We start from the raw sequence: 46,083 nt of genomic DNA on the forward strand, positions 1-46,083 counted from the left end.
CGCACCCATGCCGGCGAGACCTGGCGCAAGGTCGCCGAGCAACTGCGCCCCCGTTGGCCCAAGCTGGCTGATCTGATGGACGCCAGCGAGCACGACGTCTTGGCCTACATGTCCTTGGCGCGGCGCATCGCCGTGATACTGCACCGGATGTGGAAAGATGACACCGACTTCCGCGTCGATGTTCCGGCGCTTCATGCCAGCTGAAGACAAAGAATCCAGACTGCTGCCCGCCTGATCGCGGGCCTTCGAGGTCCCCACGGGACGCGGTTCCGGTGATGCCGTGCTCAGGACTGATGCCGATCACATCGAGCACGCCAATGAGATGGGCACACCGGAATTGCATTGAACCAGCATCATGTTGGCGGCCATCGCGCCGACCACGGACCGAAGCATGCACCCGGGTCGATCTCAGGCGAAGGTTGCCAAACAGGGAAGCAGATCACTTGTTCAAAGAAGAAAGCCGCGGTCCAGCGGCGCATCCCGCATGCGCAAAACCGCTTGACTGGATCGGCCCCGTTACCGAGTTCGCACTGAACAACTCCCATCGCATTGATTTTGCGTTGAAATCTTTCGGTTTCTCTCGCGATCATCTGCAGGATTTCGTATGTTTGCGGCGGAAACCCTGCAATTTCGGTCCCGTCCATGAAGCACCGCTCTCGCCCGCCGGAACAGGATGATCTGCCGCGCCCACGGCTGGTCGACATGATCGATCTGCGGCACGAGCTGGTGAAGCTCGCGGCGCTGATCGACTGGGAAGTGTTCGAGCGGGAATGGGCTGGTTTCTTTCCGTCGGCCACCGGACGGCCGGCGACGTCGCCGCGGTTGGTGGCGGGATTGCTCTACCTTCAGCACGCCTATCGGCTGTCGGATGAGGCGGTCGTCGCCCGGTGGGTCGAGAACCCCTATTACCAGCACTTCACCGGCGAGGTGTTCTTTCAGCATCGCCCACCGATCGATGCGTCCTCGCTGACCCGCTGGCGCGGGCGCATCGGCGAGGAAGGGGTGGAATGGCTGCTGACCCAGACGATCCGGGCCGGGCAGAAATCCGGCGCCATCGACGAGGACAGCGTGAAGCGTGTGGCAGTCGATACGACCGTGATGGAAAAGGCCATCGCCCACCCCACCGACGCCCGGCTCTATGAGCGTGCGCGGGATCAGTTGGTGGCTCTGGCGCGAGGCGCCGGGGTGGAGCTGCGGCAATCCTATGCCCGCCTTGCCCCGCGGCTGGCGCTGCAGGTCGGTCGCTACGCCCATGCGAAGCAGTTCAAGCGCATGCGCAAGGCATTGAAAAAGCTGAAAGGTTATACCGGTCGGGTCATGCGCGACCTGCGCCGCCACCTCGACGACATCCCAGAGGGCACGCTGCGGGACCGGATCGTTGCCAAACTTGCGCTGGTATCCCAGCTGCTGCACCAGCAGCCCAAGGGCAGCGACAAGATCTATGCCCTGCACGAGCCGGAGGTCGATTGCATCTCCAAGGGCAAGGCCCGGGTGCGCTACGAGTTCGGTTGCAAGGTCAGCGTGGCAACGACGCTGGACGAGGGCTTCGTGGTGGGCATGCGCAGCTTTCCTGGCAATCCCTATGATGGCCATACCCTGGCCCCGGCGCTGGAACAGGTGGAGATCCTGACCGACCAGCGCCCCGGCCTGGCCGTCGTCGACCGCGGTTATCGCGGCCACGGCGTGGCGGCGACCCGCGTCCTGATCAGCGGCACCCGGCGCGGCCTGACGCCAAAACTGATTGCCGACCTCCGACGCCGCAGCGCCATCGAGGCCGAGATCGGCCACATGAAAACCGACGGCCGTCTGGCACGCTGCCCCCTGAAAGGCACCATCGGCGACGCGCTATTTGCCGTGCTCTGCGCCTGCGGCCACAACATCCGCAAGATCCTCGCCCATCTCAGGGCTTGGCTTGCGCTCGTCATCGCAACCATTCTGAACGCCATGACCCGCCCGGATCGACCACCTCAGGCGCTTATAGCCGCCTGAAAGCGTTGTTCAGGACGAACTAATGAGAAGATCGACCGCTTCGGCGTAGGACAGGTTCAGTCTGCCCACACCCCAGTTCCGATCCAGGCGCACGCCACCGCCGCGCCCTCGGTCTGCGTCGATCTGCATCCCTTGGTCGCGCATAAAAGACAGATCGCGCGTTATCGTGCGCGTGCTTACGCCGTGTTGCCGGGCCAGATCTTTGACTGTGCAGTGAACGTCCTGCTTGAGTTGGACGGCGAGCAGCTCAAGCCGTCGCAGCCTCTCATGGGCACTTGTTCGGATCATTCATCAAATAGGACATATAATGGCGTATTTAGCAATAAGACGCTGTTCAGGCGGAGTTCGTTGCCGATCTCTAGCCTTTCCGAGCCGCAAGATGGCTCTCTAACAGAACAGGACATAAATCTATGAAAATGAACTACTTCGTTGTCGGTACAAATGACATGGACGCAGCAAGAGCCTTTTACGATGCGCTCTTTGAGGGGGCGGGGCTTCAATCCGTTTCCCCGTCAGATCGCATGACCTATTGGGTGGGAGAGGACTTTGCCTTCGCAACGGCGATACCGTACGACACAATGCCTGCCACCAATGGAAATGGCACGATGGTTGGCTTTTGCGTTGGTACAAAGGATGACGTTGAAAGGATGCACGGATTGGCCATTCAACTTGGCGGCAAATGCGAGGGAGCGCCAAATCAGCGCGGGCCAAAGTACTCCGCTTACGTGAGAGACCTTGACGGCAACAAATTGTGCCTTTCTGACTGAGCGATCTCGAGAAAAACGCAACGTTCGCTCCGATGTAGAGATGTTTAGAAGCGGGCGTTGAGCCATCGTGCAGCATTCGTGAGTTGGGCTAGAAGCGGAACACTGGTCATCTGGCTATTCCACCTCTCTTCACCCCGGAATGATCTCGAACCTAGTCACGTCGACCATGCCCCGGTCGGTGATCTTCAGCGCGGGGATCACCGGCAGGGCGAGGAAGGCGAGCTGCAGGAACGGCTCCTCCAGCGTGACGCCGAGCCCCGTCGCCGCCGCGCGCAGGGCCACCAGCCGGTCGCGCACCGTCTCGAACGGGTCGAGGCTCATCAGCCCCGCCACCGGCAGCGCGAGCTCGGCGAGCACCTTGCCGCCCTGCGCCACGACGAAGCCGCCCTCGATCTCGCCCAGCCGGTTCGCGGCGAGCGCCATGTCGGCATAGTCGGCGCCGACGACGGCGATGTTGTGGTGGTCGTGGCAGACGGTCGAGGCGATGGCCCCGGCTTTCAGCCCGAAGCCCTTCACGAAGCCGTTGGCGATGTTGCCGTTCTTGCCGTGCCGCTCCACCACCGCGATGCGGATCAGGTCGCGGGTGAGGTCGGGGCGCTTGTCGCCATCGGTGATCGGGATTTCCTCGCGCAGATGCGTGGTGATGATCTTGCCCTCGATGATGCCGATGACGTCGGTCTCGGTCCGGTTGGCGCGGGCGCGGAAATCCTCGGCCCGCACGACCGGCGCCTTGACCGAGCCGCGCCCGACCGGGGGGATCGTCTGCCGCGCGGCAAAGGCGGCATCATCGACGCGCCGCCCGGCGCAGAGGACAAGTTGGGCGTGGCAGCCTTCGAGGCTGTCGACCGCGACGATATCGGCCCGCTTGCCCGGCGCGATCTGACCGCGGTCCTTCAGCCCGAAGGCCTCCGCCGCCGACAGCGACGCCGCGCGATAGACCGCGAGCGGCGAGGCGCCCTTTTCGATCAGCCGCCGGATCATGTAGTCGAGATGGCCATGCTCGGCGATGTCGAGGGGATTGCGGTCGTCGGTGCAAAGGCAGAGATAGGCCGAGGTCGCTTCGGTCAGAACGGGTGCCAGCGCCTCGAGGTCCTTCGAGACCGAGCCCTCGCGGATCAGCACCCGCATCCCCTTCCTCAGCTTCTCCAGCGCCTCCTCGGCGGTGGTCGCCTCGTGCTCGGTGCGGATGCCGGCGGCGATATATGCGTTGAGGTCGCGGCCCGAAAGTTGCGGGCAATGGCCGTCGACATGGCCGCCCTCGAAGAGCGCGAGCTTCGCCATCGCGCCGGGATCGCGGTGGATCACGCCGGGATAGTTCATGAACTCGGCAAGCCCGATGCCCGAGGAATGGCCCATCAGCGGTGCCAGATCCGCCGCCTCGATCCGGGCACCGGCGGTCTCCATATGCGTCGACGGCACGCAGGAGGAGAGCTGCACCCGGATGTCCATCAGCGTATGGCGGCTCGCCTCCTGGAAGTAGCGGATGCCGTCCACACCCACCACGTTGGCGATCTCGTGCGGGTCGCAGATCGCGGTAGTGATGCCGCGGGGCGCGACGCAGCGGTCGAACTCGAACGGGGTGACGAGCGAGCTTTCGATATGCAGATGCGTGTCGATGAAGCCCGGCACCAGCGCCTGCCCCGCGACGTCGATCACTTCGCGCCCCTCGTAGTCGGCGCCGATGCCCACGATAGTGTCGCCGCAGACGGCGACGTCGCCCGCGATCATCGCCCCTGTCACGACGTCGAAGACCTGCCCGCCCCTCAGGACGATATCGGCCGGCTCGTCCCCGCGCCCCGCCGCGATCCGCCGTTCAAGTTCCGCCATCGTCTCCGCTCCGTTCCAAACCGCCCGCCCAGAAGACCCCTTTCCGCGCCTCCCGTCCAGATCGCTCAGGCGTCTAGACTCACGCCGAGCCCGACCTTCACCCGGTCCATCACGATCGACGTCTTGAACTTGCTGACCTCGGGCGTGCCGAAGAAATTCTCCTGCGTGAAGGTCTGGTACTCGGCGATGTCCCTGACGACGAGGATCAGCGTGAAATCCGCCTCGCCGGTGGTGTAGTAGCATTGCTGCACCAAGGGCGCCTCCTGCATCCGCCGCTTGAAGCTTTCGAGCACGCCGAGGTTCTCGCGCTCCATCGAGACTTCGACGATGATCGTCATCCCGCGCCCGGCCGCTCCGGGATCGAGGATCGCGATCTCGCGCTCGACCACGCCGGTCTCGCGCAGCCGCTTCAGCCGTTTCTGCACCGCCGCCGGCGAGAGGCCGAGATGCTCGGAAAGCTGCTCGGCGGTGCGGCGGCAGTTCTCCTGCAAAAGCTCTAGTAGACGGACGTCGAACGGGTCGAGAGCGGCGAGTCTTTCGGGCATGAGAGGCTTCCGGTGTGATGGTGTCCGAATTTCGCACGTTCTTGTGACATGATCGACGAGAATCGGACGGTTTCCGTCACTCATATCCCGAAATCGTACGCCGGAATGCGCTACCCATCACCCAACGCAGCGCGAGGAGGAGACAGCGCATGACCCAGCATTTCGACCCCGCGAAGATCGGCCATGTCCATGTCGACCCCACCCCCGGCGCCGCCGCCGAGGAGGTGCTGACCCGCGCAGACTTCGCCCGCGCCATCGCCGAGATCACCCAGTGGCCAGGCTACGCGCCGACACCACTGCACCGGCTCGGCGATCTCGCCCGCGAGCTCGGGCTGGCCGCGATCCTCTACAAGGACGAGGGGCCGCGCTTCGGGCTCGGCAGCTTCAAGGCGCTGGGCGGTGCCTATGCCGGCGCTTGCGTCCTGCAGCGCGAGCTGTCGCGCCGGCTCGGCCGCGAGGTCGCGCTGGAGGAGATCCGCAGCGGCAAGCTCGCGGGCGAGGCGGCGAAGATCACGCTCGCCTCGGCGACCGACGGCAACCACGGGCGCTCGCTCTCCTGGGGCGCGCGGATGTTCGGCGCGCCGTGCCGGATCTATGTCCACAGGGATGTGAGCCAGGGCCGGATCGACGCGATGCGCGATCTGGGCGCGACGGTCGTTGTGGTCGACGGCGACTACGACGACTCGGTGCGCGCGGCGCGCGAGGAGTCCGAGGCGAACGGCTGGTTCGTCGTCTCCGACACGTCGTGGGAGGGCTACACCCAGCCGCCGCGCGACGTGATGGCGGGTTACGGCGTGATGACGAACGAGGTGACTGGCGCAATGGAGACGCCGCCGACCCATGTCTTCCTGCAGGGCGGCGTCGGCGGGCTCGCGGCTTCCGTCACCGCGGCGCTGCGCCAGGCATGGGGCAAGGCCGGCCCCCGCGTGGTGATCGTCGAGCCCGACCTCGCCGCCTGCCTCTACGAGAGCGCGAAGGAGGGCCGGGCCACACCGGTCGCCATCGCCGAGGAGACGGTGATGGCCGGGCTCTCCTGCGGCGAACCCTCGACGCTGGCATGGAAGATCCTGTCCGAGGAAGCCTCGGACTTCCTCACCATCCCGGACGACTACGTCGCGCCGACGATGCGCCGCCTCGCGCGGCCGGAGGGCAAGGATCCGGCGATCAAGGCGGGCGAATCCGCGGTCGCGGGCCTTGCCGCGGTGATCGCCGCGGCGGGCGACGAGAGCCTGCGCGCGGCGCTCGGGCTCGACGCGGGCTCGGTCGTGCTGGTGATCGGCTCCGAGGGCGTGACCGATGCCGCGATCTACGACCGCATCATGGCCGGGGCCGCGCGATGAGCGTCCCCGAACGCGGCTTTCCGACGGCCGAGTTCGAGGCGAGGCTCGACCGCGCGCAAGCGCTGATGGCGGGCGCCGGGCTCGACGGCATCCTGGTGATGACCGAGGCCGAGGTGCGCTATTTCTCGGGCTACCAGACGCTCTTCTGGCAAAGCCCGACCCGGCCGTGGTTCCTCTTTCTGCCGGCGAAGGGCAAGCCCGTCGCGGTGATCCCCGAGATCGGCGCGGCGCTGATGCGGCGGACCTGGGTCGAGGATATCCGTACCTGGTCCGCGCCCGCGCCCGAGGATGACGGGATCGGGCTCCTGACCGACCTGCTCGCGCCCTATGCCGGGCGCGGGGCGAAGATCGGCCTGCCGAAGGGGCACGAGACGCAGCTCCGGATGCCGCTGGGCGATTACGAGCGGCTGATCGCCGGGCTGCCGGGGCTGGAGATCGCCGACGCGACGCCGATCATCCGCGGGCTCCGCATGGTGAAATCGCCGCGCGAGATCGAGAAGATCGGCCATATCTGCGCCATCGCCTCGCGCACCTTCGCGCGGGTGCCGGACTTCGTCCATTCCGGCCAGCCGCTGGAAGAGACCTTCCGCGCCTTTCGCCGCGCCTGTCTGGAGGAGGGGGCTGACGACGTGCCCTATCTCGTCGGCGGCGCCGATCAGGGCGGTTATCACGACGTGATCTCGCCGCCCTCGTCGCGGCCGCTGCAGGCGGGCGACATCCTGATGCTCGACACCGGCTCGGTCTTCGACGGCTATTTCTGTGACTTCGACCGCAACTGGGCGGTGGGCCGCGCCGACGACGCCTCGCGCCGGGCCTATGACGTGCTGTGGCGCGCGACCGAGGCGGGGCTTGCCGCCGCGCGCCCCGGTGTCACTTGCCGCGACCTCTTCCGGGCGATGCAGGGCGTGATCGCCGAATACGACACCGGGCCGGGCGATGTCGGGCGGCTGGGCCACGGGCTCGGGATGCAGCTCACCGAATGGCCGTCGCATGCTCTCTTCGACGAGACCGTGCTCGAGGCGAACATGGTGCTGACGCTTGAGCCCTCGCTGAGCTACGGTGACGGGCGGATCATGGTGCACGAGGAGAACATCGTCGTGACCGATGGCGCACCGGTCCTGCTGTCGACGCGCGCCGCGCGGGATCTGCCGGTGATCGGCTGAGGGAGGGGCGATGAAGCTGCCATTCGCGACCGACGCGGGCATGGGGCCGGGGGCCACGCTCGGCCTCATCGTGCTTCCCGCCGACGAGACGCTGGAAAACGAAATGCGGGTGCTGCTACCTGCGAACGGCGTCGCGCTCTATCACAGCCGGATCGAGATGCCGCCCGAGGTGACGTCCGAGACGCTCGCCAGCATGGAGGCGGCGCTGCCGCAGGCGGCAGGGATGCTGCCCGAGGTGGCCTTCGACGTGATCGGCTATGGCTGCACCTCGGGCGCGACCGTGATTGGCCCCGAAGGGGTCGCGCGGGCGATCAACCGGGCACGGCCCGGCGCCAGGGTCACCGATCCGGTCAGCGCGACGATGGCGGCCTGCCGGGCGCTCGGGCTGAAGCGGCTCGGCTTCGTGACGCCTTACGTCGAGAGCGTCTCGGCGGCGATGCGGGCGCTTCTGGAGGCGAACGGGCTCGAGATCGCGGGATTCGGCTCGTTCGAGGAGGGCGACGACCGCGTGGTGGCCCGGATCGCGCCCGAGAGCATCCTTTCGGCCATCGAGGCGGTCGATGCGATGGCCGAGTGCGACGGGGTCTTCGTCTCCTGCACCAACCTCCGCGTCGCGGGGATCGCGGCGGAGGCCGAGCGGCGGATCGGCAAGCCGGTGATCTCGTCCAACCTCGCGCTCGGCTGGCACATGCGGGTCCTCGCGGGGCTGACCGGCTCCGCGCCGATCGCCTCGCGGCTCTTCGCGCTCTGAGCCGGAGCTTGGCCGATGCAGCGGCGCGCGGATGCGGCCGGGCGCTTCCCTCCCCCCTTGTGGGGGAGGGAGAGGGAGGGGGGCTGCCCCCCACCCCCATCCCCTCCCCACGAGGGGGAGGGGAGGCACCTGAACCTGGCGTGGTTTCTTCCGCTCGGACCCGGTTCTACCGCGCTGCCTCGTCGAGGAGGTGGCGCACCCAGTGTCCCGCGGCCCAGGTCGCGGGGATGCCCAAGGGCAGCGAGAGCCAGAGCGTGGTGACCGGCGACAGCGCGGTGAGCCCGATCGCCTGACCCATCAGCGCCAGCATGAAGAGGTTGATCGCCACCGCGGCGGCGGCGAAGGGATAGAGCAGCAGCCCGAGCTTCCAGACCGGCCAACGGCCCTCAATGGCTGGTGCCGTCCGAGAAGGTGATCTTGTTCCAGACATTGTACTTTCCTGAGGGCTTGCGCATCGGCAGCCGCTTCACCTCTTCGAAGGTCTTGGCGTCATAGACGATGACCGCGCCGTCATCCTCCCAGATCGAGACCAGCGCATGGCTGCCGTCGCGGGTGAACTCGGTATGGGCGACGGTCTTGCCCGGCGCCGGGTTGAGCGTCTTCACGATCTCCAGCGTCTCCTTGTCGATGATCTGCATCGCGTCCTTGTTCGGCCCGAAGAAGACATCGGCCCAGACATAGGGGCTGTTTTCATGGCTCCTGAGGAAGAAGCCCGGCCCCTCGGTCTCGATCGTCGTCAAGATCGTCCAGTCGTCGATGTCGATCACAGAGAGCACGCCCTCCTTCAGATGCGGCGTCGCCATCACCCGGTGGCCGCCCCGCATCCAGGAGATGCCCGAGCCGAGATGCGGCATCCCCGGCAGCGGCAGTTCCGCGATCGGCCGGCCGACGATGAGGTTGACGACGACTCCCTTGTCGCCCGCGCGGCTCGCGCCGATCAGGTTGGCGTAGTCGGGGGTAAAGAAGAAATCGTCGAGCGGCTCGTCCACCATGATCCGGCGCCGCGCGAACAGCCCCTGTTCCGCGGCGAGCGATTCCTCCATCCCGGCCTCGAAACTGTGGACGAAGCCCTCGTGATAGGGCCCGGCATCCGGGTCGGTCGCGACCTCCCAGATCTCCGGCGTGTCCTTGAGGGCGAGGACGAAGCTCTTGCGTTCCGGCGCCTGGTAGACGGCGGAGACGCGCGAGGCAGTGCCGTCGCGGCCGATGACGTCGATCACCTTCGCGACGCTCAGATCCTCGGTCGAGAGGATCGTCAGCGTCATCGGCAGGTAGTTGGCGACCGCAAGCCACTTGCCGTCATGGCTCATCGCGATGTTGCGGGAGTTGAGCCCGGCGCGGACCCGGCCGACCTCGTGGAGCGACCAGATATCGTATTTCTGCACCCAGCCGTCGCGCGACATGATGAAGACGTAGCGGCCGTCGGGCGAGAATTTCGGGCCGCCGTGAACCGCGAAGGGCGTGGCGAAGCGGTCGAGCACATCGAACGTGTCTCCGTCGAGCACGCTGACATGGTGATCGCCGGTCTCGACCACGAGCGTGATGTTCATCGGATCGCCCGAAAAGACCGGCGCTGCGGCCGGGGTGTAGTCGGCCACCATCTCGCGGGTGCCGTCGATGTCGGCCTCGGTCCATTCCGGCACCTCGGCGAGCGGTTCGCCGAGATGGGCGGCAAGTGCCGCGATGTCCTCGGCCCGGAGCGTTTCGGCGAAGGCGGGCATCTGCGTCGCCGGGCGGCCGTGGGCGATGACGTCCTCGACGGCGGGGCCGCGCATGCGGCCCAAGGTCTCGGGGATCAGCGCGGGGCCGGTGCCGCCGAGGCGGTTCTCGCCGTGGCAGCTCGCGCAGTGCTCGGAGTAGAGCGCGGCGGGATCGGCGAGGGCGGGGGCGGAGGCCAGCGCGAGCGCGGCGAGGAGGCTAGAAGAAACGGTGCGCAGGATCATGGCTCTTGCCCCGGAAGGGTGCGACGGTGAGACGGTCGGACTCCTCGACGCCGATTTCCTCGGCGGAAAGGTAGCAGGCGGGGTCCTCGGCCCAGGGATCGCCGGTCAGCTGCAGGGCGCGGATGCGGGTATTGCCGCCGCAAACCTCCTTGAAGGCGCAGGCGCCGCAGCGGCCCTTGAGGGGGCGCGGGCGCTGGCGCAGCGTCGCGAGCATCGGGTCCGCCCCGGTCCAGAGCGAAGAGAAGGGCTCGGTCTTAACGCTGCCGATCGTGTAGTCGGACCAGTAAGTGTCCGGGTGCACGCGGCCCTGGTGGTCGATATTCGCGACCCCGAGGCCCGAGGAATTGCCACCCCAGGCTTCCAGATGCGCCCGCACATGCGCGGCCTTGCCCGCATCGAAGTTGCGCTCGACCCAGCGCAGGAAATAGACCGCGTCGGCGTCGTTGTTGCCGGTGACGATCTCCAGCGGCCGGCCCTTCGAGACCGCGTCCCAGGCGCGGTCGATCAGGAGGTCCATCGCACGGCGGGTGCGCTGGTGATCGGTGTCCTCGCCCCGGTGCTTGTCGCCGCGCCCGGCGTAGACGAGGTGCGAGAGGTAGAACTTGTCCACCCCCTCGGCCTCGCAGAGGTCAAGCATCCCGGGCAGGTCCTCGGCATTGCTCTCGGTAATGGTGAAGCGCAGGCCGACCTTGATGCCTTGCGCCTTGCAGTCGCGCACGCCCTGAAGCGCCTCGGCATAGGCTCCCTCGACGCCCCGGAACCAGTCGTTCCGCTCGCCGATCCCGTCGAGCGAGATGCCGACATAGTCGAAGCCGAGATCGGCCACCCGCCGCGCGGTATCGCCGGTCAGCTTGGTGCCATTCGTCGACAGCGACAGGTGGCGGAACTTCAGGTCGCGGGCGCGTTCGGCCAGCTCGAAGAAGTCGAAGCGCGACAGGGGCTCGCCGCCCGAGAGGATCAGCGCGAAGACGCCGAATTCGTGCAGGTCGTCGAGCACACCCATCGCCTGTTCGTGGGAAAGCTCGCCGGGGAAATGCACGTCCGCCGAGGTCGTGTAGCAATGGCGGCAGCGCAGGTTGCAGCGCCGGGTCAGGTTCCAGATCACCACCGGCTTCACTGGACCGGTGCGGCGACGCACCGGGGTCGGGTGGACAAGCTCCTGCATGTACTGGGTCAGCCGGAACATTCTAGCCTCCTTCCGTCTTCAGCCTGAGGCCGGTCTTTTTCAGGATCCGCGTCGAATAGAGGATATCCGAGGCGCGGAGCGCGTCGCCGAGAAGCGCCGCGATCTCGGTGCGCAGCGCCTCCACCTCGTCCCGCGTGGTGCCGTGGATCATCGCGAAGAGGTTGTAGGGCCAGCCGGGCAGGGCGCGGGGGCGCAGGTAGCAATGCGACACGAAGGGAAGCGCCCCGACCGTCGCGCCAAGCCGCTCGGCGGCCTCGTCGGCGACGTCCCAGACGCTCATCCCGTTCGCGGCCATCCCGAGCGCGTAATGGTTGGGCGCGAGCGCGATGCGGCGGATGATACCGCGGCCCTGCATCGCCGAGAGCCGCCCGAGGAGTTCGTCCTCGGGGATATCCAGCCGGTCGGCCAGTTCGGCATAGGGCTCGGCCACCAGCGGCAGCCCGGCTTGGGTCGCTTCGATGATCCGGCGGTCGGTTGCGTCGATCCTCATGCCGTCACCCGGAAGCCGATGAAGAATTCCTTCAGTTTCGGGAAGCGCAGGACCGGGAGCCCGGTCGCGGCATCGATCCTCCCGGCGGTGGCGGCGATCTCCTCCGGCGTCGCGGTTGCCAGCACGAACCACATGTTGAGCCGGTGGCTGCGGGCGTAGTTGTGGGCGACCTCGGGGAAGGCGTTGACGATCTCGGTAACGCGGTCGAACTGCGCCTCGGGCACCGCCATCGCGCAGAGGCAGAAGGCGCCACCCATCGCTTCGGCGTCATAGAACGGGCCGAAGCGGGTGACCGCGCCGATCTCCTTCAGGCGGGCGATGCGGTCGATCAGCTCCTGTTCGGCAAGGCCCAATGCCGCGCCGGCCTCGGCGAAAGGTCTGGGGGCAATCGGAAAGCCCTCCTGCAGCGCGTTGAGGATGCGCCGGTCGGTCGCGTCGAGCGCGCCTTCGGGGAGGGCTGCGCGTCTCATGCCGCCACCGTGCCGCGGTCGTGAACCAGCGCACCGGTCTGCTTGAAACAGCGCAGCGAAAAGAGGACCTCGTGGTCCTTGTCCCTAAGCTCGGGCAGGTCGGCCGCGCCCGTGAGGATGTCGAGCGCCTCGCTGCGGGTGCGGGCGTGGATCATCGAATAGAGCCGGTAGCGCCATTTCCCCGGCGCCGGGCGGCGCTGGTAGCAGAGCGTGACGCCGGGATAGCTGGCGAGCGCGGGGCCCGCCCGGTCGATCTCGGCCTCCGGCACGTCCCACACGACCATCGCGTTCGAGCGCCAGCCGATGGCGCGGTGGCGCACGATGATGCCGAGCCGGGTGAGGATGCGCGCCTCGGTCAGGGCCCGGAGCCGCGAGATCACCTCCATCTCCGCCCGGCCGAGATCGTCGCCAAGCGCCGCGAAGGGGCGCGCGACCAGCGCGAGCCCGTCAGTCATCGCCTGGATTATCGCGCCGTCGTCGGGACGGATGGCGCTGAGGTCGGCCGGGGCGGAGGCCGGCGGCATCCGCCTTTCGCCCTCGAGCGGGAAGCCGAGATCGACGTTGAAGGCGCGGACAAGCGGCAGGTCGAGGACCCTCAAGCCGGTGCGCTTCTCGATCCGCGCGAGGGTCGCGTCGAGATGAAGCCGGTCGGGCCCGGTGCCGACGAACCAGAGATTGAGCGCATTTTCGCGCAGGTACGAATGATTTACCCCCGGTTCGGCGCCGACGATGGCGGCGACTTCGTCGACGCGTAGGTCGGGCACCTCCATCGCCGCGAGCGTCGAGGCACCGATCGTGTTCGGCCGGCAGGTGCCGCCGACGCGGGCGATGGCGCCCATCGCGGCAAGGTGGCGGAGCCGCGCCAACACCTCCTCCTCCGACAGCCCGAGCGCGGCACCGATCTCGGCGAAGGGATGCGGCACGAGCGGCAGGTCGCGCTGCCAGGCCTCGATCAGCCGCTTGTCCTCGGGGCGCAGCATCATCGTCATGGTCACAGTCCCGTCCGGTGGGCGCGGGCGGTGAAGAAGATGCCCGAGGGGCTTTCCGCCGCCACCTCGCCCAGTTTCTCGAAGGTCTCGGTGTCGTAGATGTCGACGCGGTTCTCGTCGCGGACCGAGATCCAGACCTCGTGGCCGCGCGGCGTGAACTCCATGTGGAGGACGGCGGGGCCGGGTTTCATCTCGTGGATCACCTCGTGCGTCATCCGGTCGATCACCTGCACGGTGTCGTTCAGTGGATGGGCGAAGTTGACCCAGACCTGGCGCCCGTCGGGGCGCGCCATCGCGAAGACCGGCTGGCCGTGGGTCTGGGTGCGACCTGTCTCGGTGAAGTCGCTGGCGTCGATCCACAGGACCTCGTGATGGCCGACCGCGGGCAGGACGAACTCGCCCGCCGCCTCGGCCCAGCCCTCCAGATGCGGCATCTTGTAGACCGGCAACTCCTCCTCGCCGCGGCCGTAGCCGGGCAGCACCCGGATCGGCTCCGGCGTTTCGTCCCAGAGGTCGAGCGCGGTCAGGCCGTCCTCGCCGAAAAGCCCGGTGATGTAGGTCCGCCCGTCGCCGGCGAGAAGCGCGTCATAGGGATTGGTGCCCATGCCGGTGACCTTGGTGATCGCCGGTTCGGCCCCCTTCATGTCGGCGATCCAGGTCTCGCCCTTGTCCCAGAGCGTGAAGACGAAGCGCCGGCCGGGCGCATCGACGAGGCCGATAGTTTTCGACGCCGTCGGGATGTCGGCGACCATCTCCAGCGTTTTGGCGTCGAAGACCCGGACCCCGCCCGGCTCGTAGTTCGAGACCGCGACGAGCGTGCCGTCATCCGAGATCGCGCCGCCGATCGAGTTGCCGGCCTGCAGGACGCGGGCGACGATCTCGCGGCTGAGGATGTCGACCTTGGAGAGCCCGCCGTCGCGGCCGAAGACATAGGCATAACGTTCGTCCGGTGAATAGACGAGCGAGGCGTGCGAAAGGTCGCCCAGACCTTCGATCCGTCCGATCGCGGCGCGGTCGGACTGGTCGACGACGACGAGCGAGCCGGTCGCCCGCTCGACGATGAGGCCGAGATCGCCGGTCGCGCGGTATTCGTCGGCCAGCGCGGGCGTCGCCATGAGGAGGGCAAGAAGCACGTATTTCATTGCGACGGGTCCTTGAGGTAACGGGCGATCCAGAGCGCCTCCTCCTCGGTGAGGAGCGGCCGCCACGGGGGCATTGCCGTTCCGGGCACGCCGTCGAGGATGATCGAGGCGAGGCCCTCGGGTTCGGCATCGGCCAGGACCTCGGGCGTGAGCGGCGATCCGAGCCCGCCCTTCAGCGTCAGCCCGTGGCAGGAGCCGCAATCCTGCGCGACCAGCCGTTCGAGGCGGGCCGCGTCGGTGGCCTCCATCGCCGCGGCGGGCAGGGCGAGGCCGAGGATCGCGAGGGCGAGGAGGCTACGCATTGGCCACCATCGGCAGGTCGGTGAGGAGTTCGGGCAGCGGCTGGGCCACGCAGAGCGAGACGACCTCGCCGACGATGAAAAGGACCGGCGCCTCCAGTCCGGCGGCCTCCTCGGCCACCTGCGACAGCGTCGAGACGACGCGAGCCTCGCGCGGCGTGGTCGCCGAGGCGACCGCCATCGCGGGCAGATCGGCGGGTCGGCCACGGCGGATGAGTTCGGCGGCGATCGCGGCCATGGTCGCGGCGCCCATGTAGATCACGAGCGTCGTGTCGGGCCGGGCGAGCCCGTCCCAGTCGAGGTCGAGTGCGGCATCGGCGGCACGGTGCCCGGTGACGTAGCGCACGCCGGTCGCGAGGCCGCGATGGGTGAGCGGCACGCCGGTGGTGCTGGCCGCTCCTTGAGCGGCGGTGATGCCGGGAACGTAGTCATGCGCAATGCCGGCATCGCGGAGCGCCTCTGCCTCCTCGGAGCCGCGCCCGAAGATCAGGGGGTCGCCGCCCTTGAGGCGCACGACATTGAGCCCCTGGCGGGCGAGATCGACGAGGAGCCGGTTGATCGCCTCCTGCGGCATCGTGTGGTGACTGGTGGCCTTGCCGACGGAAATCCGCCGCGTCGCGGCCGGGATCAGCGCCATGATCTCGGGCGAGACGAGGCGGTCGTACACAATCACGTCGGCTTCGGAAAGAAGTCGGTGGGCGCGGAGCGTCAGAAGCTCCGGGTCGCCCGGCCCGGCGCCGACGAGATGGACCTGACCCTCGGTTGTCATCGCAGCGGCACTCCGGTTCGGCTGGCTTGGGAGGGGAGGGCCGCTACCGGCCCTCCCCGAAAGGTGTCAGTAGACGTCCTGACGGGTGTTGAAGACGTTGAACTTGCCGGTCGGCGTGATCAGGCGCGGGTCCTTGATCACATGCTTCAGTTCAAGCGTCTTGTCGTCCACCACGACGATCGCCGATTCCTGCTCCTTGCCGTTCCAGACGGAGAACCAGATTTCGGTGCCTTCCTTGTTGAACTCGCCCTGAACGACGCGCGGCTGGCCTTCCGCGATGCCGGCCCATTCGCCGATGGGCAGCGTCACGTATTCCGGCTCCGCTTCGGTCATCTCGTCGATCTTGAAGACCGCGACCGAGGCCGAGATTTCCGGGTCCGGGTTCAGCGGAGCGTCGACATAGAGGTGGTTCGACTCCGGATGGGTCTTGATGAAGAGCGAGCCGCCGCCGAGGGCATAGAAGCTCTGCACCATCTTCCAGGCATGATCGGCATGACCTTCCGGATCGGTGCCGATCAGCGCCACGGTCTCGTCGCCGAGGTGCGAGGTCGCCCAGACCGGCCCGTAGACCGGGTGGACGAAGTTCGCGCCACGGCCCGGATGCGGGGTCGCGCCGCCGGTCTCGATCAGAGCGGTCAGCTCGCCTTCCTTGGTGTCGACGACCGCCACCTTGCCGCGCGCGTTGGCCGCGACGAGGAAGTAGCGCTTGGTCGAATCGAAGCCACCGTCATGCAGGAACCTTTCGGCCTCGATCTCGGTCACCTTGAGGTTCTTGATGTCCGAGTAGTCGACCAGGAGGATCTTGCCGGTCTCCTTCACGTTGACGATGAATTCCGGGTTGTAGTGCGAGGCCACGATCGAGGCCACCCGCGGTTCGGGGTGGTAGGTCTGCTCGTCGTAGATCATGCCGCGGGTCGATTCGATCTTCAGCGGCTCGAGCGTGTCGCCGTCCATGATCACGTATTGCGGCGGCCAGTAGCTGCCGGCGATGGCGTACTTGTCCTCGTAGCCCTCCATCTTGGAGGTCTCGATCGAGCGGGCTTCGGAGCCGACCTTGATCTGCGCGACCGTCGCCGGGGTCTCCATCCAGAGGTCGACCATGTTGACGAGCGCGTCGCGGCCGATCACGAACAGATAGCGGCCCGAGGCCGAGATGCGGCTGATATGGACCGCGTAGCCGGTGTCGATGACGGCATGGATCTCGTAGGTCTTGCCGTCGATCAGCGCAACCTGACCGGAATCACGCAAGGTGACGGAGAACAGGTTGTCGATGTCGATGTCGTTCATCTTCTCGGTCGGGCGGTCCGCCGGCGGCACGATCAGCTTCCAGCTCGCGCGCATTTCCGGCATGCCGAATTCCGGCGGCGCCGGCGGCTCCAGAAGCAGGTAACGGGCCATCAGGTCGACCTGCGCCTCGGTCATCTCGCCCGAGGTGCCCCAGTTCGGCATCCCTGCGGGCGAGCCGTAGTTGATGAAGCTCTGTAGGTACTCGTAGCCGTTCGCCCGGGTGATGTCGGTCGTCAGCGGCTTGCCGGTCGCGCCCTTGCGCAGAACGCCGTGGCAGCCGGCGCAACGCTCGAAGTAGATGGTCGAGGCTTCGTTGAATTCCTCCTGGGTCATCACTGGGTCGTCGGCCTTGCGGCCGGGAATCTCCAGCTGGAGCTGGCCGAGCGTCGTCATGCTCGGCTCGTAGGCGGCGGCGGGGCCGTCGACATGGTCGGCTGGTTTTTCCTGCGCGACTGCGCCCGACGCGCCAAGCGCCACGGCAAGGGCCGCGCTGGCGAGCAGGCGCCGCCTGCCACGGATTGGCTGAGTATTCATGACGGGTATCTCCGATCGCTGGTGAGGCAGGAAGACGCTGCACCGAAGCCCGCGGGCGCACCTTGACTTTGATCAAGGTAGACAAAATCCCCCCGGCGCAGTTTGGCGCGACAGTCCGAGCCCGGAGGCTCCGATGCCCCTGATCAGTCCGGTCCGGCGCCTTCTGGCCGCCGGATTGTTCGCACTTTTCGCCACCGTGGCCCAAGCCGCGGGGCTCGCCGCCGATGCGATCGCGCCGGCGGAGCCCGATGCCGTGCTCGCGGCGCAGCTTCTTGGCGCCGAAGGTCCGGTGACGGTGATCCGCGAGGAGGGCGCGGTGCCGGGCTGGCGCGCCGAAGCAGGCGGTTCGGTCCTCGGCCATCTCGGCTCGACCTGGGAGATCGCGGGCTCGGTCGGCTATTCCGGGCGCCCACTCGACGTGATCGTTGCGCTGGCGCCCGACGGGCGGATCGCCGGGGCGCAACTGATGGCCCATGCCGAGCCGGTCCTGACGCTCGGTATCTCGGATGCCGACATCGCCCGCTACGTGGACGGTTTCGCCGGTGTCGACCTGACCGCCCCGCGCGAGAGCCTGGCCGACGCGCGCGCCGACATGCCCGACATCATCTCGCGCGCGACCGTCTCGACCGCCGCGATCCGCGACGGTATCCTGCGCACCGCGCGCGCGCTCGCGATCGGCCGCGGCCTGATCTCCGAGACCGGCGGGATCGACCGCGTCGGCTACACCGCGCTCGACTGGCAGGGGCTCGTCGCCACCGGTGCGCTGGCCCATGCGACGATGACTCTCAGCGAAGCGCGGGCGGTTCTCCAGGGCGGAAAGAACCCGCCACCCGAGGGGGAAGCGCCGTTCCTCGACCTCTGGGCCGGGTTGATCGACCCCCCGACCGTCGGGCGCAATCTCCTCGGCCAGCAGAACTTCACCCGCGCCATCGGCGCGCTCGGGGCCAAGGATGTCGCGCTGATCCTCATCTCGTCGGGGCTGCACTCGCCGCGCGGCACCGCCTGGCGCCAGAGCGGCAGCTTCGACCGGATCGCCGTGGTGCAGGGCGGCGTCCGCCTGCAGCCGACGAAGGACGACTACATCTTCGTCAAGAAGCTCCACATCGAGGGCGCCCCGGCGGTGAAGGAGATCGGCATCTACCGCCTTGCCGCCGAGGGCTTCGATCCCAAGGAGCCCTTCCGGGTCGAGATCACCGCCACCCGTCCGGCCGAGAGCGGCAGGGATGACGTCACGACCGTCATCGGCGCCGACTACGCGCTGCCTGACGCGTTTCAGTTGGCGCCGCCGCCCGAACCGGAGCCGCTCTGGCGCTCGGCCTGGCAGAACAAGCGCCCCGCCATCGTGATCGTCTTGGCGATGCTCGCGGTGCTGACGCTGATCCTCTTCCTGCAGGAGAGCTTCGTGCGCCGGCCGATGCTCTGGCGCCGGGTGCGGCTCGGCTTCCTCGCCACCACGCTTGTCGTTCTCGGCTGGGGGCTGAACGGGCAGCTTTCGGTGGTGCAGGTCGTGGCTTTCCTTCATTCGCTCCTGACTGGATTCCGCTGGGAGACCTTCCTCGTCGATCCGGTGATCTTCATCCTGTGGAGCTTCACCGCGCTCGGCCTCCTGTTCTGGGGCAGGGGGGTCTATTGCGGCTGGCTCTGCCCGTTCGGGGCGCTGCAGGAGCTTCTGAACAATGCCGCCGCGCGGCTTGGCGTCAAGCAGGTCGCGGTGCCGCAGGCGCTGCACGAGCGGCTCTGGGTGATCAAGTACACGCTCTTCCTCGCGATCCTCGCGCTGTCGTTCTACTCGATGCACGACGCGCTGGTGCTGGCCGAGGCGGAACCGTTCAAGACCGCGATTTCCCTGCGATTCTTGCGTGCCTGGCCATTCCTGGCCTTCGTCGCCCTTCTGCTCGTCGCCGGGCTCTTCGTCGAACGGTTCTATTGCCGCTATCTCTGCCCCCTGGGCGCGGGCATCGCGATCCCGGCGAAGCTGAAGATCTTCGACTGGCTGAAGCGGCGCCCGCAATGCGGCCGCGAATGCCGGCTTTGCGAGACGAAATGCACCGTCGGCGCGATCGACCCTCTGGGCCGGATCAATCCCAATGAATGCGTCCTCTGCCTGCGCTGCCAGGTGATCTATCACGACGCCACCACCTGCACGATCCTGAAGCGCCGCAGCCGGGCGCCGGGTGCGACCGGAGATTCCCAATGACCGCCATCAAACGGCTTTTCGGAGAGGGCTTTCGAGTCTTCTTCCTCGCCGCAGCTCTCTACGCGATCCTTGCCGTTGCGGTATGGGAGGCCTGGCTCGCCGCCGTCGCGACGGGCATGGGCGGGCTAGCGGGGCTTGTCCCCGATGCGGTGCCGCCGCAGCTCTGGCACGCGCACGAGATGGTCTTCGGCTACGCGGCGGCAGCTCTCGGCGGATTCTTCCTGACGGCGGTGCCGAACTGGACCGGCGCCAAGGCGGCGCGGCATCTCTTCATCGCGACCGCCGCCCTCCTCTGGCTTCTCGGGCGGGTCGCGCTCTGGTCGGTTGGTACGTTGCCGCCCGTCATCGTCGCGGTTGCGGACCTTGCCTTCCTGCCGGTTCTCGCGGCGAAGATCGCGACCCAGCTCATCCGCCGGCCGAAGCCGCAGAACGTGATGTTCCTCGGCCTCATCGCCATCGTCTGGACCGGCAACCTGATGGTGCATCTCGAATGGATCGGCGTGACCGCCGATACGCTCGAGGCCGGCCTGCGCGGCGGGCTCTTCGGCCTTGCGGCGATGATCGCGGTTCTCGGCGGGCGAGTGACGCCGGCCTTCACCCGCAACGCGATGGTCCAGTCGGGCCGCGAGACCGGCCTGCCGGTGTCGCGGCGTCCCTTTGAGATCGCCGGCAACGCGGGCGCCATCGCGCTGCCGCTCGCGATCTTCGCGGGGCTGCCGGCTGCGATCACCGGCGCCATCGCGCTCCTCGCCGGCGCGGCGCTGCTCGCCCGGCTCGCGGGCTGGCGCGGGCTCTGGACGGCGGCGCGGCCGATTCTCTGGGCGCTGCATCTCGCCTACCTGATGCTCGGGCTCGGAATGATCGCTTACGGTCTCGCCCGGCACGGCATCGGCGACGAGAACGCCGCCCTCCACCTCGTCGCGATCGGCGCGGTGGGCGGCATGACGCTGGCGATGATGAGTCGGGCGACGCTCGGCCATACCGGGCGCCCGCTCGTCGCGCCGGGGCCGGTGGCGGCGGGCTATGTGCTCGTCGCGCTCGCGGCCCTTGTGCGCTGGGGCGGCGCGGCACTTCCGCCGGATCTCTACATGCCGGCGATGCTCGTCTCGGGCGCGCTGTGGCTCGCGGCCTTCCTGCTCGCCACGGTGGCGCTGTGGCCCGCCTTCTGGGGGCCGCGCGCGCCGCGCGAGGACGCGCCCAAGGCGCCCGGTCGAACGAATGGGCATAGCCGCGTTGCTGCTTGACTTATGTTAAGGCGCCGCAACGGTTTTCCGGGCTTTGTCGCGTCACTGAAACCGCTCCGAAAAAGGAGAGCGCAATGCGCGAAGTCATGACCAAGAGCATGGCGAGGAACGTCTTCTACGGCGGCTCCCTGTTCTTCATCGTGATTTTCCTGGGGCTGTCGGCCCACAGCCATTTCTACATCGTCAACACCTCGACCGACAAAGCGGGGCTGACGGAAAGCGTGGCCGCCGGCAAGCACATCTGGGAAAAGCACGCCTGTATCAACTGCCATTCGATTCTCGGCGAGGGCGCCTATTTCGCGCCCGAACTCGGCAACGTGATGACCCGCTGGGGTGTCGCGGACGACCCCGAAGCGGCCTACGAGTCGCTGAAAGCCTGGATGGACGCGATGCCCACCGGCATCGAAGGCCGCCGCCAGATGCCGAATTTCGGCCTGAGCGATCAGGAATACCGCGAGCTTACCGATTTCCTGCTGTGGACCAACAAGATCCGCACGCAGGACTGGCCCCCGAACGACGCGGGCTGAGGAGGGACGATCATGAAATATCAGACTCAGAAAATCGCCCTCGCCTATTTCGCGGTCGCGCTCGCGCTCTTCGCGGTTCAGGTCACGATGGGCCTCGTCCTGGGCTACATCTATGTCGCCCCGAACTTCCTATCGGAGATCCTGCCGTTCAACATCGGCCGGATGCTCCACTCCAACAGCCTCGTCGTCTGGCTGATCACCGGCTTCTTCGGTGCGGCCTACTTCCTCATCCCGGAAGAGGCCGAGCGTGAGATCCATTCGACCAAGCTCGCCTATATCCAGCTCGCGATCCTCGTGCTCGGCACGGCGGGCGTGGTCGTGACCTATCTCTTCAACCTCTTCGAGGGGAACTTCCTTCTCGGCAAGGAGGGGCGCGAGTTCCTCGAACAACCGAAATGGGTGAAGGCCGGGATCGTCGTCGCGGCGCTGATCTTCCTTTACAACGTCACGATGACGGTGCTGAAGGGTCGCAAGACCGCGATCACCAACATCCTGCTCCTCGGCCTCTGGGGCCTCGCACTCCTCTTCCTCTTCGCCTTCTACAACCCGTCGAACCTCGCGCTCGACAAGCAGTACTGGTGGTATGTCGTCCACCTCTGGGTCGAAGGCGTGTGGGAGCTGATCATGGCCGCGATCCTCGCCTACCTGATGCTGAAGCTGACGGGCGTGGACCGCGAGGTGGTGGAGAAATGGCTCTACGTCATCGTTGCCGCCGCCCTCTTCTCGGGCATCCTCGGCACCGGCCACCACTACTACTGGATCGGCACGCCGGCCTACTGGCAGTGGATCGGGTCGATCTTCTCCTCGCTCGAGGTGATCCCGTTCTTCGCGATGATGTCCTTCGCCTTCGTCATGGTCTGGAAGGGCCGCCGCGACCACCCGAACAAGGCGGCACTCCTGTGGTCGCTCGGCTGCGCCACGCTCGCCTTCTTCGGCGCCGGCGTCTGGGGCTTCCTGCACACGCTCCATGGGGTGAACTACTACACCCACGGCACCCAGATCACGGCCGCGCACGGTCACCTCGCCTTCTTCGGCGCCTATGTCGCGCTGAACCTCGCGATCATGTCCTACGCGCTGCCGCTCCTGAAAGGGCGCGACCCCTACAACCAGGTGCTCAACATGGCCTCGTTCTGGCTGATGTCGGGCGGCATGGTGTTCATGACCTTCACGCTGACCTTCGCGGGCACCGTGCAGACGCATCTCCAGCGCGTCCTCGGCATGAACTACATGGAGGTGCAGGACCAGCTCTGGATCTTCTACGCGATGCGGCTCGGCTCGGGCGTGGCGGTCGTGCTCGGTGCGGTGCTCTTCATCTACGCGGTGCTCGTGCCGCGGCGTGAGATCATCGCGCGGGGCGCCGCGTCCATGTCTGCCGCGGAGTGAGCGCGATGATGGACGGAAACATCAACCTGAGGGGGGCCGAGGCCCCCTTCTACCTCGCTCACGGCGACGAGTGCGAGATCTTCGCGGCCGCCTATGGCAACGGCCTGCCGGTCCTTCTCAAGGGGCCGACGGGCTGCGGCAAGACCCGCTTCGTGGCGCATATGGCGGCCGCGCTCGGCCGGCCGCTCTACACGGTCGCCTGCCATGACGACCTTACCGCTGCCGACCTGATCGGGCGCTATCTTCTCAAGGGCGGCGAGACGGTCTGGGTCGACGGCCCCCTGACCCGCGCGGTGCGCGAGGGTGCCATCTGCTATCTCGACGAGGTGGTGGAGGCGCGCAAGGACGTGGCCGTTGTGCTGCATCCCCTGACCGATGACCGCCGCATCCTGCCGATCGACCGCACCGGCGAGGAGCTGGAGGCAGCACCCGGCTTCATGCTGGTCGCCTCCTACAACCCCGGCTACCAGAACATTCTCAAGACGCTGAAACCCTCCACCCGCCAGCGCTTCGTGGCGATGGAGTTCGACTTCCCGAAGCCCGAGCACGAGATCGCCGTCGTCACCCGCGAAAGCGGCCTCGACGAGGGGCGTGTGCGCTCGCTCGTGCGGCTCGCCGGCAAGCTTCGCGGGCTGAAGGGGCAGGACCTGGAGGAGGGCGTTTCCACCCGGCTCGTCGTCTATGCCGCGACGCTGATCGCCGGGGGGATGGGCGTCGACCGCGCGATCCGCGTCGCGATGGTCGAGCCCCTGACCGATGACGAGGACGTCAAACGCGGGCTGCTCGATCTTGCAACGGCCGTTTTCGGGTGAGGCCGGCCATGGGCAGGATCGAGTTCGAGCCATGGGAACCCGAGGAAAGCGTCGGGAAACTGTGGCACGCGCTTGCCAGCCGTCTGGACGCGCCGAAGGCGCATGACGAAGCCCGCGTCGACCTCTCCGAGGTCGCTGGGCGGCTGGCGGTTCTTTTTCGCGGCCTGGGCGGCGCGCCTTCGGTCGAGTTCCGGCCGGCGCGCGACGAGGTGAGCCACCACCGGCTCTCCTTCGCCCGCCGCCTCGGTACCGAGGCCGAGCGGGTCGCCCGCGCGAGCTTCGACGGCGAGGTTCTGCGCCTGCCCGAGGGGCTCGGGGTCTTCCCGATGCGCGAGGCCAATGCCGCGCTCTATGTCTGGCTCGCCGCCGCCGCCGCCCATGCCGGCGGCCCGGTCGCCGAGACCGATCCCTTGTGCGCCGACCTGCGCGCCATCGCGGCGGCGCGCGAGATGGTTGGCCTCACGCTGGAAAACGCGCCGGGGCTCCGGGCGCTGCATGACGAGTTGGCCCGCGCCTACCTGCGGCAGCGCGACCTTCCCGCCCTGCCGGAAACCGAGGCCGCGGTGGAGGCGCTGGTGCGCCAAGCGCTCGGCGATCCCGCGCCGCTGCCAGCGCGCGCCGAGGCGCTGCTTGGCGCCACTGACGTGACGGCGCCGCGCCGCTACCGCCCGTTCCGCCCGGTGCCGCTCTGGCCCGACCTGCGCCCCGCCGACGCCTCCGCGGGATCGGAGGTCGAGACCCGCGACACCGACGGCAATCCCGAGGACAGCGAGGGCCGCACGACCCGCGCCCGCCGCCGCAAGGCCGATCAGGCCGAGCGCAAGGACAGCTTCATCCTCCACAAGTTCGAGGCGATCCTGAGCTGGGCCGAGTTCCTGAACCTCAACCGGCGGGTCGAGGACGACGACCACGACGCCGCCAAGAAGGCCGCCGAGGACCAGGACGAGATCGGCCTCGGCCAGGTCTCCAAGGCCCCGGCGACGAAGCTCAAGCTCCATCTCGATCTCGCGCCCGAGGATGTCGACCGCGAGGCCCTGTCGGGCACGTTCCTCTACCCCGAATGGGACGTCAGGACCGGCCAGTACCTTGCCGCCCATGCCCGCGTCCTCGCCTCCAAGATCGAGCCGGGCGACGCGGTGCCCTCGTTCCGCGCCGATCCGGCGGCGATTCGGCGCATCGCCCATGTCCGCCGTCAGTTCGAGGCGCTGAGGCCGGGGCGCATGTCGCAGCCGGGCTATCCGGACGGCGACGACCTCGATCTCGAGGCCGCCGTGCGTGCGCAGGTCGAGTTCAACGCCACCGGCCGCGCGAGCGAGCGGATCTGGCGCCAGACGCGGCCGGTGGCGCGCGACCTTGCCGTCTCGATCCTGCTCGACACCTCGCGCTCGACCGAGAGCGCGGTGACGGGGCGCAGCGTCATCGACATCGAGCGCGAGGCGCTGGCGGCACTCGCCTGGGGGCTCGATGCCTGCGGCGACGACTTCGCGATCCACGCCTTTTCCTCGCTCAAGCGTGACCGGGTCTATGTCACCGGCTGCAAGGAGTTCGGCGAACCGATGACGGACGTGGTGGAGCAGCGCCTCGGCGCCTTGCGCCCCGGCTTCTACACGCGGCTCGGCGCGGCGATCCGGCATTGCTCGGCGGAGCTTTCGGGGCAGGCGAAGAAACGCCGGCTCCTCATCGTCATCACCGACGGCAAGCCGAACGACCTCGACCATTACGAGGGCCGTCACGGCATCGAGGACAGCCGCATGGCGGTGCGGGAGGCCGAACGCGCGGGCCATGCGGTCTTCGGCATCACCGTGGACCGCGACGGCAAGTCGTGGTTCCCGCGCATGTTCGGGCGCGGCGGCTATGCGCTCGTGCCGCATCCCGACCGGCTGATCACCGCGCTGCCCGAGATCTACCGCAGGCTCGTCGGCGCATGACCGACTCGCCGACCGAGACGGAGCCGTTCGACGACCTGCCGGGCGACCTGATGATCTGGGTGCTGATCGTCTCGGAACTGCTGGTCTTCGGCGCGGGCCTCGCGGCCTTTCTCGCGGTGCGCGCGACCGACCCGGCGGGCTTCGCCACGGCGCAGGCGGCGCTTCATCCGGCGGCCGCGGCGCTCAACACCGCGGTTCTCGTCACCAGCGGCGTCGCGGCAGCGCTGGCCGCGCGGTCGGCGGAGGCGGCGCGTCTTGGCGCCGGGCGGCTCTGGCTCGCCTTCGCGATGGCACTCGGGGTGGTGTTCCTCGTCGTGAAGGGCTTCGAATATGCCGATCTTGCGGCCCAGGGGATCGGGGTCGAGAGCCACGCGGCCTTCACCTTCTACTACCTGCTCACCGGCTTTCACGCCGCCCATGTCGCGGCCGGGGTGCTGATCCTCGGCCTCGTGGCGATAAGGCTGCGGCCCTACCCGGTCGAGACGGCGGCGGCCTTCTGGCACATGGTCGACCTCGTCTGGGTGCTGCTCTTCCCCGTGATTTACCTGATGGGCTGAGCCATGATCCGCGACCCGCTTCCCCGCGCCTGGGCGCTTCTGATCGGGCTCTCGCTCCTCTCGGCGGCGCTTGCCGACTGGTCCGATCCCGGCCGCCTTACCTCGATCCTGATCCTCGGTCTGGGCCTCGCGAAGGCGCGGACCATTCTCGCGACCTATCTCCGCCTCGCCGGCGCGCCATTCTGGATGCGCGGCGCGGACTGGGTGCTCGCGCTCGTCGGGGTGCTGCTCCTGGGGCTCTACATCGTCGGCTGAACGCCGCGGGGCGGGGCAGTGCCGCGCCGGATTGGACCCTGGCGCTTCCCTCCCCCCTCGTGGGGGAGGGAGGGGGAGGGGAGGCGCTTGAGACCCCCGCGATCCGTCTGGGTTGACCGCTGTCTAGAGTGCCTTGCTCCAGGCCTCGGCCGGGTCGCTCTCGGCGAAGGCGCGAAGCCCGCCGACGCTGCGGATCGCGGCGTGGTTCTTGCGCACGCTCACGCCATGCTCCTTGAGCCGGGCAAAGGCGCGCGAGAGGCTTTCCGGCTTGATCCCGAGCCGGCCGGCAATCAGCACCTTGTCATAGGGCAGCGTGACCGTGCAGGCGCCCTCCTCGACCGGGCAGAGCTCCAGCAGGAACTCCGCCACCCGTTGCGCGCCGGTCTGGGCCTTGAGCTGCTCGACCTGCGACACGAGGCCGTGGAGATGCACGAAGGTCGCGGCCAGAAGGCTCATCGCCAGTTCCGGCGTCTCGCGGATCAGGGCCGCGATGACGCGGGCGGGGACGAGGATCACCCGCGCCTCGGTCACCGCCTCGGCCGCCACCGGATAGTCGCGTTTCTGGAAGGCCAGCGCCTCGCCGAAGCTCTGACCGCGGGTGAAGACGCAGACCACGGCTTCGGCACCGTTCGGCGCGATCCGGTAGAGCTTCACCCATCCGTCGACGACGATGTGGATGCAATCCGCCGTCTCGCCTTGCAGGAAGAGCGCCGCGCCGCGCTCGAAGGTCACCTCGCGCGACTGGTCGAGCACGGCGTCGGCCATCTCCGGCTCGAGCTTCGACAGCAAAAGCGAGTTGCGGGCGATCCTGCGGTCGGCGCTGGTGATCATGTCCTGTCCTTTGCGCGTGGTCGTCAATGACGATCGGGGGCCGACTCGGGCCCCGTCCTTGCGCCCTCGCTACCGCGCAGGCCGGGCCCGCGATTTGACCTGTGACAAATAAGGATACGATTTTTATCGGGTTATCGGAACCGACCCCCGGCAGCTTGACCTAAGTCAACGACATCCGGGGTGCTCCGGGTGCTTCTGGCGCGGAACCGCGAATACTGGGATTGCCCGTGCTACGTTTCCTGATCACCCTGGCGCTCGTCCTCTTGCTCGCGCCGATCCCGCGCTCCGCAAAGGCCGAGACGCTGGCCGACTTCCTGCCGGACCTCGATCCCGCGGCCTTCGCGGAAGGCGCCGACGGGTTCGGCGCGATCCGCGGCGACCTGCCCGTCGCGCCCGTGACGGCGAAGGGCGAAACCGTGGCATGGGCGTTTCTCACCTCGGATTTCGTCGGCACCACGGGCTACTCCGGCAAGCCCATCCATGTCGTCGCGGCGATCTCCCCGGAGGCGGTGCTGACCGGTGTGGAGCTCGTCAAGCATTCCGAGCCGATCGTGCTGATCGGCATCCCCGATTCGAAGGTCCGCGCGCTGACCGAGAGCTATGCCGGGATCGACCTCAAGGCCGAGGCCGCCGCCGGCGGCTCGGCGCATGACCTCGACATCATCTCGGGCGCCACCGTGACGATCATGGTGATCGACGATTCGATCATCCGCGCCGGGATCAAGGTCGCCCGTGCGCTCGGCCTCGGCGGGCTCGCGCCGGAAGCGCAGGGCGGGCCGGCTCGCGCGCTCGACCCCGCCGTGACCGAGACGGCCGACTGGGCAACGCTCGCCGGCGACGGCTCGATCCGGCGGCTCGCGCTCGACGTGGGCCAGATCAACGCGGCCTTCGCCGCGACCGGCGACGCGAAGGCCATCGCGCGGCCGGAGCCCGGCGCGCCGGAGGAAGTCTTCATCGACATGCAGGCCGCGCTCGTCAGCGTGCCGGCAATCGGACGGAGCCTTCTTGGCGAGGCGGAATACGCGAACCTGACGAACTGGCTCGGCGAGGGCGAGCACGCGGTCCTGATCCTCGGGCGCGGGCGCTACTCCTTCAAGGGTTCGGGCTATGTGCGGGGCGGCATCTTCGACCGGATCCAGCTGATCCAGGGCGACAGCGCGGTGCGGTTCTTCGACAAGCAGCACCGGCGCCTCGGCGTCGTCGCGGCGGAAGGTGCGCCGAGCTTCACCGAACTCGACATCTTCAAGATTCCCGCCGATGCCGGGTTCGATCCGGCCGAGCCGTTCCGCATCCAGCTTCTCGCGCAGCGTGCCATCGGCGCGGTGGAGAAGACCTTCCTGACCTTTGACCTCGACTACCGGCTGCCGGAGCGATTCCTGCTGCCCGCCGCGGCGCCCGCGACCGAGGCCTCCGCCGCCGCCGAGGAAGCCGCGGCCAAGACCGCGCTCTGGCAGCGGATCTGGCGTGATCGGACCGTCGAGATCGCCGCCCTCGGGGTGATGCTCTTCGTGCTGACGGCGGCCTTCTTCTTCCAGGTCCAGGCGACGCGGGACGCCCGCGCCTTCCTGTGGTTCCGCATGGGCTTTCTCACCGTCACACTGGTCTTCATCGGCTGGTACGCCAATGCCCAGCTTTCGGTGGTGAACCTGATGGCGCTGGCGGGGAGCCTCCGCGATGGCTTCACCTGGGACGCGTTCCTCCTCGATCCCCTGGTCTTCATCCAGTGGTTCGCGGTGGCCGCCGCGATGATCTTCTGGGGCCGTGGCGCCTACTGCGGCTGGCTCTGCCCCTTCGGCGCGCTGCAGGAGCTTACGAACCGGATCGCGCGGGTCCTTGGCGTGCCGCAATGGACCCTGCCCTGGGGCCTGCACGAACGGCTCTGGCCTGTGAAATACGTGATCTTCCTCGTCCTCTTCGGCGTCTCGCTCGCCTCGATCCCGACGGCGGAGAAACTGGCCGAAGTCGAGCCCTTCAAGACTGCGATCATCCTCAAGTTCGTTCGCGACTGGCCCTTCGTGGTCTTCGCCGCCGCGCTCCTGATCGCCGGCCTCTTCGTCGAGCGGTTCTACTGCCGCTACCTCTGCCCCTTGGGCGCCGCGCTCGCGATCCCGGCGCGGATCCGCATGTTCGACTGGCTCAAGCGCTACAAGGACTGCGGCCATCCCTGCCAGACCTGCGCCATCGAATGCCCGGTCCAGGCGATCCACCCGACCGGAGAGATCAGTCCCAACGAATGCGTCAACTGCCTGCATTGCCAGGTCCTCTACCAGTCCGACGCGAAATGCCCCGTGGTCATCCGCCAGCTGAAGCGGCGGGCGTCCGTGGGGAAAGCACCGAAAATGGCCCGATCCCGGCAAGACCGGGAACTGGCCGAAACCTGACCGAAAGGAGATCGGGATGTCTGAAGCCTTCAAGAAACTCGCCATGACCCGGCGCGGCATGCTCGGCGCGACCGCCGGAAGCTCGGTCCTGGCCGCGACCGGAGGGGCCGGGCTCGGCCTGCTTGGCGCCACGCCTGCGAACGCACAGTCGCCGAGTCCGCACCTCGCGCCGGGCGAACTCGACGAGTATTACGGCTTCTGGTCCTCGGGCCAGACCGGCGAGCTTCGGATCATGGGCGTGCCCTCGATGCGCGAACTCATGCGCGTGCCGGTTTTCAACCGCTGCTCTGCCACCGGCTGGGGCCAGACCAACGAGTCGCTGAAGGTCCTGACCGAGGGCCTGACCGAGGAGACCAAGGCCTTCCTCGCCTCGCAGGGCAAGGTCACCTACGACAACGGCGACCTTCACCACCCGCACATGTCCTTTACCGACGGGACCTATGACGGGCGCTACCTCTTCATGAACGACAAGGCCAATACCCGCGTCGCGCGGGTGCGCTGCGACGTCATGAAATGCGACAAGATCATCGAGATCCCGAACGCCCATGACATCCACGGCATGCGGCCGCAGAAGTACCCGCGCACCGGCTATGTCTTCGCAAACGGCGAACACGAGGCGCCGCTGGTCAACGACGGCAAGATCCTTGACGACCCGAGCCAGTATGTGAACATCTTCAGCGCCATCGACGGCGACGAGATGAAGGTGGCGTGGCAGGTGATGGTCTCGGGCAACCTCGACAACACCGACTGCGACTACCAGGGCAGATATGCCTTCTCGACCTCCTACAACTCGGAAATGGGCATGAACCTTGCCGAGATGACGGCGGGCGAGATGGACCATGTCGTCGTCTTCAACATCAAGGCGATCGAGGAGGGCGTCGCGGCGGGCGACTTCCAGGAGTTGAACGGCGTGCCGGTGCTCGACGGGCGCAAGGGTTCGAACAAGAACTACACCCGCTACATCCCGATCCCGAACAGCCCGCATGGCGTCAACACCGCGCCCGACAAGAAGCACGTCGTGATCAACGGCAAGCTCTCGCCCACCGTCTCGGTGATCGACGTCGACAAGGTCGAGGCGCTCTTCACCGAGGATGCCGACCCGCGGTCCTGCATTGTCGCCGAGCCGCAGCTGGGCCTCGGGCCGCTTCACACCGCCTATGACGGGCAGGGCAACGCATTCACCACGCTCTTCCTCGACAGCCAGGTCGTGAAGTGGAATATCGACAAGGCCATCCGCGCCTTTGCCGGCGAGGACGTCGATCCGATCATCTCCAAGGTCGACGTGCATTACCAGCCGGGCCACAACTCGACCACGATGGGCGAGACCTCCGAGGCGGATGGCAAGTGGCTGATTTCGATGAACAAGTTCTCGAAGGACCGATTCCTGAACGTCGGTCCCCTGAAGCCCGAGAACGAGCAGCTCATCGACATCTCGTCGGACGAGATGAAGGTGGTCCACGACGGCCCGACCTTCGCCGAGCCGCATGACAACATCCTCGTCCACCGCTCGAAGGTGAACCCGCTCAATGTCTGGAAGCGCGACGACCCGATGTGGGAAGACGCGCGCAAGCAGGCCGAGGCGGACGGCGTCGACCTCGACTGGGGCCACGACGAGCCGATCCGCGACGGCGACAAGGTGCGGGTCTACATGTCCTCGGTGGCACCGGAATTCTCGATGGAGAAATTCACCGTGAAGGAAGGTGACGAGGTGACCGTCTACATTACCAACATGGACGATGTGGACGACGTGACCCACGGCTTCTGCCTGTCGAACTACGGCATCGCCATGGAGGTCGCGCCGCAGGCCACCGCCTCGGTGACCTTCAAGGCGACCCGGCCGGGCGTGCACTGGTTCTACTGCCAGTGGTTCTGCCACGCGCTCCACATGGAGATGCGCGGCCGGATGTTCGTCGAACCGAAGGCGGTCTGAGCCATGATGCTGCTTCGGGCGCTTCTGATCCTTCTCGCGCTGCCGGCTGCGGCGGCCGAGTGGGACGTGGCGCCCGGGGCGCTTTCCGAGACGCTTGCCCGGGCCGAGGCGGGCGACACGCTCCTGCTCCGGCCCGGGACCTACCGCGAGACCGTCGCCGTCGACCGCGCCGTCACGATCGAGGGTGGCGGCAAGGCGGTGATCGACGGCGGCGGCAAGGGCACGGTCATTACCGTGACCGCGCCGGACGTGACGCTTTCGGGCCTTACCGTGATCGGCTCCGGCGCCTCGCACGAGACGCTCGATTCCGGCATCAAGCTCACCAAGGGAGCGACCGGGGCGGTGGTGCGCGGCAACGTGCTGAAAGGCAACCTTCACGGCGTCGACGTCCACGGCGCCCGCGACGCGCTCGTCGCCGGGAACCTGATCGAGGGCCGCCAGGACCGCCACATGAACGCGCGCGGCAACGGCGTCTATGTCTGGAACGCGCCGGGCGCGGTGGTGGAGCGCAACGACATCCGCTGGGGCCGCGACGGCATCTTCGTCAACACCTCCAAGCGCAACATCTTCCGCGACAACCGCTTCCGCGAGCTGCGCTTCGCCGTCCACTACATGTACGCGAATTTCAGCGAGGTCACCGGCAATCTCTCGATCGGCAACGACCTCGGCTACGCGGTGATGTTCTCGCGCCGGGTCATGGTCGCCGACAACATCTCGATCGGTGACCGCGAGCACGGCGTGATGCTGAACTATGCCAATGACGGCATCGTTACCGGCAACCTCGTGCGCGGCGTGAAGGACCGCTGCGCCTTCCTCTACAACGCCAACAAGAACACCTTCTCCGGCAACCGCTTCGAAGGCTGCGAGATCGGCATCCACTTCACGGCCGGCTCCGAAGGCAATACGATCACCGGCAACGCCTTCATCGGCAACCGGACCCAAGTGAAATACGTGAGCACCCGCTGGGTCGAATGGTCCGACGAGGGCCGCGGCAACTACTGGAGCGATTTCGCCGCCTATGACGTCAACGGCGACGGCATCGCCGACACGCCCTACCGGCCGAACGACAGCATGGACCATGTGCTCTGGACCCAGCCATCGGCCAAGCTGCTTCTGGGCTCGCCCGCGGTGCAGCTCGTGCGCTGGTCGCAATCGGCCTTCCCGGCGCTCCTGCCGGGCGGCGTCGTCGACAGCCACGCGCTGATGCGGCCGGTCGAGATCCCGGTGCCCGAATGGGAGATGAACCATGACTGATGCCGTCCTGAGCATCGCCGCCGCCACCAAGGAGCGCGGTTCGCTTCGGACCCTGAACGCGGTCTCGCTCGACTTGCGTGCGGGCGAGCGGGTGGCGCTTCTCGGCCATAACGGCGCGGGCAAGACCACGCTGATGAAATTGATTCTCGGCCTTACGCCACTCACAGACGGCCGGATCACGGTGGACGGCGCGGCGCCGGGCAGCGCCCATGCCCGCGCCGCCACCGCCTACCTGCCCGAAGCCGTCGCCTTCCACAAATCGCTGACCGGGCGTGAGCAGCTTGCGCTCTTTGCCCGCCTCGCCGGGGTCTCGACGGCGCAAGTCGGCCCGCTTCTCGAACGCGTCGGGCTCGCCGACGCCGCCGACCGCCGCATCGGCACCTGGTCGAAGGGAATGCGCCAGCGCCTCGGCCTCGCGCAGGTCCTGCTCGGCCGGCCGAGGGTCGCGCTTCTCGACGAGCCGACAAGCGGGCTCGACCCGATTTCGCGCCACGAGCTCTATGCGATCATCGACGAACTGGCGGCCGAGGGCGCGGCGGTGCTGATCGCCTCGCACGCGCTGACCGAGGTCGAGGCACGCACCGACCGCATCGCGATCCTGAGCCACGGCGATCTCGTCGCCAACGACACGCTCGCCAATCTCTCGCGCCGCGCCGGCCTGCCGACGCGGCTCCGTATCCGTGCCATGCCGGGTGCGGCCGACAGGGTCGCCGGCCAGACCGGCGGCGCGCGGGTGAACGGCGCCTCGGTCGAGATCCTCTGCGCGCCCGAGAACAAGATGGAGGAGCTCCGCCGGCTCTCCCATCTCGGCGACCTCGTCGCCGATATCGAGATGACGCCGCCGGGGCTCGAAGACCTCTACCGCCACTATGCCGAAGGAGGCCGGACATGAGACGCGCCCTTGCCATCGCCCGGGCGGAGTTCCTGATCGTCCGCCGCAACCGCTGGGTCTTCATGGCGACCCTGATCATGGTGCTCTTCGCGCTCGCCCTGACTTTCGCGGGCAGCGCGCCGACCGGCGCGCTCGGGGTCGACATGCTGACCGTCTCGGTCGCCTCGATGACCACGCTCTCGGTTTATCTCGCGCCGCTTCTCGCGCTGATGATGGCCTTCGACTCGATCGCCGGCGAGGCCGAGCGCGGCGGGCTCGCGCTGATCCTCTCCTACCCGGTGAGCCGGGGCGAGATGCTGATGGGCAAGTTCATCGCCCATCTCGCGGCGCTCGCCTTCGCGATGACGATGGGCTTCGGCGCGGCGGGCGCGGTCGCCGCCTTCGCCGGCGGCGCCGCGCCGGAAAGTCTGATGGCGCTTCTTCGCCTGATCCTGACCTCGGTCCTCCTCGGTGCGGTCTTCCTCGCGCTCGGCTACATGATCTCGGCGCTTTCGGGCAGCTCCACGGGCGCGGCGGGCATGTCGGCCGGGCTCTGGCTGATCTTCGTGGTTCTCTACGACCTCGGCCTGCTCGGCGCCTTGGTCCTCGACAACGGCGGCGCCTTCACCCAGACCGCCTTCCCCTGGGTCATGGCCGCCAACCCCGCCGACGCCTTCCGGCTCTGGAACATCGCCGCCTCCGATGCCGTCGCGCTGACGAGCGGCATGACCGGGGCCGCCACCGCGCTGCCCGGCTGGGCCGCACCCCTGTCGCTCTGCCTCTGGCCGTTCCTCGCCCTCATGCTGGCCCGGCTTGCCTTCCGGAGGGTCGAAGCATGAAACGCATCCTGATCGCCACGCTGCTTCTCGCCGCCTGCAAGGAGGAGGTCGCCGTGGCGCCCGACCCGGTGTCCTTCACCGATGAGACGCTCGCCCATTTCTGCGCGATGAACGTCGCCGAACATGGCGGGCCGAAAGGGCAGATCCACCTCGAAGGCATCCCGGAGCCGTTGTTCTTCGCTCAGGTCCGCGATGCGGTGGCTTACCTCAAGAGCCCCGAGCGCGACGCCGCCATCGTCGCGACCTATGTGACCGACATGGGCAAGGCCGCAAGCTGGGACGAGCCCGGGCCGACGAACTGGACCGCCGCCGACACAGCGGTGTTCGTGGTGGAGGCCGAGGTCGCGGGTGGCATGGGCGCGCCCGAGATCGTACCCTTCGCCGACCCCGCCGAGGCCGAGGCTTTCATCAGCCGCTACGGCGGCAGGGCGGTGCCGCTCGCCGAGATCCCCGACGAGGCCGCGCTCGCCCCGATCGACCTCGACGCCAAGCTGGAGACGCCGTCATGACGCGCCCCTTCACCCGCCGCCGCTTCCTGACCATCGCCGCCGCGACGCTTGCCGCCGGGGTCGCGCGGGCGGAGACCGCCGCCACCGAATGGCACGGGGTGGCGCTCGGCGCCCCGGCCTCGCTCACCATTCGCGGCGACCGCCGCGCCGCCGAAACCGCGATCACCGCCGTTCGGGCCGAGCTTCAGCGCCTCGAGCGCATCTTCAGCCTCTACAACTCCGACTCGGCCCTCGTGCGGCTCAACCGCAACGGCTGGCTCGCGGCGCCGCCGCCGGAATTGCTCGAGGTGCTGAGCCTGTCCGGCCAGATCCACCGCCAGACCGGCGGCGCCTTCGACCCGACGATCCAGCCGCTCTGGCAGGTCTATGCCGAGGCGGCCGGTGCGCCCGTCCCGGACCGGATCGAGTCGGCCTGGGCGCGCGTCGGCTGGCAGCATCTGCGGTTCGACGCGGACGAGATCGCCTTCGCCCGGCCGGGCATGGCGCTCACGCTGAATGGCATCGCCCAGGGCTACATCACCGACCGGATCGCCGCTCTCCTGAAGGCGCGCGGCATGACCGACGTGCTCGTCGACATGGGCGAGATCGCCGCACTCGGCACCCGCGCCGATGGCACTCCCTGGCGCGCGGGCATCGCCGCGCCGGACGGCCGCATCCTCCACCGGGTGACGCTGAGCGACCGCTGCCTCGCCACCTCGGCGCCCTCGGGGACCGTGCTTGATCCCGCGGGAGAGGTTGGTCATATTTTCGATCCACGGCGCCGCGCACCGGCCGGGGCGCAGCGCGTGGCATCGGTGTCGGCGCCGTCCGCGGCCCTCGCCGACGGCCTGTCGACGGCCTTCTGCCTGATGACGCCGGCCGAGATCGACGCCGTCGTGGCAGAACTGCCCGGCGCCAGAGTTGAAACCCTGATCTGACCATTCAACGCAGAGGAGTATCCAATGACCAGACAGATCGCGATCGCCGCCCTTATCGCCGCGAGTTTCGCGGCACCCGCCTTCGCCTCCGGCGACGCCGCGGCCGGCGAGAAGGTGTTCAACAAGTGCAAGGCCTGCCATGCGGTCGGCGAGGACGCCAAGAACAAGGTCGGCCCGATCCTGAACGGCATCGTCGGAGCCGCCGCCGGCCAGGTCGCGGACTTCAAATACTCCGACGGCCTGGTCGCCAAGGCTGCCGAGGGCCTGACCTGGGACGAGGAGACGCTCGCCGCCTTCCTCGCCAAGCCGAAGGATGTCGTCGACGGCACCAAGATGTCCTTCGCGGGGCTCAAGAAGGAAGACGAGATCGAGAACGTGATCGCCTATCTCGCGACCTTCGAGTAACGGCGCGGCCCGAGGCGGGCCGACCACGTCTCCCATGCCCCGCGGCAGCCCGCTGCCGCGGGGTGCTGCTTGCCCGTGGCACGCGTCATCGCGCATCCTCAAGAGGAGCTCGGACCGCGGTTGCGAATTCGATCCTTTCCCCGGGGCAGGGTGTTCCGGCAGCCTTCCCCCGACACCGCGCGACAAGGCGCCGGAAACGACATGCGGACAGGCAGGCTCCGGGTTCGCCGAAATCGGCCGGCGCCCGTCGGCAGCGGATGCTCCCGCGTCCCGTCACCGTTTTCCGCGAGACAGAAAATCAGATAGAGTTCATTCCGGATGGATATGCCGGATGCCAGTGGGCGGCCAGAGGGCATGCGAGATGTCCGTCACCGTAATCGCGGCGGAGGAGGGAGAGATGCCCCATTACAACGAGATGTTCGAGCTGTCCGTCGAAGACATGGATCTGATCGAGACGGCATTGCGGCACAGCCGGGACTCGCTTTCGCAGGCCTTGCTTGAACGATCCGCCGCGGACCACGGCGACCGCGCGGACACACTGCGCCGAATTCAGGAGCTTCTGGGGCGGCTCCACAACCAGAAGATTTTCTACCGCCCCCGGTCCGGAGTTTACGTCGGAGGCTAGTTGGCACTCCGATCCGGATCGTTGTCCGCCGCGCCCGACAGAGCGAGGCCAGGGCGGCGAACAATGCGCTACAGGCCTCGGCTCAGGACGGTTGCCTCGGGTGCCGGAGCGCTGAACTGCCCGCCCGTGCGGAGTGCCCAGCTGCCCTCGCGTAGTGACGTCCGGACTGTATTTCCTGGCGCTCGGCGATCTTGCGTGGTGTCGAACCGGCGTGATCCGGATCCGAGACCGAGGCTTGCAAGCGCCCCGCTACGCTGCTCGTTCCCCGACGGCGCGTTTTCACGAACCGGCAAGGTTGACTGGTCGCGCGAGGGAGAGCGATTCCGGCGGGGTATGCCTGGGATTCAATGCTCGATCATGCCGGGTGTAGTGTGAGCCGGCCGAGGCTCCGCTGCAGTTTGTCCGCGATGCTCCGCTGAGAAACGCCGTGCTTCAAAAGGCGCGGGGCCTTTCAAGCGAACGAAATGGAGATTCGGTAAGTCAAACTCAGCGAAAGCTCAGCGCACGTGACAGACGGCGGCCAACTTGGGTGATCGGCATCTCTACCAAAGCGAAGTAACACATGCTCGCGGAGAGGAGGACCGCGAGGTAAACCACCAGCATTGCGTAGGGGCCTCCGCGCCACGCAAGCCAGGAGTCGAATTTCAGCGTCGCGAACATGAACGTGGCCGGGACGTGCAGCAGATAGAGCGCATAGGACGCATCTCCCAGTCGACGCAGGAATGGCCAGTCGGGCACGCGCTCGCGGCGTTCGAGTTCGACCAGCACAAGGATCAGAGCTGACGAGCCGAGGCCGAAGCCCAGTAGCCTGTGCAGCGGACGCTGATCGTCGCCGATGGCAAAACCATAGCCAAGGCAAACAGCACACAGGACCGCCAGCGCAATGACGGAGCGGTCGTCAATTCGCGTGACATTGATCGCGACCCAGCCGACCGCGAGCCCGAGAATGAACAGCAGGTTCAGCGCACTCGTCATCGGCCAGGCGGCATCCGCCGGAATGGGACCCCAACTGCCGAGCGCGAAGATCCCTATGGCCACCAGCAGCGCCGCGGGAAAGAAGCGGTCCCGCCCGAAGGTCAGGCAGATCGCAAAGGCCAGATAAAAAAGCAGCTCGAAGCTGAGGGACCAAGTCGGAAAGATCAGAAGCCTTGCGGCATTGGATTCGGTCAGGGTCAGTGACCCAACCAGATTCAGTCCCTCCGGAACCCATTCCTCCACGCCTGTCGTGCCGGCTTTGAAGGCCAGGAACGCGAGGGCAATCGGAAGATACCCTCCATATATGCGGATGGCCCGTCGCCAAAGGAAGACGCCCGGCGACGCCGTCAGGCGCGTTGTCCACACCATGATGAAGCCGGCGAGCACGAAGAAGATCGGGACTCCGCCATGCCCCCAGTCCACCAATGAAGCGATCGCCGGCGATCCGCCCGCCGAGACGAATTTGTCTCGGTAGTGAAACAGGACTACGGCCAGAGCCGCGAACGCGCGAAGGTACTGGAGTGAGTTCAGCATGCAGCCTTAGGCCTGTTTTGAAGAGCTCTGTTCGAAACCCGGAGGGATCCCGTGGGAATGCTACTTATGCGTGTCCCAGGTGACGCCTTACTCTCCCGCATCGGGCGGTACAATTGCTGAATCGGCCCGACGGCTGAGGCTGCGTGGAAACTGGCGGTGGGAGCGCTGGACAGGGACTTTCCCTTAGAAGCGCCGGCTCGGGGGCAAGAGGACGGAACGTGGCAGGCCGATCGTTGAGCCAGCTCTGCCGTAGCGACAGGAGTTGGCTTTTCTACGGCACGCGGTCCAGCCAACCGCGCAAGGCGTAGCGGTGCGTCCCTCGTTAAGCCAACGACCGCAGCCAGAGCGCGGTGTCTCCTTGCCGCGTGATCCAGCAGCGCTCCCGGGCATAGGTCTGGGAGCGCCTTTCGTTTACGGCTACAAGAATGCAGTTAACGTGTCGCCGGCAAGTCGCTCCATTTCACGCGCAGGAACGATCTATGCGTATCTGGTAGATCCTTGCGGTCAATCATCCGCCCAGAAATTTGAAAGTCCTGATTGATCTTGACGACAAGCAGCTTGCTGAAGTTCCCAGCCAGCTTGACGACCACTTCGTCGCGACTTTTAAACGGTGTAATTGTCTTGATCTCGACGTGGTCATTGCCGAGCCTGCCGTCAGCGCCCTGCGCATAGTTCCGGTTCAACTTGATGCCGTAGGTGATGGCACCGAACAGTTCTCCGATGTCCCCATAGACATTCAGGTGCAGACCCGTCTCGTAGTGGTAGCTCGCGGCCAGAGACATCAAGTCTTCAAAATATGGGATCAATGAACGGATGGCGTTGGGATACTTCGCTCCCCATTCCTTGTATTGAAGCTGTTGGTTGATCTCAGTCCAAGTTACCCACTCACCATCATCGTAGAATGCTCGATCAGACCAATCGATTTCGTCCATGCTTGCTCTCGCCATGCCTTCGGGCATTGGAGCCTGACCCTAACATTGCGGCAGGTGTTTGACGACGAAACAGATCGTCTGCGTATTTCCGTTGTGTGAAGAATCAGCAGCTTACGCACCTGCGGACCTACCGGCAGGTCTTACGCCAAACTTACGCAGCACTCTTGAACCAAAAAAAAAACCGCCAGCGGCGGTCTCGGTAAGCGGCTACTCTTGTAGGCGAATTTGGTGGAGCCAAGGGGAGTCGAACCCCTGACCTCTTGAATGCCATTCAAGCGCTCTCCCAACTGAGCTATGGCCCCACCGGAGGTCCGGGCGTCGCCGCCCGCGTGAGGGGCGATATAGGGAACGCCGCGAGGCGGTGCAAGCGAAAAATCGTCGTGCGCGAAGATCGCTTCACCGCAGCCCGCGGCCGCAAGCAAAACGGGCGCGGAATGGTCCGCGCCCGCTTCGGGTCTTGCCTTCGAGACGCAAATTGCGCGTCAGCTGTCGTCTTCTCCGGTCGCGACATCGGCGATCTCGTCGAGCGAGACGTCGTCGTCGCTGTCATCCTCGAGCAGATCATCGTCGAGATCGGAATCGCCCGAATCATCGTCGAGATCGTCGTCGTCGGTCAGATCGTCGACATCGAGGTCATCGGTCTTGGACGCGGTCTTCTCGCTGATCATCGTGCGGCCGCGGCCAGCGATCAGGCTTTCCGCGCTGAAGCTGTGGCCGCATTCCGGGCAGGTCATCGGGTCGCGCTGGAGGTCGTAGAACCGGCTGGCGCAATGCGGGCAGAGGCGTTTGACGCCCCATTCGTCCTTGGGCATGGGACACTCCTTCTGTGCACGTCTTTTCGAGAGTCGGTGCCAACTGCCACAAGTGCGCGGGGCTGTCAAAGGCTTTCCGCGATGGTGTTCGCGCCCGTCGCTTTTGCCCTTTTCGCCGCCCGTCGAGGTTGTATTGTGCGGTTCGGAAGGAATTTTTTCATGACCCAACGCACATTACCCGGCGAGCCACCTGTCGAGGTCACGCTTCGCCGCTCCGTCCGCGCAAGACGTTTTTCGCTGCGCGTCTCGCGCCTCGACGGCAAGGTGACACTGTCTATGCCCGCCCGCGCCTGCGAGACAGAAGCCTTGGCCTTTGCCGAAGGCAAGGCCGACTGGGTGCGCCAGATCCTGCGGGGCACCGCCGCGCGGCTGGCTGTGGCGCCCGGTTCGAATATCCCGTTCGAGGGCCGCAGGCTGGTCGTCACACCGGCGCCGGTGTCGGCGGTTCGCGTCGAAGGAACGGCACTTCTCGTGCCGACGGACGAGGCGCGGCTCGGCGCGCGGATCCTTGCCTTTCTGAAACTCGCCGCGCGTCAGCGCCTGCAGGCCGCCTCGCAGGCCCATGCCGCGACCATCGGCCGGCGGATCCGGCGCATCACGTTGCGCGATACCCGCTCGCGCTGGGGATCCTGCACGGCAGAGGGCGGGCTGATGTTCTCGTGGCGCCTGATCATGGCGCCGCCCGAGGTGCTCGACTATGTGGCCGCGCATGAGGTTGCGCATCTGGTCGAGATGAACCATTCGCCTGCCTTCTGGGCGGTGGTGGCGCGGCTGGCTCCGGATTACGAGCGGCACCGCGCCTGGCTGCGCCGCGATGGCGCCGAGCTGCACCGCGTCGACTTCTGAGCGGAAGCGCCCCCGCGACGATTGACGGCGGCAGGCCGGCGTGATCACATCCGGCATGCTCTTGCAGACGCGGCCCTCGGACACGACCATCGCGGCGCATGACCGGCTCTACCGGTCGCTGCGCCAGCAGATCATGCATGGCGAGCTGGCGCCCGGCCAGGCGCTGACGCTGCGCGGGCTGGCCAAGAGCTACGGCGTGTCGATGACGCCGGCGCGCGAGGCGATGCGGCGGCTCGCGGCGGAGGGCGCGCTGACGCTTTCCTCCTCGGGGCGGGTGACGACGCCGGACCTGACCAACGAGCGGATCGAGGAGCTGGCAAGCCTCAGGGCGCTGATCGAGACCGAGCTTGCGACCCGGGCTTTGCCGCGCGCCCATATCGCGCTGATCGAGCGTCTGCAGGCGATCAACATGGCCAATGCCGAGGCGGCCGTTAAACGCGATGCGGTGGCCTATATCCGCACCAACCTCGAGTTTCACCGCACGCTCTACCTGCGTGCCCAGGCGCCAGCGATGCTGGCGGTCGCCGAGACGGTCTGGCTGCAGCTCGGCCCGACCATGCGGGCACTCTATTCGCGCCTGACCCGGGCCGAGCCGCCGCAGCACCACCGGATGATCATCGCCGCGCTGAAGGCGGGCGACGAGCCGGCCTTGAGACTTGCAGTGCGGACGGATGTCACGCAAGGTTTGCGTCATATTGCCGGGTAGATGCGGGGGGCAGCGTTTCCGGTCAGTACTCCGCCTTGAGGGGGCGTTCGATAAGAGGAAGGGCCGGGTGAGCGAGCCATGATGGATTTGGTCAGCGAAGTGCTTCGCTCTTTCGTACTACATTCATGGTCGGTGATCCGGTTTCCGTTCGATCCCGCGAACCGGATTTATTTTCTCTACCTCGCGACATCGGCGCTGTTCGCCTATGCGGTGTTCCGGCGGCAGGCAAGGGCCGGCCGGACCGGCAAACGCGCCTCATTCCTGCGGTTTCTGTTCCCGGCGCATGTCTGGAGCCATCCCTCGGCATGGCTCGACCTGCGCTATTTCTTCTTTCACCAGCTCATCGGCCATTTTCTGCTGCTCGGGCTCGGCGCGGCGTCCACGTCCTATGCCTTCGAGTGGTTTTCAGGCGGGGTCGGGATCATCGACGCCGCCACTAGTTCCGAGGCGGGGGGCGCTGCGGGTCTCGGCATGGCCGTCGGGTTCATGTTCGTGGCAACGCTCGTCGTCGACTTCGTGGCCTATGTGATCCACTACCTGCAACACAAGGTGCCGGTGCTGTGGCAGTTCCACAAGGTTCACCACAGCGCCGAGGTGATGCACCCGCTGTCCAACTACCGCGAACACCCGATCGACAATCTCGTCTACGCGGCGGTGATCGGAGGCTCCTACGGGTTGGTGGCCGTGGCGGCCTACAAGCTCCTGGGCTACATACCGACGATGCCGATGCTTCTCGGCGTGCCGCTGCTGATGCTCGCGTTCAACCTGGCCGGCTACAACCTACGACATTCCCATGTCTGGCTTCGCTGGCCGGGCGTCTGGTCGAAGATCTTTCCTTCTCCGGCCCACCATCATGTCCATCACAGCTGCCACCCCGACCATTTCGACAAGAACTTCGCATTCATGTTTCCGGTCTGGGACGTGCTGTTCGGAACCTACGTTGTTCCCGAGGACAACCGTGACGTCGTCTTCGGGATTCACGACAAGAAATCGGCGGCGGAGATGAACAGCTGCGTGAAGCTGTATTTCGTTCCCTTCCGCGATGCCTGGCGGCTTCTCAAGCGGCGCTACGGCCGGCGAATGGTCGGTGCGCTAGCCCGGGTGCGCGTCCGCAACAGGTAAGGAAAGACCGGCGGCTCTTGCCGCCGGTCCGGCGCCATCCAGGGGTGGATCAGCTGTGGATCGGCCCGTCGCCGCAGGCGAGCGCGGCTTCGCGCACCGCTTCCGAGAAGGTCGGGTGGGCGTGGCAGGTCAGCGCGATGTCCTCGGCCGAGGCGCCAAACTCCATGCCGACGCAGATCTCGTGGATGAGTTCGCCCGCCGAGGGCCCGATGATATGGGCGCCGAGCACGCGGTCGGTCTCCTTGTCGGCGAGAATCTTGACGAAGCCGTCGCCTTGGAACACCGCCTTGGCGCGGCCGTTGCCCATGAAGGCGAACTTGCCGACCTTGTAGGCGCGGCCTTCCTCCTTCAGGCTCTCCTCGGTGCGCCCCACCGTGGCAACCTCGGGCGTGGTGTAGATGACGCCGGGGATCACGTCGTAATTGACGTGGCCATGCTTGCCGGCGATGACCTCGGCCACCGCCATGCCCTCGTCCTCGGCCTTGTGGGCGAGCATCGGGCCGGTGATCGCGTCGCCGATCGCGTAGATGCCCTTGATATTGGTCTGCCAGTGGCTGTCGGTCTTGATCTGGCCGCGCTTTTCCATCTCGACACCGACCTCGGCGAGGCCGAGCCCGTCGGTATAGGGGCCGCGGCCGGTCGCGACGAGCACGCAGTCGGCCTCGAGCGTGGCGGCGCTGTCGTCCTTCCTCAGCTTGTAGCTGACCGTGGCCTTGCCCTTCCTGACCTCGGCCGACTGCACCGCGGCACCGAGGACGAAGTCGAGGCCCTGGCGCTTGAGGAGCCGCTGGAAGGTCTTGGCGACCTCGCCGTCCATGCCCGGCGTGATCGTGTCGAGATATTCGACGACGGTGACCTCGCTGCCGAGGCGCGCATAGACCGAGCCGAGTTCGAGCCCGATCACGCCGGCGCCGATCACGACCATCGACTTAGGGATCTTCGGCAGTTCGAGGGCGCCGGTGGAGGTCACGATCACCTTCTCGTCCACAGTGACGCCGGGCAGGTGCAGCGGTTCGGAACCGGTTGCAATGACGATGTTTTTCGCCGCGTGGACCTCGTCGCCGACCTTCACCTTGCCGGGTTCGGGGATCGAGCCCCAGCCCTTGAGCCAGGTGATCTTGTTCTTCTTGAACAGGAACTCGATGCCCTTGGTGTTCTGGCCGATGACCTCGTCCTTGTAAGCAAGCATCTTGGCCCAGTCGACCTTCGGCTTGGCGCCCATCAGGCCCATCTTCTCGAAATTCGTCTCGGCGTCGTGGAGCGCATGGGAGGCGTGAAGGAGCGCCTTCGACGGGATGCAGCCGACGTTGAGGCAGGTGCCGCCGAGGGTCTCGCGGCCCTCGACGACGGCGGTCTTGAGGCCGAGCTGCGCGCAGCGGATCGCCGAGACATAGCCGCCGGGGCCGGCGCCGATGATGATCACGTCGAACTCAGCCATGGGGTACTCCTTTGGTCATTTCGGTGTCTGCGCGGTGTCGGCAGACTGTATGGCAGGCGTCGGACCCTGCGGCGGGCGTCGGACGGGGGGCTGTCTGCCCCCCGCCGCGGCCATTCGGCCGCGCCCCCCGAGGATATTTGCGAAAAGAAGAAATCATGAGGCCATCAGCGCCATGAGGTAGAGCAGCACGGTCGCGGCGAAGCCGACGAGCCAGAGAAGGGTGCGGATGCCGGTAATGCCGAGGCCGTAGGCCGGGACGTAGAGCACGCGGGCGATCAGGAAGGCCTGGGCGGCGGTGAGCGTCGCCGGGCTGAAGCCGTCCTTCAGCGCGAGGATGAGAATGGCGGGGGCGAAGAGCGCCATCGCGGTCACCGAGTTCGTCAGCGCCCGGTCGAGGCGGGCGGTGATGCCGGTGAGCGTGCGGTGTTCGTCACGCGAGGAGAGGAGATAGCCCATGCCGAGCTGGCCGGTGGCGCCGGTCACCTTCAGGATCAGGATCACGCAGGTATAGAGCCCGTAGAGCGCGAGGATGTTCAGTTCGCTGGACATGAGGTGGTCCTTTCACTCTGATGCGCGCATCGCGACGGCCTGTACCTTGACCTTGCCGCCAAATGGCAACCGGGCGGCCTGATAGATGGTTCGTGCCGGCCGGTTCACCGGGAAGAGCCGGCCGTAGACCGCGTTGACTTCGCCGACATCATCAAGGTTCGAAAACGCGATGTCGACATAGACGATCTCCTCGCGCGCGAAACCGCAATGTGCGGCGATCCGGAAGACCAGCTCGAACGCGCGCTCGGCCTCCTCGGTGGCGCTGCCGGCGCGGTATCCGTCATCGTAGACGGCGAGCTGACCCGAGATGTGGCACGTCCCGCCTGCGATCACCGCGTTGGAGATCGGGGAGGGCGAGGCGGGCACGCCCGGCACGTCGACAATGAACCGATGTGTCATGGCATGCCCCTTCCCGTTCCGGCCGCTGCCTCAGAGATCCATCAGCAGCCGGCGCGGGTCCTCGAGCGCCTCTTTCACCCGGACGAGGAAGGTCACCGCGCCCTTGCCGTCGACGATGCGGTGGTCGTAGCTGAGGGCCAAGTACATCATCGGGCGGATGACGATCTGGCCGTTCACCACCACCGGGCGGTCCTGGATCTTGTGCATGCCAAGGATGCCCGATTGCGGCGGGTTGAGGATCGGCGAGGACATCAGCGAGCCGTAGACGCCGCCGTTCGAGATGGTGAACGAGCCGCCCTGCATCTCGGCCATCGAGAGCTTGCCGTCGCGGGCGCGCAAGCCAAGCTCGCCGATCTTCTTCTCGATCGCGGCGAAGGACATCTGGTCGGCATCGCGCACGACCGGGACGACGAGGCCCGTCGGTGTGCCGACGGCGACGCCCATGTGGACGAAGTTCTTGTAGACGACATCGCCGCCGTCGATCTCGGCATTGACTTCCGGAACCTCCTTCAGCGCGTGGCAGCAGGCCTTCACGAAGAAGGACATGAAGCCCATCTTCACGCCGTGCTTCTTCTCGAAGGCGTCCTTGTAGGCGTTGCGCAGATCCATCACCGCCGACATGTCGACCTCGTTGTAGGTCGTCAGCATCGCCGCGGTGTTCTGGGCGTCCTTGAGGCGGCGGGCGATGGTGGCGCGGAGCCGGGTCATCTTCACCCGCTCCTCGCGGGCGGCATCCTCGGCCGGGACCGGGGCGCGCGGCGCCTGCGCGGGGGCGGGCGCCGGCGCCGGAGCGGCAGCGGCGGGGGTCGAGGCG

Annotated in this window: 47 protein-coding genes, 1 tRNA gene and 1 pseudogene; 26 read left to right on the plus strand and 23 right to left on the minus strand. The window is 67.1% G+C overall.

The annotated features are described in order from the left end of the window. A pseudogene (locus tag OM960_RS20910) lies at positions 1 to 204 on the plus strand (hypothetical protein); the annotation flags it as partial. Between the two features lie 149 nt (positions 205 to 353). On the opposite strand, the gene OM960_RS20915 reads toward OM960_RS20910, so the two are convergent. Continuing rightward, positions 354 to 590 carry a hypothetical protein gene (locus OM960_RS20915; protein ID WP_264773339.1) on the minus strand — a complete coding sequence of 79 codons (237 nt, stop codon included), beginning with the start codon at positions 588 to 590 and terminating at the stop codon, positions 354 to 356. A 52-nt stretch (positions 591 to 642) separates the two neighbouring features. Here OM960_RS20915 and OM960_RS20920 point away from each other — a divergent pair, with 52 nt between their 5' ends. Continuing rightward, a complete protein-coding gene (locus tag OM960_RS20920) occupies positions 643 to 1,989 on the plus strand; it encodes an IS5 family transposase (protein WP_264773340.1) in 1,347 nt (448 codons plus the stop codon). Positions 1,990 to 1,998: 9 nt separating this feature from the next. Here OM960_RS20920 and OM960_RS20925 read toward each other — a convergent pair whose 3' ends face one another. Then, complete coding sequence (locus OM960_RS20925) at positions 1,999 to 2,277, minus strand: helix-turn-helix transcriptional regulator (protein ID WP_264773341.1); 279 nt, start codon at positions 2,275 to 2,277, stop codon at positions 1,999 to 2,001. Positions 2,278 to 2,399: 122 nt separating this feature from the next. On the opposite strand from OM960_RS20925, the gene OM960_RS20930 reads away from it, so the two are divergent. Continuing rightward, complete coding sequence (locus tag OM960_RS20930; RefSeq protein WP_264773342.1) at positions 2,400 to 2,756, plus strand: VOC family protein; 357 nt, start codon at positions 2,400 to 2,402, stop codon at positions 2,754 to 2,756. Between the two features lie 129 nt (positions 2,757 to 2,885). Here OM960_RS20930 and ade read toward each other — a convergent pair whose 3' ends face one another. After that, positions 2,886 to 4,583 carry an adenine deaminase gene (ade, locus tag OM960_RS20935; protein WP_264773343.1) on the minus strand — a complete coding sequence of 566 codons (1,698 nt, stop codon included), beginning with the start codon at positions 4,581 to 4,583 and terminating at the stop codon, positions 2,886 to 2,888. A 65-nt stretch (positions 4,584 to 4,648) separates the two neighbouring features. Further along, on the minus strand, positions 4,649 to 5,128 hold the full coding sequence (locus OM960_RS20940; protein WP_264773344.1) for an Lrp/AsnC family transcriptional regulator: 480 nt from the start codon (positions 5,126 to 5,128) through the stop codon (positions 4,649 to 4,651). A gap of 149 nt (positions 5,129 to 5,277) precedes the next feature. Here OM960_RS20940 and OM960_RS20945 point away from each other — a divergent pair, with 149 nt between their 5' ends. From OM960_RS20945 to OM960_RS20955, 3 genes are read left to right on the plus strand one after another with little or no spacing between them, the layout of a single operon-like run. Continuing rightward, positions 5,278 to 6,468 (plus strand): diaminopropionate ammonia-lyase, encoded by a 1,191-nt coding sequence (locus OM960_RS20945; RefSeq protein ID WP_264773345.1) that lies wholly within the window; start codon positions 5,278 to 5,280, stop codon positions 6,466 to 6,468. Continuing rightward, a complete protein-coding gene (locus OM960_RS20950; RefSeq protein ID WP_263336680.1) occupies positions 6,465 to 7,631 on the plus strand; it encodes a M24 family metallopeptidase in 1,167 nt (388 codons plus the stop codon). Before OM960_RS20945 ends, OM960_RS20950 begins: the two co-directional genes overlap by 4 nt. 10 nt (positions 7,632 to 7,641) lie before the next feature. Next, positions 7,642 to 8,382, plus strand: coding sequence for a maleate cis-trans isomerase family protein (locus tag OM960_RS20955; RefSeq protein WP_264773346.1), 741 nt, complete (start codon positions 7,642 to 7,644; stop codon positions 8,380 to 8,382). A 166-nt stretch (positions 8,383 to 8,548) separates the two neighbouring features. On the opposite strand, the gene OM960_RS20960 is transcribed toward OM960_RS20955, so the two are convergent. The 10 genes from OM960_RS20960 to OM960_RS21005 form a co-directional block, all read right to left on the minus strand. Next, on the minus strand, positions 8,549 to 8,812 hold the full coding sequence (locus OM960_RS20960) for a hypothetical protein (protein ID WP_264773347.1): 264 nt from the start codon (positions 8,810 to 8,812) through the stop codon (positions 8,549 to 8,551). Further along, complete coding sequence (locus OM960_RS20965) at positions 8,769 to 10,325, minus strand: nitrite reductase (protein WP_264773348.1); 1,557 nt, start codon at positions 10,323 to 10,325, stop codon at positions 8,769 to 8,771. Before OM960_RS20965 ends, OM960_RS20960 begins: the two co-directional genes overlap by 44 nt. After that, a complete protein-coding gene (gene nirJ, locus OM960_RS20970; RefSeq protein WP_264773349.1) occupies positions 10,300 to 11,511 on the minus strand; it encodes a heme d1 biosynthesis radical SAM protein NirJ in 1,212 nt (403 codons plus the stop codon). The genes OM960_RS20965 and nirJ overlap by 26 nt, the downstream gene beginning before the upstream one ends. Before the next feature lies 1 nt (position 11,512). Beyond that, entirely contained in the window at positions 11,513 to 12,001 is a 489-nt protein-coding gene (gene ahbB / locus OM960_RS20975) for a siroheme decarboxylase subunit beta (RefSeq protein WP_264773350.1), read from the minus strand. Continuing rightward, a complete protein-coding gene (locus OM960_RS20980) occupies positions 11,998 to 12,471 on the minus strand; it encodes an Lrp/AsnC family transcriptional regulator (RefSeq protein ID WP_264773351.1) in 474 nt (157 codons plus the stop codon). The genes ahbB (OM960_RS20975) and OM960_RS20980 overlap by 4 nt, the downstream gene beginning before the upstream one ends. Then, a complete protein-coding gene (gene ahbB, locus OM960_RS20985; protein WP_264773352.1) occupies positions 12,468 to 13,460 on the minus strand; it encodes a siroheme decarboxylase subunit beta in 993 nt (330 codons plus the stop codon). The genes OM960_RS20980 and ahbB (OM960_RS20985) overlap by 4 nt, the downstream gene beginning before the upstream one ends. 2 nt (positions 13,461 to 13,462) lie before the next feature. Beyond that, entirely contained in the window at positions 13,463 to 14,602 is a 1,140-nt protein-coding gene (locus tag OM960_RS20990) for a cytochrome D1 domain-containing protein (RefSeq protein WP_263336665.1), read from the minus strand. Then, the gene (locus OM960_RS20995; protein ID WP_264773353.1) at positions 14,599 to 14,904 is read right to left on the minus strand and encodes a c-type cytochrome; all 306 of its coding nucleotides are present in this window, start codon (positions 14,902 to 14,904) and stop codon (positions 14,599 to 14,601) included. Before OM960_RS20995 ends, OM960_RS20990 begins: the two co-directional genes overlap by 4 nt. Then, complete coding sequence (cobA, locus tag OM960_RS21000; RefSeq protein WP_264773354.1) at positions 14,897 to 15,670, minus strand: uroporphyrinogen-III C-methyltransferase; 774 nt, start codon at positions 15,668 to 15,670, stop codon at positions 14,897 to 14,899. The genes OM960_RS20995 and cobA overlap by 8 nt, the downstream gene beginning before the upstream one ends. Positions 15,671 to 15,736: 66 nt before the next feature. Continuing rightward, a complete protein-coding gene (locus OM960_RS21005) occupies positions 15,737 to 17,491 on the minus strand; it encodes a nitrite reductase (RefSeq protein ID WP_263336660.1) in 1,755 nt (584 codons plus the stop codon). 133 nt (positions 17,492 to 17,624) lie between these two features. Here OM960_RS21005 and OM960_RS21010 point away from each other — a divergent pair, with 133 nt between their 5' ends. From OM960_RS21010 to OM960_RS21045, 8 genes are all read left to right on the plus strand, one after another. Next, complete coding sequence (locus OM960_RS21010) at positions 17,625 to 19,688, plus strand: NosR/NirI family protein (protein ID WP_264773355.1); 2,064 nt, start codon at positions 17,625 to 17,627, stop codon at positions 19,686 to 19,688. Further along, entirely contained in the window at positions 19,685 to 20,932 is a 1,248-nt protein-coding gene (locus OM960_RS21015; protein ID WP_264773356.1) for an NnrS family protein, read from the plus strand. The genes OM960_RS21010 and OM960_RS21015 overlap by 4 nt, the downstream gene beginning before the upstream one ends. Positions 20,933 to 21,006: 74 nt before the next feature. Next, on the plus strand, positions 21,007 to 21,459 hold the full coding sequence (locus OM960_RS21020) for a c-type cytochrome (protein WP_263336655.1): 453 nt from the start codon (positions 21,007 to 21,009) through the stop codon (positions 21,457 to 21,459). Positions 21,460 to 21,471: 12 nt separating this feature from the next. Next, positions 21,472 to 22,842: a cbb3-type cytochrome c oxidase subunit I gene (locus OM960_RS21025; RefSeq protein WP_263336653.1), complete on the plus strand. Its 1,371-nt coding sequence runs from the start codon at positions 21,472 to 21,474 to the stop codon at positions 22,840 to 22,842. 8 nt (positions 22,843 to 22,850) lie between these two features. Beyond that, complete coding sequence (locus OM960_RS21030; RefSeq protein WP_290428730.1) at positions 22,851 to 23,654, plus strand: CbbQ/NirQ/NorQ/GpvN family protein; 804 nt, start codon at positions 22,851 to 22,853, stop codon at positions 23,652 to 23,654. Between the two features lie 8 nt (positions 23,655 to 23,662). Next, complete coding sequence (locus OM960_RS21035; RefSeq protein WP_264773357.1) at positions 23,663 to 25,582, plus strand: nitric oxide reductase activation protein NorD; 1,920 nt, start codon at positions 23,663 to 23,665, stop codon at positions 25,580 to 25,582. Then, positions 25,579 to 26,139, plus strand: coding sequence for a cytochrome c oxidase subunit 3 (locus OM960_RS21040; protein ID WP_264773358.1), 561 nt, complete (start codon positions 25,579 to 25,581; stop codon positions 26,137 to 26,139). The genes OM960_RS21035 and OM960_RS21040 overlap by 4 nt, the downstream gene beginning before the upstream one ends. Before the next feature lie 3 nt (positions 26,140 to 26,142). Then, positions 26,143 to 26,394 (plus strand): nitric oxide reductase F protein, encoded by a 252-nt coding sequence (locus OM960_RS21045; RefSeq protein WP_263336644.1) that lies wholly within the window; start codon positions 26,143 to 26,145, stop codon positions 26,392 to 26,394. 123 nt (positions 26,395 to 26,517) lie between these two features. On the opposite strand, the gene OM960_RS21050 is transcribed toward OM960_RS21045, so the two are convergent. Continuing rightward, the gene (locus tag OM960_RS21050; protein ID WP_263336642.1) at positions 26,518 to 27,225 is read right to left on the minus strand and encodes a Crp/Fnr family transcriptional regulator; all 708 of its coding nucleotides are present in this window, start codon (positions 27,223 to 27,225) and stop codon (positions 26,518 to 26,520) included. A 221-nt stretch (positions 27,226 to 27,446) separates the two neighbouring features. Between OM960_RS21050 and OM960_RS21055 the strand changes: the two genes are divergently transcribed. The 9 genes from OM960_RS21055 (at position 27,447) to OM960_RS21095 (ending at position 36,956) form a co-directional block, all read left to right on the plus strand. Then, on the plus strand, positions 27,447 to 29,606 hold the full coding sequence (locus OM960_RS21055) for a NosR/NirI family protein (RefSeq protein ID WP_290428729.1): 2,160 nt from the start codon (positions 27,447 to 27,449) through the stop codon (positions 29,604 to 29,606). 16 nt (positions 29,607 to 29,622) lie between these two features. Beyond that, positions 29,623 to 31,536 (plus strand): TAT-dependent nitrous-oxide reductase, encoded by a 1,914-nt coding sequence (nosZ, locus tag OM960_RS21060; RefSeq protein ID WP_263336637.1) that lies wholly within the window; start codon positions 29,623 to 29,625, stop codon positions 31,534 to 31,536. Positions 31,537 to 31,539: 3 nt separating this feature from the next. Then, positions 31,540 to 32,790 carry a nitrous oxide reductase family maturation protein NosD gene (locus OM960_RS21065; RefSeq protein WP_264773359.1) on the plus strand — a complete coding sequence of 417 codons (1,251 nt, stop codon included), beginning with the start codon at positions 31,540 to 31,542 and terminating at the stop codon, positions 32,788 to 32,790. After that, positions 32,783 to 33,682 (plus strand): ABC transporter ATP-binding protein, encoded by a 900-nt coding sequence (locus OM960_RS21070; RefSeq protein WP_264773360.1) that lies wholly within the window; start codon positions 32,783 to 32,785, stop codon positions 33,680 to 33,682. The genes OM960_RS21065 and OM960_RS21070 overlap by 8 nt, the downstream gene beginning before the upstream one ends. After that, positions 33,679 to 34,500: an ABC transporter permease gene (locus OM960_RS21075; RefSeq protein ID WP_263336629.1), complete on the plus strand. Its 822-nt coding sequence runs from the start codon at positions 33,679 to 33,681 to the stop codon at positions 34,498 to 34,500. The genes OM960_RS21070 and OM960_RS21075 overlap by 4 nt, the downstream gene beginning before the upstream one ends. Beyond that, positions 34,497 to 35,009 carry a nitrous oxide reductase accessory protein NosL gene (locus OM960_RS21080; RefSeq protein WP_264773361.1) on the plus strand — a complete coding sequence of 171 codons (513 nt, stop codon included), beginning with the start codon at positions 34,497 to 34,499 and terminating at the stop codon, positions 35,007 to 35,009. The genes OM960_RS21075 and OM960_RS21080 overlap by 4 nt, the downstream gene beginning before the upstream one ends. After that, a complete protein-coding gene (locus OM960_RS21085) occupies positions 35,006 to 35,926 on the plus strand; it encodes an FAD:protein FMN transferase (RefSeq protein WP_263336623.1) in 921 nt (306 codons plus the stop codon). The genes OM960_RS21080 and OM960_RS21085 overlap by 4 nt, the downstream gene beginning before the upstream one ends. Before the next feature lie 24 nt (positions 35,927 to 35,950). Next, entirely contained in the window at positions 35,951 to 36,331 is a 381-nt protein-coding gene (locus OM960_RS21090; RefSeq protein ID WP_263336620.1) for a c-type cytochrome, read from the plus strand. 397 nt (positions 36,332 to 36,728) lie between these two features. Then, positions 36,729 to 36,956 (plus strand): hypothetical protein, encoded by a 228-nt coding sequence (locus OM960_RS21095; protein WP_263336617.1) that lies wholly within the window; start codon positions 36,729 to 36,731, stop codon positions 36,954 to 36,956. A gap of 486 nt (positions 36,957 to 37,442) precedes the next feature. Here the strand turns inward: OM960_RS21095 and OM960_RS21100 are convergent, their stop codons facing one another. The 4 genes from OM960_RS21100 to OM960_RS21115 form a co-directional block, all read right to left on the minus strand. Then, a complete protein-coding gene (locus tag OM960_RS21100; RefSeq protein WP_264773362.1) occupies positions 37,443 to 38,465 on the minus strand; it encodes an acyltransferase family protein in 1,023 nt (340 codons plus the stop codon). A gap of 431 nt (positions 38,466 to 38,896) precedes the next feature. Continuing rightward, entirely contained in the window at positions 38,897 to 39,397 is a 501-nt protein-coding gene (locus tag OM960_RS21105) for a hypothetical protein (RefSeq protein ID WP_264773363.1), read from the minus strand. Positions 39,398 to 39,623: 226 nt separating this feature from the next. Beyond that, a tRNA-Ala gene (locus OM960_RS21110) sits at positions 39,624 to 39,699 on the minus strand. A gap of 180 nt (positions 39,700 to 39,879) precedes the next feature. Further along, positions 39,880 to 40,209, minus strand: a complete 330-nt coding sequence (locus OM960_RS21115; protein WP_263336610.1) for a TIGR02300 family protein — start codon at positions 40,207 to 40,209, stop codon at positions 39,880 to 39,882. Between the two features lie 159 nt (positions 40,210 to 40,368). Here OM960_RS21115 and OM960_RS21120 point away from each other — a divergent pair, with 159 nt between their 5' ends. The 3 genes from OM960_RS21120 (at position 40,369) to OM960_RS25585 (ending at position 42,883) form a co-directional block, all read left to right on the plus strand. Further along, positions 40,369 to 41,055, plus strand: coding sequence for a M48 family metallopeptidase (locus OM960_RS21120; RefSeq protein WP_263336607.1), 687 nt, complete (start codon positions 40,369 to 40,371; stop codon positions 41,053 to 41,055). A 55-nt stretch (positions 41,056 to 41,110) separates the two neighbouring features. Further along, positions 41,111 to 41,761 (plus strand): GntR family transcriptional regulator, encoded by a 651-nt coding sequence (locus OM960_RS21125; RefSeq protein ID WP_263336604.1) that lies wholly within the window; start codon positions 41,111 to 41,113, stop codon positions 41,759 to 41,761. 132 nt (positions 41,762 to 41,893) lie between these two features. Continuing rightward, entirely contained in the window at positions 41,894 to 42,883 is a 990-nt protein-coding gene (locus tag OM960_RS25585) for a sterol desaturase family protein (RefSeq protein ID WP_264773364.1), read from the plus strand. Positions 42,884 to 42,932: 49 nt separating this feature from the next. Here the strand turns inward: OM960_RS25585 and lpdA are convergent, their stop codons facing one another. The 4 genes from lpdA to odhB all read right to left on the minus strand — a co-directional run. Continuing rightward, complete coding sequence (gene lpdA, locus OM960_RS21135) at positions 42,933 to 44,321, minus strand: dihydrolipoyl dehydrogenase (RefSeq protein WP_264773365.1); 1,389 nt, start codon at positions 44,319 to 44,321, stop codon at positions 42,933 to 42,935. A gap of 153 nt (positions 44,322 to 44,474) precedes the next feature. Then, entirely contained in the window at positions 44,475 to 44,870 is a 396-nt protein-coding gene (locus OM960_RS21140) for an MAPEG family protein (RefSeq protein WP_263336598.1), read from the minus strand. Positions 44,871 to 44,882: 12 nt separating this feature from the next. Beyond that, positions 44,883 to 45,269: a RidA family protein gene (locus tag OM960_RS21145; RefSeq protein WP_263336596.1), complete on the minus strand. Its 387-nt coding sequence runs from the start codon at positions 45,267 to 45,269 to the stop codon at positions 44,883 to 44,885. A gap of 30 nt (positions 45,270 to 45,299) precedes the next feature. Continuing rightward, positions 45,300 to 46,083 (minus strand): 2-oxoglutarate dehydrogenase complex dihydrolipoyllysine-residue succinyltransferase (gene odhB / locus OM960_RS21150; protein WP_264773366.1); only part of this gene is annotated, 784 nt, incomplete at its 5' end.

The organism is Defluviimonas salinarum, from assembly GCF_026013545.1.
GTDB lineage: Bacteria > Pseudomonadota > Alphaproteobacteria > Rhodobacterales > Rhodobacteraceae > Albidovulum > Albidovulum salinarum.

Bases quoted from the DNA above. Each gene is read 5' to 3' on its own strand.
- OM960_RS20915 (WP_264773339.1), bottom strand. From the start codon at position 590: ATGATCGCGAGAGAAACCGAAAGATTTCAACGCAAAATCAATGCGATG.
- OM960_RS20920 (WP_264773340.1), top strand. From the start codon at position 643: ATGAAGCACCGCTCTCGCCCGCCGGAACAGGATGATCTGCCGCGCCCA.
- OM960_RS20925 (WP_264773341.1), bottom strand. From the start codon at position 2,277: ATGATCCGAACAAGTGCCCATGAGAGGCTGCGACGGCTTGAGCTGCTC.
- OM960_RS20930 (WP_264773342.1), top strand. From the start codon at position 2,400: ATGAAAATGAACTACTTCGTTGTCGGTACAAATGACATGGACGCAGCA.
- ade (WP_264773343.1), bottom strand. From the start codon at position 4,583: ATGGCGGAACTTGAACGGCGGATCGCGGCGGGGCGCGGGGACGAGCCG.
- OM960_RS20940 (WP_264773344.1), bottom strand. From the start codon at position 5,128: ATGCCCGAAAGACTCGCCGCTCTCGACCCGTTCGACGTCCGTCTACTA.
- OM960_RS20945 (WP_264773345.1), top strand. From the start codon at position 5,278: ATGACCCAGCATTTCGACCCCGCGAAGATCGGCCATGTCCATGTCGAC.
- OM960_RS20950 (WP_263336680.1), top strand. From the start codon at position 6,465: ATGAGCGTCCCCGAACGCGGCTTTCCGACGGCCGAGTTCGAGGCGAGG.
- OM960_RS20955 (WP_264773346.1), top strand. From the start codon at position 7,642: ATGAAGCTGCCATTCGCGACCGACGCGGGCATGGGGCCGGGGGCCACG.
- OM960_RS20960 (WP_264773347.1), bottom strand. From the start codon at position 8,812: ATGTCTGGAACAAGATCACCTTCTCGGACGGCACCAGCCATTGAGGGC.
- OM960_RS20965 (WP_264773348.1), bottom strand. From the start codon at position 10,325: ATGATCCTGCGCACCGTTTCTTCTAGCCTCCTCGCCGCGCTCGCGCTG.
- nirJ (WP_264773349.1), bottom strand. From the start codon at position 11,511: ATGTTCCGGCTGACCCAGTACATGCAGGAGCTTGTCCACCCGACCCCG.
- ahbB (WP_264773350.1), bottom strand. From the start codon at position 12,001: ATGAGGATCGACGCAACCGACCGCCGGATCATCGAAGCGACCCAAGCC.
- OM960_RS20980 (WP_264773351.1), bottom strand. From the start codon at position 12,471: ATGAGACGCGCAGCCCTCCCCGAAGGCGCGCTCGACGCGACCGACCGG.
- ahbB (WP_264773352.1), bottom strand. From the start codon at position 13,460: ATGACGATGATGCTGCGCCCCGAGGACAAGCGGCTGATCGAGGCCTGG.
- OM960_RS20990 (WP_263336665.1), bottom strand. From the start codon at position 14,602: ATGAAATACGTGCTTCTTGCCCTCCTCATGGCGACGCCCGCGCTGGCC.
- OM960_RS20995 (WP_264773353.1), bottom strand. From the start codon at position 14,904: ATGCGTAGCCTCCTCGCCCTCGCGATCCTCGGCCTCGCCCTGCCCGCC.
- cobA (WP_264773354.1), bottom strand. From the start codon at position 15,670: ATGACAACCGAGGGTCAGGTCCATCTCGTCGGCGCCGGGCCGGGCGAC.
- OM960_RS21005 (WP_263336660.1), bottom strand. From the start codon at position 17,491: ATGAATACTCAGCCAATCCGTGGCAGGCGGCGCCTGCTCGCCAGCGCG.
- OM960_RS21010 (WP_264773355.1), top strand. From the start codon at position 17,625: ATGCCCCTGATCAGTCCGGTCCGGCGCCTTCTGGCCGCCGGATTGTTC.
- OM960_RS21015 (WP_264773356.1), top strand. From the start codon at position 19,685: ATGACCGCCATCAAACGGCTTTTCGGAGAGGGCTTTCGAGTCTTCTTC.
- OM960_RS21020 (WP_263336655.1), top strand. From the start codon at position 21,007: ATGCGCGAAGTCATGACCAAGAGCATGGCGAGGAACGTCTTCTACGGC.
- OM960_RS21025 (WP_263336653.1), top strand. From the start codon at position 21,472: ATGAAATATCAGACTCAGAAAATCGCCCTCGCCTATTTCGCGGTCGCG.
- OM960_RS21030 (WP_290428730.1), top strand. From the start codon at position 22,851: ATGGACGGAAACATCAACCTGAGGGGGGCCGAGGCCCCCTTCTACCTC.
- OM960_RS21035 (WP_264773357.1), top strand. From the start codon at position 23,663: ATGGGCAGGATCGAGTTCGAGCCATGGGAACCCGAGGAAAGCGTCGGG.
- OM960_RS21040 (WP_264773358.1), top strand. From the start codon at position 25,579: ATGACCGACTCGCCGACCGAGACGGAGCCGTTCGACGACCTGCCGGGC.
- OM960_RS21045 (WP_263336644.1), top strand. From the start codon at position 26,143: ATGATCCGCGACCCGCTTCCCCGCGCCTGGGCGCTTCTGATCGGGCTC.
- OM960_RS21050 (WP_263336642.1), bottom strand. From the start codon at position 27,225: ATGATCACCAGCGCCGACCGCAGGATCGCCCGCAACTCGCTTTTGCTG.
- nosZ (WP_263336637.1), top strand. From the start codon at position 29,623: ATGTCTGAAGCCTTCAAGAAACTCGCCATGACCCGGCGCGGCATGCTC.
- OM960_RS21065 (WP_264773359.1), top strand. From the start codon at position 31,540: ATGATGCTGCTTCGGGCGCTTCTGATCCTTCTCGCGCTGCCGGCTGCG.
- OM960_RS21070 (WP_264773360.1), top strand. From the start codon at position 32,783: ATGACTGATGCCGTCCTGAGCATCGCCGCCGCCACCAAGGAGCGCGGT.
- OM960_RS21075 (WP_263336629.1), top strand. From the start codon at position 33,679: ATGAGACGCGCCCTTGCCATCGCCCGGGCGGAGTTCCTGATCGTCCGC.
- OM960_RS21080 (WP_264773361.1), top strand. From the start codon at position 34,497: ATGAAACGCATCCTGATCGCCACGCTGCTTCTCGCCGCCTGCAAGGAG.
- OM960_RS21085 (WP_263336623.1), top strand. From the start codon at position 35,006: ATGACGCGCCCCTTCACCCGCCGCCGCTTCCTGACCATCGCCGCCGCG.
- OM960_RS21090 (WP_263336620.1), top strand. From the start codon at position 35,951: ATGACCAGACAGATCGCGATCGCCGCCCTTATCGCCGCGAGTTTCGCG.
- OM960_RS21095 (WP_263336617.1), top strand. From the start codon at position 36,729: ATGCCCCATTACAACGAGATGTTCGAGCTGTCCGTCGAAGACATGGAT.
- OM960_RS21100 (WP_264773362.1), bottom strand. From the start codon at position 38,465: ATGCTGAACTCACTCCAGTACCTTCGCGCGTTCGCGGCTCTGGCCGTA.
- OM960_RS21105 (WP_264773363.1), bottom strand. From the start codon at position 39,397: ATGGACGAAATCGATTGGTCTGATCGAGCATTCTACGATGATGGTGAG.
- OM960_RS21115 (WP_263336610.1), bottom strand. From the start codon at position 40,209: ATGCCCAAGGACGAATGGGGCGTCAAACGCCTCTGCCCGCATTGCGCC.
- OM960_RS21120 (WP_263336607.1), top strand. From the start codon at position 40,369: ATGACCCAACGCACATTACCCGGCGAGCCACCTGTCGAGGTCACGCTT.
- OM960_RS21125 (WP_263336604.1), top strand. From the start codon at position 41,111: ATGCTCTTGCAGACGCGGCCCTCGGACACGACCATCGCGGCGCATGAC.
- lpdA (WP_264773365.1), bottom strand. From the start codon at position 44,321: ATGGCTGAGTTCGACGTGATCATCATCGGCGCCGGCCCCGGCGGCTAT.
- OM960_RS21140 (WP_263336598.1), bottom strand. From the start codon at position 44,870: ATGTCCAGCGAACTGAACATCCTCGCGCTCTACGGGCTCTATACCTGC.
- OM960_RS21145 (WP_263336596.1), bottom strand. From the start codon at position 45,269: ATGACACATCGGTTCATTGTCGACGTGCCGGGCGTGCCCGCCTCGCCC.